Annotated in this window: 52 protein-coding genes, 1 tRNA gene and 4 pseudogenes; 41 read left to right on the forward strand and 16 right to left on the reverse strand. The window is 37.1% G+C overall.

Annotated features, from left to right (window positions below; all coding sequences use genetic code 11):
• Positions 1-332: 332 nt before the first annotated feature.
• The 4 genes from H1D32_RS09190 (at position 333) to H1D32_RS09205 (ending at position 7,001) form a co-directional block, all read left to right on the forward strand.
• Positions 333-641 carry a hypothetical protein gene (locus H1D32_RS09190; RefSeq protein WP_261177991.1) on the forward strand — a complete coding sequence of 103 codons (309 nt, stop codon included), beginning with the start codon at positions 333-335 and terminating at the stop codon, positions 639-641.
• A 149-nt stretch (positions 642-790) separates the two neighbouring features.
• Positions 791-3,994 carry a type I restriction-modification system endonuclease gene (gene hsdR / locus H1D32_RS09195; RefSeq protein WP_261178246.1) on the forward strand — a complete coding sequence of 1,068 codons (3,204 nt, stop codon included), beginning with the start codon at positions 791-793 and terminating at the stop codon, positions 3,992-3,994.
• A gap of 131 nt (positions 3,995-4,125) precedes the next feature.
• A complete protein-coding gene (locus H1D32_RS09200) occupies positions 4,126-5,556 on the forward strand; it encodes a class I SAM-dependent DNA methyltransferase (protein WP_261177992.1) in 1,431 nt (476 codons plus the stop codon).
• Positions 5,556-7,001 (forward strand): restriction endonuclease subunit S, encoded by a 1,446-nt coding sequence (locus H1D32_RS09205; RefSeq protein WP_261177993.1) that lies wholly within the window; start codon positions 5,556-5,558, stop codon positions 6,999-7,001. Before H1D32_RS09200 ends, H1D32_RS09205 begins: the two co-directional genes overlap by 1 nt.
• A gap of 60 nt (positions 7,002-7,061) precedes the next feature.
• Here H1D32_RS09205 and H1D32_RS09210 read toward each other — a convergent pair whose 3' ends face one another.
• Together H1D32_RS09210 and H1D32_RS09215 are read right to left on the reverse strand one after the other, a co-directional pair.
• The gene (locus tag H1D32_RS09210) at positions 7,062-7,895 is read right to left on the reverse strand and encodes a restriction endonuclease (protein ID WP_261177994.1); all 834 of its coding nucleotides are present in this window, start codon (positions 7,893-7,895) and stop codon (positions 7,062-7,064) included.
• A 359-nt stretch (positions 7,896-8,254) separates the two neighbouring features.
• Positions 8,255-8,351: transfer RNA gene (locus H1D32_RS09215), tRNA-Sec, on the reverse strand.
• Between the two features lie 690 nt (positions 8,352-9,041).
• On the opposite strand from H1D32_RS09215, the pseudogene H1D32_RS09220 reads away from it, so the two are divergent.
• From H1D32_RS09220 to H1D32_RS09230, 3 genes and pseudogenes are all read left to right on the forward strand, one after another.
• Positions 9,042-10,300, forward strand: a pseudogene (locus tag H1D32_RS09220) (hemolysin family protein).
• Positions 10,301-10,467: 167 nt separating this feature from the next.
• Positions 10,468-12,396, forward strand: coding sequence for a selenocysteine-specific translation elongation factor (gene selB / locus H1D32_RS09225; RefSeq protein WP_261177995.1), 1,929 nt, complete (start codon positions 10,468-10,470; stop codon positions 12,394-12,396).
• The gene (locus H1D32_RS09230; protein WP_261177996.1) at positions 12,378-13,406 is read left to right on the forward strand and encodes a glycosyltransferase family 4 protein; all 1,029 of its coding nucleotides are present in this window, start codon (positions 12,378-12,380) and stop codon (positions 13,404-13,406) included. Before selB ends, H1D32_RS09230 begins: the two co-directional genes overlap by 19 nt.
• 95 nt (positions 13,407-13,501) lie before the next feature.
• On the opposite strand, the gene H1D32_RS09235 is transcribed toward H1D32_RS09230, so the two are convergent.
• From H1D32_RS09235 to selD, 3 genes are all read right to left on the reverse strand, one after another.
• Positions 13,502-14,515 carry a DUF3231 family protein gene (locus H1D32_RS09235; RefSeq protein ID WP_261177997.1) on the reverse strand — a complete coding sequence of 338 codons (1,014 nt, stop codon included), beginning with the start codon at positions 14,513-14,515 and terminating at the stop codon, positions 13,502-13,504.
• Between the two features lie 147 nt (positions 14,516-14,662).
• Positions 14,663-15,529 carry a selenium metabolism-associated LysR family transcriptional regulator gene (locus H1D32_RS09240; protein WP_261177998.1) on the reverse strand — a complete coding sequence of 289 codons (867 nt, stop codon included), beginning with the start codon at positions 15,527-15,529 and terminating at the stop codon, positions 14,663-14,665.
• A 95-nt stretch (positions 15,530-15,624) separates the two neighbouring features.
• Positions 15,625-16,677 (reverse strand): selenide, water dikinase SelD, encoded by a 1,053-nt coding sequence (gene selD, locus H1D32_RS09245; protein WP_261177999.1) that lies wholly within the window; start codon positions 16,675-16,677, stop codon positions 15,625-15,627.
• 150 nt (positions 16,678-16,827) lie between these two features.
• On the opposite strand from selD, the pseudogene H1D32_RS09250 reads away from it, so the two are divergent.
• The 5 genes and pseudogenes from H1D32_RS09250 to srtB form a co-directional block, all read left to right on the forward strand.
• Positions 16,828-17,013: pseudogene (locus H1D32_RS09250) on the forward strand (Rdx family protein); the annotation flags it as partial.
• A gap of 234 nt (positions 17,014-17,247) precedes the next feature.
• The gene (locus H1D32_RS09255) at positions 17,248-17,379 is read left to right on the forward strand and encodes a hypothetical protein (protein ID WP_261178000.1); all 132 of its coding nucleotides are present in this window, start codon (positions 17,248-17,250) and stop codon (positions 17,377-17,379) included.
• Positions 17,380-17,800: 421 nt separating this feature from the next.
• Positions 17,801-19,225: an L-seryl-tRNA(Sec) selenium transferase gene (gene selA, locus H1D32_RS09260; protein WP_261178001.1), complete on the forward strand. Its 1,425-nt coding sequence runs from the start codon at positions 17,801-17,803 to the stop codon at positions 19,223-19,225.
• A 136-nt stretch (positions 19,226-19,361) separates the two neighbouring features.
• Positions 19,362-20,414: a fasciclin domain-containing protein gene (locus tag H1D32_RS09265; RefSeq protein ID WP_261178002.1), complete on the forward strand. Its 1,053-nt coding sequence runs from the start codon at positions 19,362-19,364 to the stop codon at positions 20,412-20,414.
• Between the two features lie 41 nt (positions 20,415-20,455).
• Positions 20,456-21,208, forward strand: coding sequence for a class B sortase (gene srtB / locus H1D32_RS09270; protein WP_261178003.1), 753 nt, complete (start codon positions 20,456-20,458; stop codon positions 21,206-21,208).
• A gap of 48 nt (positions 21,209-21,256) precedes the next feature.
• Here srtB and H1D32_RS09275 read toward each other — a convergent pair whose 3' ends face one another.
• A complete protein-coding gene (locus H1D32_RS09275; RefSeq protein ID WP_261178004.1) occupies positions 21,257-21,394 on the reverse strand; it encodes a small acid-soluble spore protein P in 138 nt (45 codons plus the stop codon).
• A 144-nt stretch (positions 21,395-21,538) separates the two neighbouring features.
• On the opposite strand from H1D32_RS09275, the gene H1D32_RS09280 reads away from it, so the two are divergent.
• Positions 21,539-21,796 (forward strand): hypothetical protein, encoded by a 258-nt coding sequence (locus H1D32_RS09280; RefSeq protein ID WP_261178005.1) that lies wholly within the window; start codon positions 21,539-21,541, stop codon positions 21,794-21,796.
• Between the two features lie 43 nt (positions 21,797-21,839).
• On the opposite strand, the gene sspO is transcribed toward H1D32_RS09280, so the two are convergent.
• The gene (gene sspO / locus H1D32_RS09285) at positions 21,840-21,989 is read right to left on the reverse strand and encodes a small acid-soluble spore protein O (RefSeq protein ID WP_261178006.1); all 150 of its coding nucleotides are present in this window, start codon (positions 21,987-21,989) and stop codon (positions 21,840-21,842) included.
• 230 nt (positions 21,990-22,219) lie between these two features.
• On the opposite strand from sspO, the gene acnA reads away from it, so the two are divergent.
• Entirely contained in the window at positions 22,220-24,943 is a 2,724-nt protein-coding gene (gene acnA, locus H1D32_RS09290) for an aconitate hydratase AcnA (protein WP_314733392.1), read from the forward strand.
• Positions 24,944-25,023: 80 nt separating this feature from the next.
• Here acnA and ymzB read toward each other — a convergent pair whose 3' ends face one another.
• The gene (gene ymzB / locus H1D32_RS09295) at positions 25,024-25,368 is read right to left on the reverse strand and encodes a protein YmzB (RefSeq protein WP_261178008.1); all 345 of its coding nucleotides are present in this window, start codon (positions 25,366-25,368) and stop codon (positions 25,024-25,026) included.
• Between the two features lie 158 nt (positions 25,369-25,526).
• Between ymzB and H1D32_RS09300 the strand changes: the two genes are divergently transcribed.
• The 5 genes from H1D32_RS09300 (at position 25,527) to H1D32_RS09320 (ending at position 27,245) form a co-directional block, all read left to right on the forward strand.
• On the forward strand, positions 25,527-25,658 hold the full coding sequence (locus H1D32_RS09300) for a hypothetical protein (RefSeq protein ID WP_261178010.1): 132 nt from the start codon (positions 25,527-25,529) through the stop codon (positions 25,656-25,658).
• A gap of 12 nt (positions 25,659-25,670) precedes the next feature.
• Positions 25,671-25,880, forward strand: a complete 210-nt coding sequence (locus tag H1D32_RS09305; RefSeq protein ID WP_261178011.1) for a DUF1657 domain-containing protein — start codon at positions 25,671-25,673, stop codon at positions 25,878-25,880.
• Positions 25,881-26,011: 131 nt separating this feature from the next.
• On the forward strand, positions 26,012-26,752 hold the full coding sequence (locus H1D32_RS09310; RefSeq protein WP_261178012.1) for a DUF421 domain-containing protein: 741 nt from the start codon (positions 26,012-26,014) through the stop codon (positions 26,750-26,752).
• A 64-nt stretch (positions 26,753-26,816) separates the two neighbouring features.
• Positions 26,817-27,053 carry an FbpB family small basic protein gene (locus H1D32_RS24955; RefSeq protein ID WP_314733393.1) on the forward strand — a complete coding sequence of 79 codons (237 nt, stop codon included), beginning with the start codon at positions 26,817-26,819 and terminating at the stop codon, positions 27,051-27,053.
• 51 nt (positions 27,054-27,104) lie between these two features.
• On the forward strand, positions 27,105-27,245 hold the full coding sequence (locus H1D32_RS09320; RefSeq protein ID WP_261178013.1) for an acid-soluble spore protein N: 141 nt from the start codon (positions 27,105-27,107) through the stop codon (positions 27,243-27,245).
• A 217-nt stretch (positions 27,246-27,462) separates the two neighbouring features.
• On the opposite strand, the gene ligD is transcribed toward H1D32_RS09320, so the two are convergent.
• The 4 genes and pseudogenes from ligD to ku form a co-directional block, all read right to left on the reverse strand.
• The gene (gene ligD / locus H1D32_RS09325) at positions 27,463-28,380 is read right to left on the reverse strand and encodes a non-homologous end-joining DNA ligase (protein WP_261178014.1); all 918 of its coding nucleotides are present in this window, start codon (positions 28,378-28,380) and stop codon (positions 27,463-27,465) included.
• Positions 28,347-28,985, reverse strand: coding sequence for an ATP-dependent DNA ligase (locus H1D32_RS09330; RefSeq protein ID WP_261178015.1), 639 nt, complete (start codon positions 28,983-28,985; stop codon positions 28,347-28,349). Before H1D32_RS09330 ends, ligD begins: the two co-directional genes overlap by 34 nt.
• Positions 28,982-29,281, reverse strand: a complete 300-nt coding sequence (locus H1D32_RS09335) for an ATP-dependent DNA ligase (protein WP_261178017.1) — start codon at positions 29,279-29,281, stop codon at positions 28,982-28,984. Before H1D32_RS09335 ends, H1D32_RS09330 begins: the two co-directional genes overlap by 4 nt.
• A gap of 2 nt (positions 29,282-29,283) precedes the next feature.
• Positions 29,284-30,094, reverse strand: a pseudogene (gene ku, locus H1D32_RS09340) (non-homologous end joining protein Ku).
• Between the two features lie 330 nt (positions 30,095-30,424).
• On the opposite strand from ku, the gene H1D32_RS09345 reads away from it, so the two are divergent.
• A complete protein-coding gene (locus H1D32_RS09345; RefSeq protein ID WP_396126169.1) occupies positions 30,425-30,853 on the forward strand; it encodes a VanZ family protein in 429 nt (142 codons plus the stop codon).
• Positions 30,854-30,969: 116 nt separating this feature from the next.
• Here the strand turns inward: H1D32_RS09345 and H1D32_RS09350 are convergent, their stop codons facing one another.
• Entirely contained in the window at positions 30,970-31,542 is a 573-nt protein-coding gene (locus H1D32_RS09350) for a TVP38/TMEM64 family protein (RefSeq protein WP_314733387.1), read from the reverse strand.
• Between the two features lie 188 nt (positions 31,543-31,730).
• Here H1D32_RS09350 and H1D32_RS09355 point away from each other — a divergent pair, with 188 nt between their 5' ends.
• The 8 genes from H1D32_RS09355 to H1D32_RS09390 all read left to right on the forward strand — a co-directional run bounded on the left by H1D32_RS09355 (position 31,731) and on the right by H1D32_RS09390 (position 39,290).
• Positions 31,731-32,276 (forward strand): hypothetical protein, encoded by a 546-nt coding sequence (locus tag H1D32_RS09355; RefSeq protein ID WP_261178019.1) that lies wholly within the window; start codon positions 31,731-31,733, stop codon positions 32,274-32,276.
• Positions 32,277-32,821: 545 nt separating this feature from the next.
• Positions 32,822-33,754: a DMT family transporter gene (locus H1D32_RS09360; protein WP_261178020.1), complete on the forward strand. Its 933-nt coding sequence runs from the start codon at positions 32,822-32,824 to the stop codon at positions 33,752-33,754.
• 267 nt (positions 33,755-34,021) lie between these two features.
• Complete coding sequence (locus tag H1D32_RS09365) at positions 34,022-34,240, forward strand: hypothetical protein (RefSeq protein ID WP_261178021.1); 219 nt, start codon at positions 34,022-34,024, stop codon at positions 34,238-34,240.
• 100 nt (positions 34,241-34,340) lie between these two features.
• Complete coding sequence (locus tag H1D32_RS09370; RefSeq protein ID WP_261178022.1) at positions 34,341-36,668, forward strand: AAA family ATPase; 2,328 nt, start codon at positions 34,341-34,343, stop codon at positions 36,666-36,668.
• Positions 36,669-36,680: 12 nt separating this feature from the next.
• Entirely contained in the window at positions 36,681-37,160 is a 480-nt protein-coding gene (locus tag H1D32_RS09375) for an acyl-CoA thioesterase (protein WP_261178023.1), read from the forward strand.
• 21 nt (positions 37,161-37,181) lie between these two features.
• Complete coding sequence (gene tlp / locus H1D32_RS09380; protein ID WP_261178024.1) at positions 37,182-37,409, forward strand: small acid-soluble spore protein Tlp; 228 nt, start codon at positions 37,182-37,184, stop codon at positions 37,407-37,409.
• Positions 37,410-37,530: 121 nt separating this feature from the next.
• Positions 37,531-38,358, forward strand: a complete 828-nt coding sequence (gene nadE, locus H1D32_RS09385) for an ammonia-dependent NAD(+) synthetase (protein WP_261178025.1) — start codon at positions 37,531-37,533, stop codon at positions 38,356-38,358.
• 86 nt (positions 38,359-38,444) lie between these two features.
• Positions 38,445-39,290, forward strand: a complete 846-nt coding sequence (locus tag H1D32_RS09390) for a PHP domain-containing protein (protein ID WP_261178027.1) — start codon at positions 38,445-38,447, stop codon at positions 39,288-39,290.
• 242 nt (positions 39,291-39,532) lie between these two features.
• On the opposite strand, the gene H1D32_RS09395 is transcribed toward H1D32_RS09390, so the two are convergent.
• Positions 39,533-40,204, reverse strand: coding sequence for a reverse transcriptase-like protein (locus H1D32_RS09395; RefSeq protein WP_261178028.1), 672 nt, complete (start codon positions 40,202-40,204; stop codon positions 39,533-39,535).
• A 364-nt stretch (positions 40,205-40,568) separates the two neighbouring features.
• Between H1D32_RS09395 and metA the strand changes: the two genes are divergently transcribed.
• The 7 genes from metA (at position 40,569) to H1D32_RS09430 (ending at position 49,360) form a co-directional block, all read left to right on the forward strand.
• Positions 40,569-41,483, forward strand: a complete 915-nt coding sequence (metA, locus tag H1D32_RS09400; RefSeq protein WP_261178029.1) for a homoserine O-acetyltransferase MetA — start codon at positions 40,569-40,571, stop codon at positions 41,481-41,483.
• Between the two features lie 377 nt (positions 41,484-41,860).
• Positions 41,861-42,943, forward strand: a complete 1,083-nt coding sequence (locus tag H1D32_RS09405; protein ID WP_261178030.1) for a hypothetical protein — start codon at positions 41,861-41,863, stop codon at positions 42,941-42,943.
• Between the two features lie 105 nt (positions 42,944-43,048).
• A complete protein-coding gene (locus H1D32_RS09410) occupies positions 43,049-43,195 on the forward strand; it encodes a hypothetical protein (RefSeq protein ID WP_261178031.1) in 147 nt (48 codons plus the stop codon).
• Between the two features lie 397 nt (positions 43,196-43,592).
• Positions 43,593-44,582: a multicopper oxidase domain-containing protein gene (locus H1D32_RS09415; RefSeq protein WP_261178032.1), complete on the forward strand. Its 990-nt coding sequence runs from the start codon at positions 43,593-43,595 to the stop codon at positions 44,580-44,582.
• Between the two features lie 206 nt (positions 44,583-44,788).
• Positions 44,789-46,006, forward strand: a complete 1,218-nt coding sequence (locus H1D32_RS09420) for an EAL domain-containing protein (RefSeq protein ID WP_261178033.1) — start codon at positions 44,789-44,791, stop codon at positions 46,004-46,006.
• Between the two features lie 83 nt (positions 46,007-46,089).
• Positions 46,090-47,259, forward strand: coding sequence for an MFS transporter (locus H1D32_RS09425; RefSeq protein ID WP_261178034.1), 1,170 nt, complete (start codon positions 46,090-46,092; stop codon positions 47,257-47,259).
• 421 nt (positions 47,260-47,680) lie between these two features.
• Complete coding sequence (locus H1D32_RS09430; protein ID WP_261178035.1) at positions 47,681-49,360, forward strand: methyl-accepting chemotaxis protein; 1,680 nt, start codon at positions 47,681-47,683, stop codon at positions 49,358-49,360.
• A gap of 302 nt (positions 49,361-49,662) precedes the next feature.
• On the opposite strand, the gene H1D32_RS09435 is transcribed toward H1D32_RS09430, so the two are convergent.
• Positions 49,663-50,073 (reverse strand): hypothetical protein, encoded by a 411-nt coding sequence (locus H1D32_RS09435; protein WP_261178036.1) that lies wholly within the window; start codon positions 50,071-50,073, stop codon positions 49,663-49,665.
• Between the two features lie 214 nt (positions 50,074-50,287).
• Between H1D32_RS09435 and H1D32_RS09440 the strand changes: the two genes are divergently transcribed.
• From H1D32_RS09440 to H1D32_RS09455, 4 genes are all read left to right on the forward strand, one after another.
• The gene (locus tag H1D32_RS09440) at positions 50,288-50,941 is read left to right on the forward strand and encodes a YhcN/YlaJ family sporulation lipoprotein (RefSeq protein ID WP_261178037.1); all 654 of its coding nucleotides are present in this window, start codon (positions 50,288-50,290) and stop codon (positions 50,939-50,941) included.
• Positions 50,942-51,047: 106 nt separating this feature from the next.
• Entirely contained in the window at positions 51,048-51,524 is a 477-nt protein-coding gene (locus tag H1D32_RS09445; protein ID WP_261178038.1) for a YwpF-like family protein, read from the forward strand.
• Positions 51,525-51,544: 20 nt separating this feature from the next.
• Complete coding sequence (locus H1D32_RS09450; RefSeq protein WP_261178039.1) at positions 51,545-54,634, forward strand: GNAT family N-acetyltransferase; 3,090 nt, start codon at positions 51,545-51,547, stop codon at positions 54,632-54,634.
• 15 nt (positions 54,635-54,649) lie between these two features.
• Positions 54,650-55,507 carry an amidohydrolase family protein gene (locus H1D32_RS09455; protein ID WP_261178040.1) on the forward strand — a complete coding sequence of 286 codons (858 nt, stop codon included), beginning with the start codon at positions 54,650-54,652 and terminating at the stop codon, positions 55,505-55,507.
• 49 nt (positions 55,508-55,556) lie between these two features.
• Here H1D32_RS09455 and H1D32_RS09460 read toward each other — a convergent pair whose 3' ends face one another.
• A complete protein-coding gene (locus H1D32_RS09460; protein ID WP_261178041.1) occupies positions 55,557-55,922 on the reverse strand; it encodes a YhjD family protein in 366 nt (121 codons plus the stop codon).
• 145 nt (positions 55,923-56,067) lie between these two features.
• On the opposite strand from H1D32_RS09460, the gene H1D32_RS09465 reads away from it, so the two are divergent.
• Both H1D32_RS09465 and H1D32_RS09470 read left to right on the forward strand, forming a co-directional pair.
• A complete protein-coding gene (locus tag H1D32_RS09465; protein WP_314733388.1) occupies positions 56,068-56,823 on the forward strand; it encodes a peptidylprolyl isomerase in 756 nt (251 codons plus the stop codon).
• 106 nt (positions 56,824-56,929) lie between these two features.
• Positions 56,930-57,432 (forward strand): annotated as a pseudogene (locus H1D32_RS09470) (DNA topology modulation protein).
• The last annotated feature ends 239 nt before the right edge of the window (positions 57,433-57,671 follow it).

Raw genomic sequence — 57,671 nt, forward strand, 5'->3', positions numbered from 1 at the left:
AATTGAAATAGAGGAAGACGATACCCCGAGGATTTATTATAATTTTCAAGAGCCAATTGAAGGAATGAAAGTATCATAGAGTTAGAGAAAGCTTAGGACATTTTCTAAGCTTTTTTTCATGTAGTAGCATTTCCCAAAAAAATTTGTTCTACTTATTTTTATTGCGAGTATAAATGAATGATTAAATTTCAAAGGAGGAATTGTATGAGAATTGTAAAGTTATCATCAGAAGTAACAAACTTTGGTACCGTTAGAAGCATGTAAGCTATATTTTAAGAATGTTCTCCCATGGGCAAATCACTACTTTCCTATAGTTGGAAGTGCCAATAAGATTGCAGCGGATAAAAACTTATATCGATGAAATAGCGTTGTTTGTATATAGTGGAAACATAGTTGCTATTGGGAAAATTGCAAAGTATGAGTTGGACGAAAATAATAGAGTTGCTGGTTTTCAGTTAAGAGAAGATAGCTTTAGGGTATTTGATAACACATATGATTTAGTAAAGCTTGAAAGGAAAATGACAAGTAATGGATATAATGTCTCAATCAACAGGGGACCGGGATGGAATGAAATCCCACAAGAATATGAAAGGGTTGTAATTAATTATTTGGTAGAAAACGAGTGGAAATCATACTTATAATCTTGTTGGAAATGGTGCAGAGGGAAATCCCTCTGTTTTTTATTTCTTAAAACAAAGCTAAGTTTGCTTCAATTATGGTAGCGACATTTCCTAAATATGGTACATGTGTTATTATTATTGTAACTAATAATCTGAAAACGGTGATGCTGATGAGTAGCAATTTTTCATTTTTTAAAGGGAAATGGGATGTACTTGCAAACTTAGGGGAAGCTGCTGAGAGAAATGTCTATCAAGACCCACATACAACTATTATGAAACTTCGCTTGTTTGGTGAAACTTTGACGAAGTTTATTCTTGCTTTAGAAAATATTAAAGAAACATATGATACAAGGCAAGTTGACCGTGAAAATACGTTGCGTCGAGAAGGAATTCTCGAAAGTGAATTAGTCGAATTATTTGAGACAATTCGTCGTAAAGGTAATCGTGCTTCACATGAAGCTGATTACGGGAGCACAGAAGAAGCAAAGTTACTTTTGCGCCTAGCCTATCGTTTATCTGTATGGTTCATGGAGGTTTACGGGGCTTGGGATTTTGAAGCTCCAGAATACATAGAGCCACAAGAGCAATCAATTGTTAATGTAGAAAAACTTCTTCAGGAGTATGATGAAAAGAAAAAACTAGAGGAAGAATTAGCTGAAGCTCGTAAGCAAGCGGAACAAGAGAATGATAATGAGAAAAAAGAACGTAGAAAGAAATCAAAGAAGTTTATCCAGCGTCAGCAATTAACAGAAGCAGAAACTCGTACCATTATTGATGAGAAATTACGTTCTGCCGGTTGGGATGTTGATACTGAGATTTTGAATTATCACAAATACGGAACCCTTCCTGAGAAAAAACGAAATTTGGCTATAGCAGAATGGAAAGTTCAAGGCGGAAGAGTTGATTATGCATTATTCATAGGCAAAAAGCTGGTAGGTTTTATTGAAGCAAAAGCTGAAAAGAAAAATGTACCTGGTGTCCTTGAAAGCCAAACAAAAATCTATGCAAAAAATGTTATTCAAGTAGATGACGAAGAAATTATCTACTCTAGTTCAGAGTACAAAGTACCGTTTTTATTTGCAACAAATGGACGACCATATTTAAGACAGCTCCAAGAACAGTCAGGTATTTGGTTTTGGGATTCTCGTAAACCTAAAGAGCATGCCTGCCCCCTTGAGGGCTGGCACTCTCCTGATGATTTGAAGCTTTTACTTGAACAAGATGAGCAGGAAGCAGATAAACGTTTGGAAGAAGAGGATATTACTAAGTTTGGACTTAGACACTATCAACAAAAAGCAGTTCTTGCTGTGGAACAAGCGTTAAAAGAAGGAAAACGAAGAATGCTCATCGCGAAAGCAACTGGCACTGGCAAGACTAGAACCGCAATTGCATTAATGTATCGTCTCATCACTTCGAAAAAATGCCGTCGCATTCTGTTTTTAGTTGACCGTAGTTCATTAGGTAAACAAACAGAAGATTCATTAAAGGATACAAAGATTGAAGGACTATCTTTTGATAGTATATATGACGTGAAGTCTCTCGATGATATGACTCCGGAAGTAGAAACGAAAGTCCATATTGCAACAGTGCAAGGAATGGTAAGAAGGCTATTTTACAGTGAGAACGAAAAGCTTCCAACTGTTGGACAATATGATTTTATCATTGTGGATGAAGCTCATCGCGGGTATACGAGTGACCGTGAAATGACCGAAGAAGAGTTGTTGTTCCAAGACCAAAATGATTACGTTAGCCAGTATCGCCGTGTTATCGATTATTTTGATGCAGCCTGTTTGGGACTAACTGCTACACCAGCACTTCATACGACTGAAATCTTTGGGATGCCAATCTATAAATACTCCTACAGTGAAGCAGTATTAGATGGTTATTTGGTGGACCACGAACCACCTTATCTGTTTAAAACAGAGCTTTCTAAGGTGGGCATTACTTTTGAAAAAGATGAAGAAGTAGAAGTCTATGACGTTGACAACGGACAAATTCAGCTTGAAAAAATGGAAGATACGGTTAGTTTTGATGTTGAACAATTTAATAAACGTGTCATTACCGAGCCATATAATAGAGCGGTATTAAGTAAATTAACGGATTATATCGACCCGTCAGGTAAGGAGAAGACGCTCATTTTTGCAGCAACTGACCAGCACGCAGATATGGTTGTCAGGCTTTTAAAGGAAGCTTTTAAAGAGCGTGGAGATGAGGTTGAAGACGATGCAATTGTTAAGATTACAGGTTCAATTTATCATCCATTAGCTGCTATCAAACGGTTTAAGAATGAGCGACTACCAAATGTCGTTGTTACGGTGGATTTATTAACGACAGGTATTGATGTTCCTAAAATTACGAATCTTGTTTTCTTACGCCGTGTCCAATCCCGTATCTTGTATGACCAAATGCTTGGGCGTGCTACTCGCCTATGTCCTGAAATTGGCAAAACACATTTTAACATTTATGATGCGGTTGGCATTTATGATAAGCTGAAAAGTTACACCGAAATGAAGCCAGTTGTGAAGCAACAAAATTATAGCATTGGGCAATTGTATGAGTCGCTTTCAAATGCTACCTCTGAAGAAGAAGCAAGCTTTTATCGTGACCAATTAGTTGCAAAAATTCAACGGAAAAAGCAACGTCTTGACGAAGAAGGAAAACAGAAATTCGAGGAACTTTCAAAAGGAAAAAGTGTTGATGATTGGGCAAAAGATATCCAAACGTATAGCCCAGAAACTGCAAAGCAACATAATATCTTATTCGAATACATGGAAACGTATCGAGTCAGAGGAGAAAAACGTTTCATCTCAAATAAAGAAGATAAAATCATTGGAGTTGAACGAGGGTACGGAGAAGGAAATAATAAACCTGAAGATTATTTAGATGGATTTGTTCGTTTCGTAAAAGAAAATATGAACGAAATACCAGCTCTTCACCTTGTTTGCACACGACCAAAAGACTTAACAAGGCAGGATTTACGAGAGTTAATTACCATCCTAGAAACAAAAGGATTTAAGCAATCTCATTTGCAAACTGCTTGGAAGCATGCGAAAAATGAAGAAATTGCTGCTGATATTATTAGTTTCATTCGACAAGCAGCTCTTGGAGAAGCGCTTGTGGACCATGAAACTAGAATTAAGCAGGCAATGCAAAAAGTATACTCATTACACGACTGGACACCGCGGCAGAAAAAGTGGTTGGAACGAATAGAAAAGCAGTTGCTCCAAGTACCTGTATTAGCACCATCACCACAGGATGCTTTTTCAGAAGAACCATTTAAAAGTCATGGTGGCTATAATCTATTGAAGCGAGAATTTGGAGATTTAATTGATGAAGTTGTTTCAACTATAAATGATAGCTTGTACGTTAGTTGATACCTTTAAAGAGAGTTCAAACCTGAGCTCTCTTTTCTTTGAAAAATTTAACTATTACTTGAAACGCTGTCTTCAAGTATTTTTAAGATATAATGTTAGAAGATTAATTACTTTGAATATGGAGGCACTAAATGAATAACCAAGAAATTGTTCAAAAACTATGGAACTTATGTAATGTACTTCGTGATGATGGAATTACTTATCAAGAATATGTAACAGAATTAACATACTTACTTTTCTTAAAAATGATGAAAGAACAAGATACTGAGAAGGAAGTAATCCCAGAAGGCTATAGATGGGATAATTTATTAGAAAAAGAAGGTCTAGAGCTTAAGACATACTATCAAAGATTATTATTAGATTTCGGTAGTAGTGACAACGAGCGCCTACGACAAATTTATAGTGACGCTTCAACAAGTATTACGGAACCTAAGAATTTAGAAAAAATTATTAAATCTATTGATGCACTTGATTGGTATAATGCTAAAGAAGAAGGTTTAGGGAACTTATATGAAGGATTGTTAGAGAAAAATGCGAGTGAAATGAAATCAGGAGCAGGACAATACTTTACTCCTCGAGTGTTAATTGATGTAATGGTAGAACTCGTTGACCCGAAGCCAGGTGAGCGTTGTAATGACCCAGCAGCAGGAACTTTGGGATTTATGATTGCTGCTGACCAATATTTAAAAGAAAAAACAGATAAATATTTTGACTTAGACCCACAAGTTGCTGAGTTTCAAAAGAAAGAAGCGTTTACTGGAATGGAGCTTGTTAAAGGTACTCACAGGCTGGCTTTAATGAATGCCTTACTTCATGATATTGAAGGAAGACTAGAACATGGTGACTCCTTATCAAGTAACGGAAAATGGTTAAAAGGCTTTGACGTTATTTTAACAAATCCCCCATTTGGAACAAAAAAAGGTGGAGAACGAGTTACTCGTGATGATTTAACGTTTGATACATCAAATAAACAGTTAAACTTTTTGCAACTAATCTATAATGCTCTAAAAGATAATGGACAAGCTCGTGCTGCTGTTGTTTTACCGGATAACGTATTATTTGAAAGTGGCGTTGGAGCCCAAATTCGTCGTGACTTAATGGATAAATGTAATTTGCACACAATTCTGCGATTACCAACAGGTATTTTTTATGCACAGGGTGTAAAAACAAATGTATTATTCTTCACTAGAGAAAAAACAGATAAAAATAACACTAAAGATGTTTGGGTGTATGATTTACGAACTAACATGTCAACTTTCGGTAAGCGTAATACGCTAACTAAAGCTCATTTTGAAGGATTTATTAAAGCTTATCAAGCAGTAGACCGCACAAAGGTTGAAGATGAGCGTTGGAACATGTTTACCAGAGAAGAAATAGCTAGAAAAGCAGATAGTTTAGACATAGGTTTGATTGCTGATGAATCCTTATCTGCTTACGACAATCTACCAGACCCAATTGAATCCGCTGAAGAAGCAATTGCTAAACTACAAAAGGCTATGAGCTTACTAAACGAAGTTGTAGAAGAGCTGAAAGCACTGGATGGTAGTGAGGTGGTCAAGTAATGAGTAATAAAAGTAAGAATACTATTAAGGAGACGTTGTCAGAAGCGGTAGTTACACAAAGGGAGCAACCCTATGAAATACCGGAGAATTGGAATTGGGTAAAGTTTGGTAATGTAGCAAAATTATATAATGGATATGCATTTAAAAGTACTGATTATCAAGAAACAGGAATTCCAGTAATTCGGATTTCGGATATTACTGGGGTAAATACGACTTCTAAAAAAGCGGTAAAAGTCCCGAATGAATTATATAATGAGCGGTTTTTAATAAAAAAGGGCGACCTATTAATTGCTATGTCAGGTGCTACTACCGGGAAAACAGGCGTTTATAACTCAAACGAAATAGCACTTCAAAATCAACGTGTGGGAAATATTAAAGAATTAAACACACAATTGCTTTACTCCCTATACAAAAATTATTTTGTATTTAACAATTCTAACGAAATTCTTAGGAAAGCATATGGAGGGGCTCAGCCCAATATAAGTGCTGCTCTAATTGAACAATTGGACTTTCCACTTCCTCCCCTTGAAGAACAAAAACGTATCGCTGAAAAAATTGACCGTCTTTTAAGTAAAATTGAAGAAGCGAAACAATTGATTGAAGAAGCAAAGGAAACGTTTGAACTAAGACGAGCTGCCATTTTACATAAGGCTTTTCGAGGTGAGCTAACTAAAAAGTGGAGAGAATTTAATGGTGAAAATGGGGATTCTCTTGAATATATTCAGGAGTTAAAAGCAAATAACAGTTTTAAAGGAAATGGAGTGATAACAGAGCCATATTGTTTACCCAATGGTTGGAGGTGGGCAAAGCTTGGAGAGTTGTTTCATGTTCAAGTTGGGAGTACTCCTAGTAGAAAAAGGGAGGAATATTGGAGAGGTTCTTTTCCCTGGTTAAGTTCAGGTGAGGTACAATTTAACAAAATAAATAATTCTAGAGAGTCTGTTACAGAATTAGCTGTTAAAGAGTGTCGATTAAAATTATCTCCAAAAGGTTCTATACTTTTTGGTATGATTGGTGAAGGAAAAACAAGAGGGCAGGTAGCTCTACTAAATTTAGATGCTTATCATAATCAAAATATTGCTTCCATTTGGGTTTCAGAAACAAAAATTTCAAGTGTTTATGTATACTATTGGCTGTTGTCACAATATATGAATAATAGACAAAATAGTGCTGGAAATAATCAACCTGCCTATAATAAAAATAGGGTACAAGAATTGTTAATTCCAATAGCACCTTTATCTGAAATTAATATTGTCGTAATTCACCTACAAAAATTATTGGAAGTAGAAGAGGAGATTTATGATTTATTAAATATTCAGGAGAAAATTAGTGACCTGAAACAATCTATCCTTATGAAAGCCTTTCGTGGTGAACTTGGAACCAACGACCCAACTGAAGAAACTGCCATTGAGCTATTAAAACAAGTAATAGAAGAAAAGTTATAATCTATAAAATAAGAGACATCCTTGCGCACAAGTGATGTCTCTTTAAATGTTGAATATTTCTTATATTTCTATACCTGAACCATCAGTATTTAGCTTTTTATTCATAGTATTAAATTGATTAATAAATCTTATTAGGTCATCGCGATTAAATAGAATTACACCATTTCGCCTCGCTAATACTTCAGCACTTTCGGTAAAGTGCCGGTTTGTAATGACGATTTTTTTATTTGCATTATAGTATCCTGCTGCTCCAACTACTTCATATACAGCATCGACACCAACTTTTTTACCTTCACCGTAACATTTTGCTTGAACAACAACTTTATCTTTTTGTTTCTTAAGTAATAAGTCTGCGCCAAAGTCTCCAGACCCAATTGTCACTTCAGCATGATACCCTTGGCTTCTAAAGATTGGAGCTAACGCATGTTCAAATTCCAATCCATTTAGATTATCGAGGTCCTCTATAGAAATACCGCTGAATGACCTAACGTTAAAAATAAGACTTTTGAAGAAACTATATATTTTCTTTAGCCCATATCCAATTAATCCAAAGAAGATGAGAACGTATAACCAGCTAAAGATAAATTTTAAAGCAGGGGTTGGAGAATAGGTGTCAAGGAAACCCAATAAAAAGAACACAACAGCTCCAAAAATGATTTTATTTTTTAACTTCCAATGCCTTACCATTGAAATGATGAAATAGTGGTCCTGTACTTGAAAAACACTTCTACTGTATTTTTTGAATGTGAGTAAATATCGAAATGATAACAACAAGATGATGCCTAAAATAATATATGGAACTATATTTGGGTGCTGCGCTGCAAGAATAAATAAGAAGAATATTGCACCAAATATAAATTCACCCTTACTGTATGACTTCCTTCTTCTGCCCATTGGATATTCCTTCCTTTGTTTTTATGTAAATTTTTCACATAAAGGACAAGGATTATTCCAACTTTTATTTGGTCGATTTAATTAAATCGATTGTTACTTATGTTACGAAGTTATGTGGTAATTTAAAATAATTAGGTAAACACTACCACATCTTTTTCAAAAGTGTCTGCGACCTGACATCGAAACACGTTGAGTGTGGAAACAATTAAAACATAAAAAACCTTCAGTTCTCTACGCTGAAGGTTTTTTAGTATAGGAGAAAAAATGGCACTTTTTCGGCACCACTTGTGATTTTTCGTCCTCGCAGGACCAAAAATAAAAGAGTTTGGAAAAGATCCAAACCCTTAATATGTAAGTATTGGCGGGACTGTGTGGGAATCGAACCCACCGAAGACGGCACGCGCCTCCCATAAGGTTTTGAAGACCTCGGCAAACACCAGTTACACAACCAGCCCCATGTTTTTTGATATAGTTTCATTGTGAAGCAAGGTCATAATGACTTGCCACTCATACATAGTACAATTATTTTAGTATAAAATCAAGTTTAATTCGACAAGTTTTAATGGCAGGTATACCATTTTTAGATAATTACCTTAATCAAGCTATATCAATCTAAATGTGATTGCGAATGCTTTCTATGCAACTGCATATAAAACATAATAGCAACTTAATAGCAAAAAAAATGAATTATGAAATTCATTAAGGTATAATTTTTAAAAATAAATCTATACTATCAGTAGTTCCTTTATCATCTGAGTATGTAGCTCAGCGGTTAGAGCAAACCTTCACGGTTATTTCGCGGGTTCAAGTCCCGCCATACTCACTTAAAAAGTCTAAATTAAGCCACTCATTTTGAGTGGTTTTTTTCATATTCGATAAGTAAGTATATGCGTTTTTAGTACTTGATGTCTAGCTCCAGGCGCCAGCCCCTCTTGGTCAAATAACCTGTCCAATTAAAAGTGAAAGACGCACTTTTTATCGGCCAGAACATTTGCATGTCGGGGCTAAGCGGGCACCTTGCGCTTTTCATACATAAAACCAAGTTTTTCTAACTTCGTGTTTGGCGATTGATAAATGAATAGCTTCTTATTGGGAAAGTTAAAGCTATAGAAATTAGCGTTGGAAGTGTTGGGTGGTGACTTGAGTATGGAAAGTTTTCCGTTTTTTATAATGGTATTGTTAATTGTTTTGTTGTTTTTATCTGCGTTCTTTTCTTCGGCGGAAACGGCTTTTTCAAGTGCGAATCGGATCAGGCTCAAAAATTATGCTGATGAAAACCGCAAAGGAAGTAAGAATGCGTTAATGATCACAGAGCAGTTTGATAAAAGCTTATCGACGATTCTTGTCGGTAATAATGTTGTGAATATTGGGGCGGCAACGATATCCGCGAAGCTTGCGACAGATCTCTTTGGCGCTGGAACTGGAATGATTATTAACACAGTTGTGATGACAACACTTGTTTTAATTTTTGGTGAGATTTTACCAAAATCGTATGCGAAAGAAAATGCAGAGAACTTTGCGTTAAAAATATCGGGTATTTTAGCGTTTTTAATGAGAGTCCTAGCTCCAGTAACGATTATTTTTATCTCGTTAAAAAAGCCATTTCAAAAATGATTACAACGAGTGAACAAAGCCCTTCCGTTACGGAAGAAGAGTTAAAAGTGATGATCAATATCAGCGAAGAAGAAGGGATTATTGATAAAAAAGAACGTGAGCTCGTTCATAGTGCGCTAAATTTTGATGACATTGTTGTCGGCGAAATTTTAACACCAAGAATTGATATGATTGCTGTGGAAGTGAATGCTCCGCATGAAGAAATCCTGCAAATGTTTTTGCTAGAACGATATTCACGGGTGCCAGTCTATCAAGAGAATATCGATAATATTATTGGGATTTTATCAGAGCGGGAGTTCTTGGCTTGTTTAGTTCAGGGAAAAACGTTTTTGGTGAAAGACTTAGTGAGAAAACCAATGTTTGTCGTTGAGTCACTAAAGATTTCTTCGTTACTGCCAGAATTACAAAAAAGCAAAACACATATGGCGATTGTTATTGATGAATTCGGTGGAACAGAAGGGCTTATTACGATGGAAGACATCCTAGAGGAAATTGTCGGAGAAATTTGGGATGAGCATGATGAAAAAATCGTGATTATGAAACAAGTCGATGAAAATACGATCCAGTTTTCGGCTGATTTTTCTCTCACTGATTTTTGTGAATTAATGAATGTTCCCGTTCCTGATAGCTCCTACCACTCGTTAGGAGGCTGGGTCGTTGAAAAATTCGAAAAAATCCCAACGATCGGCGAAGAGCTATCCTATCATCATGTGACAATCATCGTTCATGCGATGGATGGAAAACGAATACGTCAGTTAATCGTCAAGAAAAACCTACAGCTAGAAGAGTGATGAATTTAGGAAGTGAAAATTCATCACTCTTTTTTTAAAATGTTCTTTCGTTACGAAAAAACTATCATATTCCTTGCAACGAAACGACTATTAAGAGTAAAGTATATAGGGAATAACTTGACTTACATACATAGTGAAAAAGTGAAAGAAAGGTTGGTGTGCCGATAATGGGAGACCGCTTTTATACAATTGGAATGGCTGGTCATATCGATCATGGAAAAACAACGCTAACAAAAGCGTTAACAAATATTGATACCGATCGCTTAAAAGAAGAAAAAGAACGGAATATCTCGATTGAATTAGGCTTTGCACCGCTAAAGCTTAAGAGTGACATCCAAGTATCCGTCATTGATGTCCCTGGCCATGAACGGTTTATTCGTCAAATGATTGCTGGGGTTGCTGGAATTGACTTAGTGATGCTCATTGTTAGTGCGGATGAAGGCGTCATGCCACAAACGAAAGAGCATTTAGATATTTTATCCTTATTGGGCCTTGAAAACGGGATTATCGTCGTTACGAAAATTGATCGGGTTGACGAAGAACTATTGGAATTAGTTCAAGAAGATATCACGATGGAAGTCGAAGGGACGTTTTTAGAAGATGCCTCGTTTGTGTTTGTTGATAGCTTATCTGGTAAAGGGATCGATCAACTAAAGGACGTCATTGAAGAAAAACTGAGTGGTGTCTCGAGCCGTGATGCCAAAGGAGCGTTTAGACTACCAATTGATCAAGTATTCACGGTTCATGGACAAGGAACGGTTGTCAGAGGAACGATTTATGAGGGCTCAATCCAAGAAGGAGATATTCTTGAGATTTTACCACAAGGATTAAAGGTACGAGCAAGGCAGTTACAAGTTCATCATGAGAAGAAGGAACGAGGCTTTGCTGGACAGCGAACCGCTATTAATCTTGGTGGAGTTTCAAAAGACGAGGTAAAACGAGGCGACGTTTTAGTTTCCACTCAGCAGTATGCAACAACCTCGACGATTGATGTCTCCTTACAAACGTTAAAAGGGCTAGATCATCCCCTAAAGCAACGTGGTCATATCAAACTTCACCTTGGTACGGCGGAAGTTTACGGGAAAATTGTGTTTTTTGATCGGAACGAACTTGTAGGCGACGAAGCAGAGACCATCCTTTGTCAAATACGTTTAGATGAACCGATTGTAACAAGACGAGGCGACCGCTTTATTTTACGACGACCAACGCCAGTAGAAACCATTGGTGGTGGCTTTGTCATTGATCCAAACGGGGAAAAACATAAGTTTGGTGAAGCAACGATTCAATTGCTAGAACGGAAAAAAGAAGGAACGCCAGTCGAACGGGTGATCGATTCTTTAAAAGAAGAAAAGTTTTTATCGGTGTCTCAACTCCAAAAGCACGTCGATTTACCAGAAGAAACAGTTCAATTAGCACTAGAAGAATTAACTGAGAAAGAAGCGATCATCAAAACGGAGCAGGGGGACGTTGTCTTAACTTCTGTTTATGAAGAGATTGTTGAGCTAATTACTGCCGATCTTGAAGAGTTCCATGAAGAATACTCGTTACGAGAAGGGAAAAGTAAGGCAGAAGTCCTGCACTCGTTAAAACAAAATTATCCGATGAAGCTCTTAGAGTTTACACTTGCGAAAAGTGAAAAAGAAGAGCGAATTAGTAAACGTGGTCAATTCATTGCCTTATCGCCATTTCAACCACATTTCCCGAAAAAATGGGCAAAGCGGATGGAGCAGGTGGTAAATGAAATCGAAACACAAGGAATGCAAGTAGAGGCTTGGGAATTTGTCGTAGGCCGTGCACAATTACCGGTGCAGCTCCAAGAGGATTTAAAACATTACCTCGTTCGGACGAATCAAGTGATTGCCCTTGATGAAAAGCATTTTATTTCAGGCACGCAAATAAAAGCTGCAATTAAACGGTTACGAGAAAAAACAACCGATGAGTTTGAACTACAAGATGCTAAAGAAGTTCTACAGTTATCAAGAAAATATTTAGTGCCTTTTATGGAACTATTAGATCGCCTACGATTAACCATTCGAATGGAAACAAAACGCCAGTGGCAAAAAGCGGAGTATGATAAATGGATCAATCAACAATAACACTCTCATTCTTAACTCCCTATTATCATCAAGGTCGTGGCAATGCCACAACAGCTAGACGAATTGTTACAGGGCTTGAAGAAATGAAGATAGCGACGAATGTCGTTGCCTATAGCGAAGAAATATTTTCTCACGAAACTGCCAAAGAGCTTGAACATTCTTGCTTATTTCATGTGCTTCATTTTCGGAGATTTGCAGAGTGGCTAGAGGCAAGTAATTATCAAATCAAGAAACCTTATATCATCACATCTGGTGGCACAGACGTAAATATCGATATCTTTAAGCATGAGTACCAAGAGAAAATTGGCGAGGTATTGAAAAAAGCGGCAGCAATTACCGTGTTTAGTGAGGATGCGAAACAAAAGTTAGCAGGTATCTATCCTGATCTAGTTAGCCGAATTCACATCATTAAGCAAAGTGTCTGGTTTCCTGAATCCATACCAGCAAGCCAATTCCTAAACGGTGATCGTATTGGTCCAAATATTTTGCTTCCTGCAGGTTTAAGAGCGGTTAAAGATGTCTTATATGTCCTGCCAGCGCTGATCGAACTAAAGAAACAGTTTCCAGGTTTAACTTTTACGATTTTAGGGGCTCCTCTCGAAACGGGTATTGTTAACGCGGTAAAAAAGGCACAAGTAACTTATCCGTGGATCCAATATGTAGAGGAAGTGCCGCTTGAAGAAATGCAAGCCGTTTACGAGCAAAGTGATTTGGTCATTAATACCTCGCTCTCAGAAGGACAGTCATCAGCCTTACTTGAGGCGATGTACTTAGGAAAACCTGTCATTGCTAGAAAGAATGGTGGCAATCAAAGCATCATTCGTCACGGTGAAACAGGCTATTTATTCGAAACTCCTTCTAATTTTTACGAGCAAGTTCAACATTTAGTAATGAATGAGCCTTTGAAAAATTCGATTGCTCAAAATGGGCAGGCGTATGTAAAAGAAAACCATACGTTAAATGAAGAGATGACGAAGTATATTCAATTGTACAAGGAAGTTATCGGTTAGAGTTTTTCCACAAAGATCAATATAAAAATGGCTTAGAAAATTCTCTAAGCCATTTTGTACTGTATACGATGGATATCACTAGAGTTAAGTTTTTTCTACTTCTTCATGATTTGCTTTCGTTCTGCCATTTGAGGTACTTCTTCCATCCAACCATTTTTAATCATTATTTTCCCACCTTTATGGGCATATTCAAAAATATCCTTCATAAAGACAGTCATTTTTACAGGTAAATCATTTCGTAAGCTAAAAGCAGTACCTAGTGAGCTACTCCCCACAGAAAAACTACAAAAAAGACTTGTGCAATACATCATGAGTTTATCAGAAAACGGAGCTATTGTTGACCTGGTTGCATTACCACCGGATGGTACAGGTGATGGTAAATCGCTTTCAAGTAATGTTTCACTTAATTCCTTTATAATACCTTTAGCTAGCTCTGCCCCCTCATTAAAGTAGCGTTTAACTTCGCTTTCGGTTGCACATTGGGCAAAACCTGTAATCATTTGCATCCCAGTTGTATTTGAATCAATGGCATGGTGAAGATGAGCTACTTCTACCGTATTTAACGTTCGTTTTCCACTAAATGGATTGATGGCAAGTCCACTTAGGTAAGATGTATCTTTAACAAACTCAACTGATTGGGGCATTGGAACATACGGTGGTCGTGCGAGCATCCCTTTTTCAAGTAAATACTGTGTGCATTGATTATAGTATTTTTGAGTCATAGCAGTAAGGTCTTTAAAAAGCATGACTACATCTTCTCGGTATGACATCGTTATATTTAGAGAATGCAGTCCCATACTTATTTCTTTTAACAGGCGTACGAACATGATGTCAAAACCGTTATCATATAACTTTGGGACCTCTTTATTGACATCTTGAGTAGTAGTAAAACCGACAGGGATTGTTGCACCTTCATTTTTGAAGATCTCTATGATTTTATTTACAAATAAATCAACTTCATTATATAAATTTGTCATAAGATCCTTGGCTTTTTCGTCGTCGGCTTTCTCAATAAAATATTCTAACATGCGTAGTATCATTGTTTTTTCTTGATATGTAAGCCATAAAGTTCCTAGTTCTGATGATGTAATTGCAGGTTTTTCTGGCATAAGTGATACCTCCCTAAAATCTTTGCTTTTAGGTTGACCTTAAAATGTGATCTTAATTCTAGATAAGTCCTCGTAAATTTGGTTTAGTTCTTAAGACTTAAGTTATGTAAAATCTAAAACCCCCCACCAAGATTGGTGGGGGGTACCTTAGTCCTCTAAATTACTTAAAGCGACTAATGAAACGATCGCTGGGTGAATCTTTTTTGAATGTAAGTATGATAGGAAGAATTTGCGTTCATAGGGAAGTGTTTTGATGACTTTAATTCGATTTTGCTGCATCGCTTGTGTTGCAGCGATGCTTGAGACGACTGAATAGCCAAGGTCAGCTTCCACCATGCTAATGACGGCTTCGGTGGTTTTTACTTTGGCGATACATCGTAGATCCTGCGTTGAAATCCCGAAACTATTCAGCGTTTTTTCAACGCCTTGCCACGTTCCAGACCTCTCGCTTCGAAAAATAAATGGTAACCCTTTGATTAGTGATAAATCGCTAATTTCTTCACTATCTTTTGGTCCAATTAAAATGAAATGATCTTTTTTGACGACATGGCTGATGATGTCACTACCTGCCGGCTCACTACCTACAAAGCCAACATCAAGTGAGCCATCCTTTAATAGTACAGGAATATCACCTGACTCATGAATTGATAACTGGATATCAACTCCCGGATGTACATTCAAAAACTTGCGTAATAGATGAGGGACGATATAAGTGCCAGGTACCGAGCTTGCGCCTATCCGAATTACACCAGTAAGTTGCCCTTGTAGGCGCCGGCATTCCTCAACAAGCACATCCCAATCGTAAAGGAATTTCTTACCTTTTTGGTAGACCACTTTTCCTGCTTCCGTAGGCTCTACAGTTTCTCTATGTAATAAATTGATCCCAAGCTCAGCCTCAAGAGTTTTAATTTGTTTACTTACAGCAGGCTGACTTATTTTTAAAAGGTTAGCAACAACGGAAAAACTTTTATGGTCTAGGACCATCATAAATGTTTTAATTCTTTTTAAATTCATGGGCTCACCTTCATAAAAGAAGTAATAAATGCCCTAGGGCACTCGGCTAGACATTTATGAGAGTATGAGGAACATTGTGTGCTCCTCATACTCTTTTATCGACTAACGTATAAAGATTTTTCTTGTTTGGCTTCTACTTCACCGATGATCTTAGCGCTAGCAATTCCTGCTTGGTGCAGAGCATCTACATAACGTCCTGCTTCTTCTTTTGGTAAAGAGACAAGCAGACCACCAGATGTAATCGCGTCGCAAAGGATCCATTGCTCATACTCTTTGAGCGAAGCAGCATACTCGACATCATTCGCTAACCAGCGGTGATTTGCTTTTGAGCCGCCAGGAACAACTCCTGCTTCTGCTAAGGCTTCTGTTCCTTCAAGAACAGGAACATCCTCGAATTTCACCTTGAAGGTAACGTCACTTCCCTTGGCCATTTCAAAAGCATGGCCTAATAAGCCGAAACCAGTGATGTCAGTCACCGCGTTTGGATGTAAGTCCTGCAATGCTTGGGCTGCCTTATCATTGAGCGCGGCCATCGTTTCCATTACTTTTGTTAGTTGCTCTTCTGTTAGTTTATCCGTTTTAATGGCTGTTGTTTGAATTCCTACGCCAATTGGTTTCGTCAACACGAGAGCGTCACCAGGCTTTGCACCAACATTTTTAAAGACTCTGTCAGGGTGGATCACTCCAGTAACAGATAAGCCGAATTTCGGTTCTTGGTCATCGATGGAGTGCCCTCCGATAACCACAGCTCCTGATTCGTTCACTTTGTCAGCAGCACCGCATAGAATTTGCGCTAAAACGTCTGGGCCAAGCTTTTTAATCGGATACCCAACAATGTTTAAAACCGTCTTGGGAATGCCTCCCATCGCATAGACATCACTTAAAGAATTTGCCGCGGCAATTTGTCCAAACATATATGGATCATCCACAATAGGTGTGAAGAAGTCGACGGTTTGTATAATCGCTAAGTCGTCTGTTAATCGATAGACACCAGCATCATCTGATGTTTCATGCCCAACAAGGACATTTGGATCGTAAGTACGTTCAGGTAATTGGCACAAAACTTGTGCTAGGTCCTCAGGACCAATTTTGCATCCTCAACCACCTTTACCTGTCAATGTTGTTAATTTAATTTTGTTATGTTCCATTTAAGACTGCACCTCCTAATGATTAGTATAAGCGTATTCTTTGATTATTGACAAATAATATCATAAAATGAATAAAAATAAATCAAGGAGGGCTTACATTTGAGCTATGTAGTTGAAGTACAATTTTGTATGCAGTGAAACTTTGCTCCGAAAGCTGCGAGTTTCGCAGAAGAAATGCTTACCCACTTCCGACATGAAATCACAAAGCTAGAGCTTGTTCCTAGCTCTGGTGGCGCTTTTGAAGTCATTATTAATGGCAAAAAAATATATTCTAAGCTTGAAACCGGATCATTCCCGGAGGCAGAAGAGATTTTTGAAAAAATGGAAGATCTGTAAGCACTCGATGAGAGTGCTTTTTTCTATTTGTAAAGAGGTGCCAGCCGGACTAGGAAGTGCTTGTGTGCCTAAACCACTATAAAATGTAAAAAAGGGTCACGTAGAAATTTTAGATTATCTACATTGGCCACTTCTAAGCAGGAATTAGCAAAATACTGTGTAATTTTTCCATTTTTTCTTGTATAATATAGGTGGACAAGCAGTATAAGAGAGCTAAAAAGGGGAGGAAAACAAATGAAGCAAAAATTTGCTAAAGGACTTGGGATCAGCCTTGGTATTGGATTATCTATCTATTTGACTGGACTTTATTTAGAGTACAAAGAAAAAGTCGCACTGGAAAAAGAACGTGACACATTTGGTACGTAAGGAATTTTTTAGGTAATCGGTTTATTCGGTTACCTTTTTGTTTATGATGTAAATACATACATAAAAAGGTGATCGGGCGAACCGATCACCTTTTTCCATCTAAGTGATTACTGCTTCTGGGGTCTTATCGATCTGTTTTTTTCGGAGACACCTCATTTCGATGTTCTAGTTAGAACAATGGATAAAAGGCTAGACTGTGCAAGCGTTATCACCCCTTGAGGTTAGAAAAGCAAATCTTTATTACCCAACATCATATTTAGATGGGAGAAACAGTTGCCTGCTTCACAATACTATTTTGCGTAAACGGACAAAAAATATTTATGGAAAAATTTTCTGTGTGTTTGGTTTGTTGTTAGAGTTTTGCTGACAGAAAAGGTATAATGAGCGATAGAAATATTAAGGGAAAAATGGGGAGTGTCCAATGAAACAATTTTTACGAGAATTACCAGCAATTCATGTGTTGAAATCTGATTCGCGCTTTAACGAGTCCTGTGAAAGCTTTAACATAAATGATCATGAAATGACGGACCTTGTCCAACAAGAAATTGAACAACTCCGTAAAGATATCCTTGGTGAGGCCTTAGGAGACATTGCGTCACCAACGAAGGAAGGTTTTAAGGATGTCGTTTTTCAGAGACTTTTAAAAAAATTAGAAAAGTACCAACGATTTAATTTACGTAGAGTGATTAATGGGACAGGAACTATTTTACATACAAACCTAGGCAGGGCGAAATTAAGTAATGTCGCCATTGACCAGGTTATCGAAACAGCTCGAAACTATTCAAACTTAGAATATCAAATTGAAGCCGGTAAACGTGGGTCAAGGCATGATATTATTAATGATGTCATTCAACGAATTACTGGTGCAGAAGCAGCCATGGTTGTAAATAACAATGCCGCTGCCGTTTATTTAATTTTACGTGCACTAGCAAAAGAAAAAGAAGTGATTGTCTCAAGAGGGCAGTTAGTTGAAATCGGTGGCTCGTTTCGAGTTTCTTCAATTATGGAGGAAAGCGGAGCCAAGCTAGTCGAAGTAGGGACAACGAACAAGACGCACTTGTATGATTACGAAAATGCGATCAATGAAGAAACGGCAATGATCTTAAAAGTGCATACAAGCAATTTTAAAACAGTCGGATTTACAGCAAGTGTTGAGACAGAACAGCTAGTGGAGTTATCCAATCAGCATGAGGGCGTTATTTTTTACGAGGATTTAGGAAGTGGTGCATTGTATGATTTCACCCACTATGGAATTGGCGATGAGCCTGTAGTTTCTAAAGTATTAAAGATGGGCGTTGATCTTGTTTCATTTAGTGGAGATAAGCTCTTAGGTGGTCCACAAGCCGGAATTATTGCTGGGAAGAAAGAACTCATTGAAAAGCTGAAGAAGCACCAGTTAGCCCGAGTCCTGCGTGTCGATAAGATGACATTGGCAGCGTTAGAAGGTACTTTAAAGTCCTATGAAAATGAAACGGCGTTGAAGGAAATTCCGACGGTCAGAGATATTATAGCTTCTAAGGAGGACATCGGCACTAAAGCAGTGGAATTTATTGAAAATGTTGAGAGCCAATGTACAAGCTATACCTGTACGATGATCGATGAATTCTCGCAAATTGGTGGTGGAACGATGCCAATAGAGCAAATAGCGACCAAAGCCGTGACGCTCGTTTCAAATAATTATTCGGTACAGCAAATGGCAGAAAAATTACGATTAAACATCCCTGCCATAGTAACTAGAACGAAGGCGGATCAGGTTCTTCTTGATTTTCGTACCATTACAACCGAAGAAATCCCAATTATTGTTGAAGCGTTGGTGAAGATTGAAAATACGGAAAGACAGGCCTAATTAGGTCTGTTTTTTTTATGCTTATTAAACAATTAAAAATATTTTTACAAACCTGAGCATATTTCTTTTTTTAATTATAAATTTGTTATACATTCATTTTGAAATACTTATACAAAAAACTTAGGAGGTTACAAAAATGAAGAAAAAAGTATTAATGGTGTTTTTAGCTTTCATCATGGTTATGGTGACGAGTGTGGGGGCTTTGGCTAACACTCATGAATCAGCGGGAGCGGATATTGTGGATACAGCCATTGCTGCAGGAGACTTTACTACGTTAGTAACTGCTGTTCAAGAAGCCGGGTTAGTCGATGCACTGAAAGGGGAAGGACCATTCACTGTATTTGCTCCGACAGATCAGGCATTTGCCGATTTACTTGAAGAATTAGCAGTGACAGCTGAAGAACTCTTAGCTAGAGAAGACCTAGCAGACATTCTTTTATACCATGTTATTTCAGGAAAGGTGTTGTCCTCAGACCTAGTTGATGGCATGGAAGTCGAGACTTTAAATGGAGAAAGTATCGTCATTTCCTTAGATCCAGTAAAGGTTAACTCAGCAAATGTAATAACAGCTGATCTTGAAACAACAAATGGAGTGATTCACGTAATTGATACGGTATTAGTTCCTGAAGCAGAGGCGGATCCATCAGCAGAAAGTGACGAGCTTCTAGACATTGTTGATACAGCAATCTCCGCAGACTTTACTACATTAGTAGCAGCAGTCCAAGCAGCTGGGTTAGTAGATGCTTTAAAGGGAGAGGGTCCATTCACAGTATTTGCACCAACTGATGAGGCTTTTGCTAATCTTCTTGCAGAATTAGCAGTGACAGCAGAAGAATTATTAGCACGAGAAGACTTAGCAAATATTTTGTTATATCATGTTGTTTCAGGAAAAGTCCTGTCCACAGACCTAGTTGACGGCTTAGAGGTAGAAACATTAAGCGGTGAAAAGATCCTCATCTCTTTAAATCCAGTGAAAATAAACGATTCAGGTGTGATAGCAGCTGATATTGAAGCTTCTAACGGAGTAATACATGTAATTGATCAAGTGTTGATTCCATTAGGTGAAGAAGAAGCGCCAGAAATCCCGAAAACAGGAGATAATGCGATCCTAATTTCCGCTTTGTTAGCAATCTTTGCTGCAACAGCTTCAGTTTACTTCATGCGCAAATCGAAAGTTGCGAAAGGATAAGAAAGATTAAGTGAGGGGGCTAACTTATAAAGGATGTTTTTATGAACAGGTTCCGGATTATTTCTATTGTTTGTACGGTCATCTTCTTATTTTCGATGTACAACGTGTACAATTCTCTTTATGATAGTTATAAAAATAAACAGTTATATACGTCAATTCAAACCGAGTTTATCGCGCATATGAACGACATCCAAACTTCAGCGAGTGATGACGTACTACCTTTAGAAGAAACACGTTCAATTATGGATAAGTTTCTACCTTTGCTCGAAAAAAATGAAGATACGGTTGGGTGGATCACTATTCCTAATACTCAAGTGGATTATCCGATTGTAAAAAAAGAAGACAATGATTTTTACTTACATCATAACTTCGAGGGCGAGCGTTCTAATGGAGGTACGATTTTTATGGACTTCAGAAATATCGGCGATGGAACAGATCGGCATACAATTTTATACGGGCATAACATGAGAGATGGCACAATGTTCCAAGGATTGATGAAATATAAACAAAGTGACTTTTTTTCTGATAATCAAATGATTACGTTTTATACGTTGTATGAAGAAACGAAATGGGAAATTTTTTCTGCTTATGTGACCGATACGAATTATTATTATATTCCTACAAGATTTCGTTCGAAACGTGATTATTTAGATTTTCTTGAAGGAATCCAAGGGAAATCCCTATTTCAAAGTGAAATCGAATTCACAGATGAGGATAAAATTTTAACACTTTCCACTTGTTCTTATGAATTTTTGGACGCAAGATTTGTCGTTCATGCAAGAAAGGTGAATTAAAAAAATTAGAGATCGATGAGTAGTCGATCTCTAATTTTTCTTACCCGCTTAGCTTTCACCGTCAGTTTGTCCTACATGGTTATGCTTCTTTACTTTTTTTGAACCGCTTAATGGCTCTGGCTGGCCTGAATTATGACCTTTTGGTGAGTTTTTACGTTGATCCTTGTATGTGTTTTTCTCAGTCATGAAAAAATCCCTCCTATCAGAAATAGTGCGAGCCTTATTAGTATTTTAACGCTGATAAAATCTATTCATGACTGTCATGAATAGATCTAGACACAATTATAAAAACTAATAACGCAATACAGTTAAAAGAAGGGGGAGTTTGTTTTGCCATATATAAAAAACAAACAACAAGCATTCCAAGCAGCCCAACAGGCTTTTGTACAGGCAGAAGACGCAGCAAGCAACCTAGAAGTAGCAGATGAGGATTTTGGTCACCACCTAAAGCAAGCCGAGCGTGAGATCAGAGAAGCAGAGCAAATGATTCAAAAGGCTCTCCGTAATGCAAGTGAACATCAAAGAAATGAGCTTCAGAAGTTTGAGGCTGAACTAGAAGAATTAAAAAGTAACTTAAATCAATATTAACAACAATAAAACTCCACAGTTGCTGTGGAGTTTTATGCTTGAACTATTGGCGTTTTTTTGTTTTTTTGTTATTTTGCTTCTGAGCCTCAGTTAACGGTTCGTTTGAAAACTCGGTATTATATCCTGCTCCAGTTCCTTGAGCACTTGCATCATTCATCCCAGGTCGAACGTGATTTGCTTTACGTTTTGCCATTTTTTTCACCTCCAGTCATTCATGTTTTATTTTTTCTAAAATAATGAATTTCTATGTTCAACATTTTGATAAGACAGGATTCCAATATGTGTGAGGTGTAATTTAACCCATAAACGAGAAAATTTTGCTATACTTAAAAAGAACATTTTTTGAACTTTTTTTGAATTAACTATTTAGAGAATTGCGAAAATGTGGTATAAGATTAGTAGAAGGAGGTTTTACATATGACAATGGAAAAAAATCTTTATAATGCACGTTCATCGTTTCAAGTAAACGGAAAAGAGTATAACTATTACAAGTTACAGGCAATTGAAGAGGCTGGTGTTGGTAACGTTACCAAACTACCATATTCAATTAAAATCTTACTTGAGTCCGTATTACGACAATTTGATGGTTCAGTAATTAAAGAAGAACATGTTGAAAACCTAGCAAAATGGGGAACAAGCGAAGTAAAAGATATTGATGTACCTTTTAAGCCTTCTCGCGTTATCCTTCAAGACTTCACAGGGGTGCCAGCTGTTGTAGATTTGGCTTCTCTTCGTAAAGCAATGGCAGATTTAGGTGGAGATCCAAATAAGATCAATCCAGCTATTCCTGTAGATCTAGTTGTTGACCACTCTGTACAAGTTGATGAATTTGGTGCTGATGATTCATTAGCCAAAAATATGGATTTAGAATTTGCCAGAAATGAAGAGCGCTATAAGTTCTTAAGCTGGGCGCAAAAATCATTTGATAACTACCGTGCAGTTCCACCAGCAACAGGAATTGTTCACCAAGTTAACTTAGAATATTTAGCAAGTGTTGTACAAACTGTTGAGAAAAACGGTACTTGGGAAGCATTCCCTGACTCTTTAGTGGGTACAGACTCTCATACAACAATGATTAATGGTCTTGGAATTCTAGGCTGGGGCGTAGGTGGAATCGAAGCAGAAGCAGGAATGCTTCAACAACCTTCATATTTCCCTGTTCCTGAAGTTATCGGTGTTAAGTTAGTCGGATCATTACCAAATGGTACAACAGCTACTGACCTAGCATTAAAAGTTACACAAGTGTTACGTGAGAAGAAGGTTGTTGGAAAATTCGTTGAATTTTTCGGGCCAGGACTTTCAGAAATGCCTTTAGCAGACCGTGCAACGGTTTCAAATATGGCGCCTGAATATGGTGCAACTTGTGGTTTCTTCCCAGTGGATGATGAAGCCCTTAATTACTTACGTTTAACAGGTAGAACAGAAGAGCAAATCGCCATTGTAGAAGCATATTGCAAAGCGAACAGCTTATTCTATACACCTGATAGTGAGGACCCAATCTTTACGGATGTAGTTGAAATTAACCTTTCTGAAATTGAGCCTAACCTTTCAGGTCCAAAACGTCCGCAAGACTTAATTCCACTTTCTGAGATGAAAACTGAGTGGAACAAAGCAATCAAAGCACCTGCAGGAAGCAGTGGTTTTGGCCTAACTGACGAAGAGATTGCAAAAGAAGTGACGGTTCAACATCGAAATGGTGAGACGTCAACCTTTGGTACAGGGTCTGTTGTCATCGCGGCTATTACAAGCTGTACAAATACATCAAACCCATTCGTTATGCTTGGCGCTGGATTGTTAGCGAAAAAAGCAGTTGAAAAAGGACTTAAAGTTCCTGGGTATGTAAAAACAAGCTTAGCTCCTGGTTCTAAGGTTGTTACTGGCTACTTAAACGATGCTGGGTTAACTCCTTACTTAGACCAATTAGGATTTAATACAGTAGGTTACGGCTGTACAACTTGTATCGGAAACAGTGGTCCACTTCCTCAAGAAATTGAGAAGGCTATTTCTGAAAATGACTTAACAGTAACTTCAGTATTAAGTGGTAACCGTAACTTTGAAGGACGTGTTCACGCTCTTGTCAAAGGTAACTATTTAGCATCACCACCTCTAGTTGTTGCTTACGCGTTAGCAGGAAATGTGAACTTTGATTTATTAAACGATTCATTTGGTAAGGACTTAGATGGAAATGATGTATTCTTTAGCGACCTTTGGCCAACAACTGAAGAAGTGAAGGCAGCAATGGCACAAGCTGTTAAACCGGAATTATTCAAGAAAGAATATGAGCGAGTGTTCGATGAGAACCAACGTTGGAACGACTTAAAAACAACTGAAGAAAACTTATATACATGGGATCAGGATTCAACGTATATCCAAAATCCTCCATTCTTTGAAAACTTATCACCAGAGCCTGAGGAAGTAAAAGAACTTACTGGCTTAAAAGCCATTGCGAAGTTCGGTGACTCAATTACAACTGACCATATTTCTCCTGCTGGTTCAATTGCCAAGGATAGCCCAGCTGGTAAGTATTTAATGTCTAAAGGATTAGCACCTGCTGACTTCAACTCTTATGGTTCTCGTCGTGGTAACCACGAAGTAATGATGAGAGGAACTTTTGCAAATATCCGTATTAAAAACCAAATCGCTCCTGGCACAGAAGGTGGTTACACAACTTACTGGCCAACAGGTGAAGTAATGGCGATTTACGATGCGTGCATGAAGTATAAAGAAGAAGGCACTGGTTTAGTTGTTCTTGCTGGTAAAGATTATGGGATGGGAAGTTCTCGTGACTGGGCAGCAAAAGGAACAAACCTTCTAGGAATTAAAACAGTTATTGCAGAAAGCTTTGAAAGAATTCACCGTAGTAACTTAGTGTTAATGGGCGTTTTACCACTTCAATTCAAAGATGGCGATACTCCTGAATCATTAGGTTTAACTGGTAAAGAAGAGTTTACTGTAAAAGTAACAAATGAAATCAAACCAAGAGATCTTGTTACTGTTGTGGCTTCTAACTCAGAAACTGGGGAAGAGAAGCAATTTGAAGTATTGGCTCGTTTTGATAGTGAAGTTGAAATTGACTACTACCGTCATGGTGGTATCCTACAAATGGTACTTCGTGCAAAATTAGCTGAAGAAAAGGCAAAAGCTTAAGTTAAAAAGGTCGCTTCTCGTGGAACAATCCACCTAGAAGCGACCTTTTTTTGTCTAGCTCCAGACGCCTTGCGCTTTTCTTATTTCTTTAATACATAAGTTGCTCGATCTGTTTTTATCGTTAAAAATTCATTTGAGGCTTCAATCGAATGAAGCTCATGTATTGGTAACTCATAACTATTTAATGGTAACCTGGTGGTTTTTCCACTTTGAAGAACACTACCTTTTCCTTGCAATTGGATGGTAAAAGGATCAACATAGTCATCTTCATCCTCTAGTTGTTTTACAACTTCAACCCCAGTTAACGCAAGTTTATTTTCATCAATATCGTTTCTTTCTTGTTTTTCAATGGTAATTTCAGAACCGACCCAGTGATTTAACTCTTTTAGTAAAAATTCGATTGATTTATTTGTCATTTCACTCATGGTTTTCCTCCTTCAAAACATGTTGTTAGTAGGATTTGCTTTAGATAAGGTTAAAATGCATGTAAATAATTTAATTGCTAAGTGAAATACTAGGTAGGATTGCAAAAAACGTAACTTATGTTTTTTGCAGGCATTATAAAAAAAGGAGGGGCGTTAACATGGGAAGACAAAAAAAAGGAAATGCCAATGCACAAAGAAATAACAATAAAAAGAAGATGGGAAAAAGTAATCACGCGTCAGAGCTAAGCACTTTTTCTGAAATAGAAGCTGAAAAAATGAAAAATGACTAGGGGGGATTGTGTATGACCGTTCAAACTCAAATGCAGCAAGCGATAGCTTCTGCACTTAGTGTTGAGGCAAGCCTAACACAATTTTCGCTAGAAACGGAAAATCAGCAAATGAAGCAGTTATATAGCCAATTGGCCGAGCAACAAAGAGGTATTGTAACTCAACTTGAGGGACGTTATCAACAAATCCTTCATGAAGAACCACAATTTAATCAAAATCCATAATTAAACTGTAGTTTGAGTTTTGAATATTGAGTTTTGAGTTGTTTAAAAGAGAAGCCTCGAAGTGTAATTTTTATGAGACTCATTACTCATCATTCAAAACTCATAACTTTTATATAGCGAGGAATGATGATATGTTTGAATTTTGGACAGGCGCAGAAGATCTACCTGTGTATGGGTTTCTTATTAGAGCAATTATCATTTACGTATATATCTTTGTCATTATCAAAGTCTTAGGACAACGCTCAATGGTTGCGTTAAATCCTATTGACTTTTTATTTGCTGTTATCATTGGGGATGTAGTCGGAGAGCCGCTGGCAGACGGAAGTGTTCCTCTTGCTGGTCCTCTTTCAGCAGCAGCTCTAATTGCCGGTATTCATCTAGGTTTATCGTATCTAGCGTTAAAGACACCACGATTTAGGCGTGTCATTGAAGATGAACCAATTATGATTATCGAAAAGGGTAAAATCCTACATAAAGAAATGACAAAAGCAAAAATTACCGTAGAATCGTTATTAATGGACTTACGATTACAAGATGCCATTGATCTTAGGGAAATTGATTATGCAATGTTAGAGCCAAATGGGCAAATTAGTGTGATCAAAAAAAGCCAATATCAGGCTTTAACACCTGATGATATGCAAAAACAAGCACCACCAAAAGGATATCCAACAGTCTTGATCCAGGATGGTAGAATTGTCGAGCCAAATTTAAAAAAGGTTGGGACACGAGGATGGCTTGAGGAACAACTTCAAAAACATGGAATTCGCCACCATACAGACTGTTTCTTAATGACGATGGACGAGGGTGGACAAATTTACGTAAGTCAAATGAATCAACGCGTAGAACATCCAAATAAGGAAATTTTCAAATAATTAGGTTTAAATACCAGCTCTAAAGACCATAATGGTAAAAACATCTTGTAAAGGGCTGGTTTTAATGAGGAAAATAAAAAAAATGTCTTTTGATGATTTGGTAAATCAAAACAAAAAAGAGCTCTTAAATGATGAAGAAGCTTTAGAAAAAATTGAAGAGCGTCTTGATAATAAACATTATGAACGTCTAAAGAAAGTTGGTAAAGCCCTTATGGGTTTTGCCGCTTTTTTTCATGAGGAGGGAAATGTCTTGGGTATCTATGGGAGAGTTTTGGCTAAAAAGCTCCCAACAACTTCATAACATATTGAGGTTCATAAAAGCGAATATTAAGTTATGAAGGGGGAGTTAAAAATGGCTAAATCAAAACACGCATTTGACAAGTTTCGTCCTAACCACTTAGGTACTCAGCAAAGAGCTTCGGATAAAAACAATGGTAAAAAAATGGGCACAAAAGGTAATGAGGAGCCAGACTATGTTCCTCCAAAAGGATAATCCTTATAGGAATCCTAAACTGATAAAAGAAGATAACAACCAATATCGGGTTGTTATCTTCTTTTTATTTATGACTCAGCTTGAAGCGAAAATGGCGGTTCGGAAAGGTTTTCTAATTATCAGCCAGAATCATTCCGAAGTTTGCCTAGGTTCGGAAGGGCTTTCTGATTTAAGCCCTGAAGTATTCCGAACTTTACTACATTCAATTTACCCCACATTATTTATAAGCGGCTTTTATATTATCTAATACAGTCTGGAACGGTTGCTTCTTTTTCACGTCAAAAAAATCGTTAAATGGAAGAATTCCTTGTGTCACTCTATGAATTCCTTCCTCCATGGGGAACTGTGTTGGATGAAGTTTCTCGCTTACCTCTGACCATTTTAACGGGGTTGCCATTAACGCATTTTCGTTTCCTCGTAACGAATAAGGGGCAATGATGGTTTTTCCTTCCCCATGCTGGAGGAAATCAATATAAAGGCGATTAAGACGATTTTTCTTTAAGCGTTGCGTTGTAAACGATTTTGGGTATTTCGTTTCTAGAAAATTTGCGATAAAACTTGTGAAAATTCGAGTATCCTCATATGAATAAGTTTCATCTAACGGTAAATAAATTTGCAAGCCTTTATTTCCTGAGGTTTTGATAAAGCTATGCAGCTTTAAATTATCAAAAATCTCTTTAAGGATTAAGGCTGCCTCGATGGCTAAAGAAAATTCATTTTGGGAGGGAGGATCTAAATCAAGGACAATTTCACTTGGGTTTTTGCTTTGAACGGTTTGAAAAGGTATATGATACTCAATGGCAGATTGGTTCCCTAACCAAAACAAAGTTGAAAGCTTTGAACAAATGACATATTCGATGCCATCAGATACTTTCGTTTCAACATAACTAGGAGCATAATCAGGACAGTTTTTTTGATAAAAAGACTCTTTATCGACACCATTAGGAAAGCGTATCACGGTTAACAAACGATCCCTTAAGAAAGGCAGCATATGGGGTGCTACAACAGTTAAAAACTTCAAGACATCATATTTTTTAATCCCTTTTTTCGGGAAAATAATTTTCTCAATGTTTGTTAGAGAAACAGTTTCACCATCAATGGCTAATTCTGCTCTAGCTTTGGTATTGCTTCCCATGTACAGTCCTCCCAATTTTTATCGAGGCGAAACCGTCGAAACTTAGGATGTCGAAGTTCATTCCGACTAAATTCCAAAAATTCTACTTCAATACAAATGCTCGGCTTGACGTAAGTTAGGCTCTGAACAGTCTTGACCTGGTTCTTTTTTATTGTAGCAACGAGAGCTTCTTTTTCTTCCTTTGTAAAACCTTGTCCTACTTTGCCAATCATTTTTATTTCTCCTTTATAAAGACAGCCAATATGAAAAAAAGCATTGGCTTCGTCATAAGCAAGCACAAAGAAAGTGGCTATAATCATATTTTTAATTTTCAACCAGTGCTTTGTTCGTTGTCCTTCTTGCCACGTACTTTTGATTCGTTTTGCGATTACCCCTTCACCTTGTACGTTTGAGACGGATTCCCAAAGTGTCTCTGAATCCTCAAAAAAACGAACAAATTTTACAAGCGGATGATCGATGGTAGTAATGACTTTTTCTAGCTGTTTTTTTCGATCCAAATAAGACTTACCAAGCAGTAGTACACCGTTTTCCATCAGTAAATCAAATGCCATGAAGGTGACAGGGGTCGATTTTACGGCTTGATGAATTTTCTCGATATTTTTCAACCGACCTCTTTTTGAATTAGATCAAAGTTTGCTTTAAGGTCCCCTTCAAGGACAGATAATTCCCCATCTAATATTAGTGGCAGACTTAATTTTCGGCTCACTAATTCAAATAGATTGATGATCTCAGGAAATTGTTGATTGAGAAGATTTTGATTACGACTGACGATGTTTATGTTTCGGTTTTCTTCGAGATAGATCATCGCTCGAAATCCATCGTATTTTACTTCGTAAACCCAATCTTCTCCTTTAGGTATTTCTGTCACTAATGAAGGAAGCATCGGCTTTAGTACCTTCAAGATTAACCAGTCGCTTTCTTGGTCCTAGTTGTTTTACGTTTTTTCGGTGTTTTTGTTTGATCAATGCTAGCTTGTAAGGCTTCCATAAGGTCGACCACATTTGTTTGTGGCGCTTGTGTCGATGTTTGGATCTCATTCCCGCTAATTTTTCCTTGAATGAGGTCCATTAAGGCAGTACGATAATCATCCGTATATTTCTCAGGTTCGAATGTGGTTGTTAATTGCTCGATTAATTGAATCGCTGTTTCCATTTCTTTTTCACTTAATTCAATATTTTCAGGGACTCCAGGAACTTGATCAATATTTCTTACTTCATCAGGGAAATAAATCGTTTCAAGAACTAGGGTATTTTTATAAACTCTGACAACAGCTAAGTTTTGTTTTGAACGAATCGTGATTTTTGCAATCCCAATTTTCCCGGACTTTTCCATCGCTTGTTTCAGAAGCATATAAGCTTTTTGACCGTTATCATTAGGGCCAATAAAATAAGAACGATTAAAATAAATCGGATCGATTTCCTCAAGTTTTACAAAATCAATAATTTCGACACTCTTGTTTTGTTCTTGCTCAATTTTTCAAGATCTTCTTGCTCCAAAAGGACAAATTTTCCTGGTTCGTATTCATAACCTTTAACAATATCGGCATTGTCTACTTCCTTCTCGCAAACAGGGCAGGTTCGCTCATATTTAATTGGACTATTGCATTCCTTATGGATCATTCTTAGTTTAATGTCTTTATTTTCTGTCGCCGAAAAAGTTTGATTGGAATATGAACAAGACCAAAACTTATGGAGCCTTTCCACATTGTATGCATGATCTCTCACTCCTTTAAAAGTAGTAGTTCTTTTCTTAGTATGCACGTCTCATTGCTTGCAAATCTGTAAGCTTTTACCTGTATGAGACTGTGGGGAATATCGGATAAATAAACTAATGAGAAAAAACAATTCGGGAAGATTGTCTAAATTTTACTGAAAAAATTGCTTGTCAAACGGAGTACCATTGTTAATAATGGAGGAGAACTGGTTTTATCTATTTGTTTTTCTTAAAAGGAAGTGTTTCACATTCAACCTCTACATGAAGATCGAGATAATAAACAATCGAGTGCAACAACAAAAAAGAAATTCAAAAATATTTATTAATTTGTTTGTTTATCTACTTACTGGCGGTTATCTATGTTACATTGTTTGCCTGGAATTACGGTGCCTCGCTTGGTCCTGCTGGTCCTGGGGGGAGGAACTACAATTTCATTCCGTTTCGTAGCATCTATCGCATTGCCGTTTTTAGTCCGAAAATCATTGATCCAATTAAGATATTGATCGGAAACATCATTTTGTTTATGCCATTTGGATTTCTCGTACCGATCGCGATAAAAAAACTGCGAAAATCAATCTTTGCAACAACGATGCTAGGTATGCTTTTCTCGATCCTGATCGAAAGTAGTCAATTTTTATTTACGTATCGTGTTTCAAATATCGATGATGTAATTTTAAACACACTCGGTGCATTTCTTGGTGCAGTAATCATAAAAATTGGTTTCTTTATAAAGTCAAAATTATTTTATTTTCGAATCTAAAAAAGGATGAACCAATGTACTAGCACCTAGCTACTACGTATGGATCATCCTTTTTGCATTATTTACAGGAGTTTAAACTAGCGATTTCTTCCAACGAGAATAGAAATAAATGGTCATTAAGATAATGGCTGCATATATCCCAATAATAATGATGACTTCTTGGTTTGAACTGACAAACGAATGTCCAAGTACGGCAAATAAAGCATCGCAGGGATTTTCCCTAAGCTTGAAGCAATGGTGTAGCTTAGGAAGGAAACGCGGCTTACCGCACTATAAGCATTGACAACAATCGATGGAATAAACGGGATCAAACGAGACACTAAGATTGTAATAAAAGCATTTCGTTCAAACATCAAAGTAATCATTTCTAGACGCTTATAGCGTTGAATAATCTTGAGTCCCCAGCTTTGAAAGACGAAGCGAATAAAAAGAAACATAATAATTGATGCAGCAGTCGAAGCAACCCACGTAACAAACCCACCTAGAAACGTTCCATACATTGCACCGATAACGCCACCAATAATCGGAAATGGGATAATTGGAAAGAGTGCAAAAAGGGTTGCAATAAACATGGTTAGAAAGATTGAAGTATCCTTAGTTTGTTGAAACCATATGATTAATTCTTCTTGGTATACGTAGATAGCAATGGCAATTAATACATAAAAAATAAATAAAAGTGCTTTATTCATGTTGTCACTCCTGTAATGAAAATTGTGCATTTTAGAACTTGTCACATTTATTGATTTTACCATAACTTGTCAAGAAATGATGTTGAAATAGATAGTAATTTTTCCTTTTCATTTATTAACAACTTTGCTATGATATTAATACAATAAAACTAAGTGGTTAACTCGGAATTATAAAAGGGGTGAGAGCTTTGCCTAAGTATAGCTTCAGCTTACTATTGATCATATGTATCTTCACAGGTTGGTATTTTTTCTCTTTGTCAACGGAAGCAAAGAAACCATTTGTAGTGGAAGAAATGAATTATCCTACGATTGAGGCAGCGCTCGTTACCGTAGAAGATGATAAAGTCGAGATTTTCCAAACAGGAATGAACGGTGATTTACATTATGTTGTTTACACCATAAATCACGATCAATTAATCACGGAGCTTTTCTATCAAAGTAAGGAAGGTTTTAAGCGAGTTCAAGATAGTCGCCTTATCATTGGAGGAACACCGTTACGTGAAGCGGAGCATAAAATCAGAACATTTTTAGTGACTGATGGGCCTTGGGTAGATCACAGGATGCCTTTTACTTATGTAACATTTGGGTTCGTACAGAAACCGCAACAAGTAGATAGTGTTGAAATTAGGTATCAGGGCCAATACAAAAAGGTTTCTCTAAAGAGTCAGACGTTTTTTTACGATCGCTTCTTCCACCTGGCAGTGGGAAACGTTACAACCAATTATTTTTTATAACCAACGTAACGAAGATATCGGTGGATTTTTGAGAGATTTATTGATCGCAGACGCCTATTGCCATTGAGTTGGGCGTTTTTTTATTTCGCTCTTTTCTAAAAGATTGTTGCTCGTAGCTTTTAGGTCGTAACCAAGCGAATGCTTGGTTCTTCACGCTTTGCGTGAAGCTTTTGAGAATAAATAAGCCATTGTGACAAATAATTTTGTCCCAACGGCATATTTATTCTCAGTAGACGACCTAAAAGCAACAAGTTTTACGACAACAGCTTTTTATTTTGCTGTTGTCGTATGGCAAGTCCTCTCGACTACAAATTAGGAATACCTTTTCTATATAAATACTAGTTTATTGGAATTAAAGTGCCTAAGGCTTTTTTTTATTTACACAATAAAATAGGCGCAACGAATTTAGGAACAAAGTTTACTAAAAGTACCTTTTGTTAAAAATTACTTGAATAATTTTACGTGAAATTCAGAGAAAAAAGATGGAATTTTTCATCAAAATGAGTTATATTTCGTGTAACGAAAAAAAGTGGAGAGGGATTAAATTGAAAACAAAAAATATTTGGCTGATTTATTTCATGTTAGCTTTGGCAACAAGTACCTGGGGAAGTGCCTTTATCGCAGGAAAAATTGCGGTAGAAAGCTTTGAACCTGCGACAGTAGCCTTCTTCCGTTTCTTTGGTGCAGCAATCTTGCTCGTTCCGCTGATGTTGTACTTAGAAAAAGACATCCCTAAACCTACGAAAAAAGATTGGTTTTTATTTGCTATGCTTGGTTTGACTGGTATTGCACTCTATAACATTTTCTTTTTTATTGCTAGTAAGCATGCACCTGTGATTAAGAGTTCGTTATTTATTGCATCTAATCCAATCTTAATTATTCTACTATCTGCGATCTTTTTAAAAGAAAAAATATCTCGTAATCAGGTATTCGGCCTTATTTTAGCAATGCTCGGGGTTGCTTTTATCATAACGAATGGTCATCTTGAAGTTTTTATTACGATGGCGTTTGAACCGATTGATGTTATTCTGCTTGGAGCCGTTATTTGTTGGGCTTTATACAGCGTCATTGGTAGAGTTGTATTAAAAAAGTTTAGTTCGATTGTTTCCACGACGTATGCGGTCGTGTTTGGAACTGTCTTTTTATTACCTTTTGCTATGATGGAAACTAGTTTTTCAGACTTCACATCAAGTACTAGTAGCGCTTGGCTAGCGATTGCCCATATGAGTGTTTTTGTGACTGTTGTTTCATTTATCATGTATTATTACGGAATACAACAAATTGGTGCTGCTAAAGCCTCTATATTTATCAACTTTATGCCGATCTCAGCAGTGATTATGGCTAGTGTGTTTTTAGACGAGGCGTTAACTCTTCCTCATTTAATTGGTGCTTTATGTGTTCTTGGCGGTGTAACGTTAAGCACGTATAAACGTCCAGCTAAAAAAGCAAAAATAAATGAGGTAAAAAAATTAGCTTAAAATTCGACATCTTTCTTGAAAGGAGAGCTTAAACGAGCTTTCCTTTTTATATTGTCTCTAAATGGCGTTGGAATAAGTCTTAAAGAAGACAAGCTCCATTTTTTTGAAAAAAGGAAGCGCTTTAATATTGAGCTATAATTTCGCTGTCGTCGAAAAACAGATAATTTTGAAGAACGAAAAGGTTTGAAGCACATTTTCTCTACGTTTAGAATAGATAATACTATCATTCTTTTTATTATTTAGAATTTTTCAAGGAGTTGAACGTTTATGGATATGAGTTATGAGCAAATGACAACGGGTGAGATTATTGATTATTATAAAAGAGTAAGAAGCTACATTGAACAAGGCTTTCGAGTCGAAGGGTTAAAAGATGAATTAGCGTTAATTTCAAAGACAATGAAAGGCAAGAGTTCAGAAATGAGTGGTTCCGAGTTGGAGCAATATTTAGTGGAAATTGATAAATATTTAAAAAGTATTCGCCACTAAAAAGGACGAGAAACGTTTTTTCTTGTCCTTTTTTCATTTTAGGAATTATTTCTAAAAAGTGATAAGATAAGAGAAATAGTTTTTTCGGAGAGTGGTTAAGGTGAGTACCTACGCGTATGGAATTGAAGAAATAGAGAGTACCATTGAAAAATGCAAGGTGACTGACAATGTCAAGGAAGGGAAACTTCTCAGGTTATTGCAGATGGTTGAAAGCATGCAAGAACAATCGACCAAAACTAGTAAGCTTAAAGCACAACTTTATGCAATGATTGCATTGGCGAGATTTAAACGTGTTAATGAACTTGATCAAGTAACACTTAGTTGGCTAGATAAAGCGATGGAAGTCGACCCAAGAGATCCTTTAATAAATGAGACGTACATTAAAATATATCTTATGCTACTAGAAAGTCCGCTACTTCCTAGTCAGTTTCCGCAAATTCGGGAAACAGATCACGGTAATGCGAAAAAAAAGTTAGCTAACGATTATTTACATTTGGCAAATGAATTCTTTGAACGTGCTTCATACTTTGAAGGCATTATTGAGTCACTAATCAATGCAGCTAGACGATTATATGATGACGAAAAAATAATCAAATTTGAGGTTTTGGCTGATATTCTTCTACAATTGAAAAAGGAACTACGAACAATTGTAAAGTCTACCGAGAGCTATGCCGATTCAGTAAAGGGTATCTATTATTCCCAGACACAACTTGCAGAAGTGAAGAAGTCGATTGGAGAAATTGAATCCTTACATAAAAGATGGCAAGAAACTACTGGACAAGCTGGAGAAGTACAAACTTCCGATCAAGCCTCTGCATTAATTGAACTACAAAAAATGGTCGGTTTAACAGAAGTAAAAGAAAGAGTAGAAAAGCTCTATCATTATTTACTGTACCAGAAGGTTCGAAAAGAAAAAGGCTATCAGTTAAAGGACGAATTAAGCTTACATATGATTTTGACAGGAAACCCTGGGACGGGGAAAACTACGCTCGCACGCTTACTCGCAAAAATTTACTTTGAGCTTGGAATGTTACCAAGAGAAGAAGTCATCGAAGTCGATCGTTCCCATTTGGTTGGCGGGTATATTGGACAAACAGAGGAAAACACGATGAATGTAATTAAACAAGCAGTGGGCGGTGTGCTATTTATTGACGAAGCATACAGTTTGAAGCGAGAAGATAGTAGTGGGAGTGATTATGGACAAACGGCGATTGACACGTTAGTTTCGGCGATGACGAGCAGTGAATATGCTGGTAAGTTTGCCGTCATCCTAGCGGGGTATCCTGAAGAAATGCGCCAGTTCTTATGGGCCAATCCTGGTCTACGCAGCCGATTTCCAGAAAACAACCACATTCATTTACGTGACTATGCGATTGAAGAGCTTATAGAAATAGCAGAACAAATTGCACTTGATAATGATTTTACGTTTTCGGAATCGGCGATTATCGAGTTGAAAAAACGGATTGAACGTGAGCAAGTCGATGCTTCTTTCGGAAACGCGAGAACAGTGAAAAATATAGTTCTTGATGCTATTTTTCAAAAAGGTTCAGTTGTCGGACTTAATGAACCTTTTAATAATGAGGATTTTACGATCTTAACAAAGGAAAATGTTCAAGGTCATGTTCAAGACGAGGACGACACGGATGGGATTCAGCAATTAGACGGTCTCGTCGGCCTTCAAAAAGTGAAACAAGAGGTTAAGTCATTAGTCTCTTTTGTAAAGGTACAACAACTGCGCCGCGAAAAGAAGCTGCCAACTGTTCCTCTTCAGGTGCATTCCGTATTTACTGGAAACCCTGGAACTGGTAAAACGACCGTAGCAAAACTGTACGCGAAAATCCTAAAGGAAATCGGACTCCTGAAAAGAGGGCATTTAGTAACTACTAGTAGAGGAGATCTTGTTGCAGGGTTTACTGGGCAAACCGCTTTAAAGACGAAGAAAAAAATTCGCGAAGCACTAGGTGGGGTTTTATTTATTGATGAGGCCTATTCCCTAGTAGGTGGCCAAGGTGACTTTGGTAAAGAAGCCGTTGATACATTAGTAGATGAGATGACAAAGCATAATGATAATCTCGTCGTTATTTTAGCTGGATATCCAGAGGAAATATCCAAGCTCATCAAAAGTAATCCTGGACTTGAATCCAGGTTTAAGAAATACTTTCACTTTGAGGATTACCAGATAGAAGAAGTAGTGGAAATGGTCGGACTAAACGCAAAACAGTTTGGTTATAGCCTAACAAGTGATGTAAATAGTTATTTACAATCACAATTAGCTGAGCAAAAGCCGACGGGAAATGGGCGCTTTGCCAAAGACCTTGTTGATATAGCTATTCAAAATCATTCGTTACGGATTATGAACGAAGTAAAACAGCTAACAACAACTGAGTTAACACAATTAACACTTGAAGACTTCAAAAAATCTTTTTAAGGGGGAAATAAATTGTTTACTTCGATAGCAAAAATTGAAGTTCGCTATGCGGAAACCGATCAAATGGGTGTTGTTTACCACGCAAATTACCTTGTTTGGTGTGAAATCGGGCGAACGAAATTAATAGAGGAAATGGGTTTTAAGTACGCACAAATGGAACAGGAAGGGATTATGTCTCCGGTTGTCAATGTTCAATTCTCGTATAAGTATCCAGCGAGGTATGGAGAAACGGTTGAGGTAAGAACTTGGGTTGAAGAGTACAATAGTATTAAGGTAACCTATGGCTATGAAATCGTGAACCAAGATGGAAAAATATGTGTAACTGGAACAAGTGAGCATGTTTGTGTTACGAAAGAGTCATTTCGGCCGATCTCAATCAAGCGAAAGTTCCCACTTTTGCACGATGCTTATGAAAAAGTAAAGAACAAGACTAATGTGTATAAAACTTGTCTTAAAGTAAAAATAACCTTGTGGTTTTTTTCGAATACTTAAGAGACAAGGAGACACTTATCTATGGCAAAACCAGATAACCGTTATAATAACGCAGAGCGTTTAGAACAAATGGTCAATAATACAATCGAGAACTTAGAGGAAGCCCATAAAACGCTCCAAAATGAAGATTTAAATAGTGCTGATCGTGAAGCGATTGAAGCGAAAAACGCGCGTAGAGAACAAAGCATCGAAGGCTTTAAAGCAGAGATTGAAGATGAAATTGCTGCACGTGAAAACGGCGAAATTTAATTAGGGTAAGGTGAGGTTAGGTGTTTGCCTAGCCTTTTTTTGCGGAGAAAATCTCACCAATTTTATGTACTCAAGTCAATAAAATGGTAAACTAAGGGTATTCGTAAGCTGGAGGTAAAGTATGGAAGATACACAGAAAAAGATTATTGCAGAAATGAAAGTAAAGCAAACGATTGATGTCACAAATGAAATTGAGCAACGTGTTAAATTTTTAAAACAATACGTACGTAAAACAAATACCAAAGGCCTAGTATTAGGGATATCGGGTGGACAAGACTCCACGTTGGCAGGGAAACTATGTCAAATGGCTATTGACGAGCTGAACGCAGCTGAAGCAAGCCATTCTTATCAGTTTATCGCCGTTCGGCTTCCTTATGGTGAACAATTTGATGAACAAGATGCTCAGGATGCATTAGCGTTTATCGCTCCTTCTAAAAATTTGACCGTTAATATTAAAGCTGCTGTCGATGCATCAGTAAAAGCGTTTACCGATGCTACGGGTCAAGAGCTTAGTCATTTTATGAAGGGGAACACAAAAGCGCGGGAAAGAATGAAGGTCCAATACGATATCGGTGCCTATTATCAATGTTTAGTCGTTGGTACGGACCATTCAGCAGAAGCTATTACTGGCTTTTATACAAAACATGGCGACGGCGCTTGTGACATTGTTCCACTTTTTGGGTTAAATAAAAGGCAAGGTAGACAATTATTGCAACACTTAGGCTGTCCCAAACACCTCTACTTTAAAGTTCCAACGGCTGATTTAGAAGACGATAAACCTGGTTTACCTGATGAGGCGGCTCTAGGATTTACCTATGAAAATATCGATGACTATTTAGAGGGTAAGCAAGTACCTACGGAAATTAGCGCAAAAATTGAAGCGAAATTCAAAGTAACCGAACATAAACGTCAAGGCCCAGTCAGTATTTATGATGATTGGTGGAAGTGAGTTAAGAGTGAAGAGTGTTGAGTGATGAGTTTTGTAAGGGTCGCTTGGACTATCTTCACCAACTCAAAACTAAAGGAGGGGATTTTTTGAAAAATGCGGATTTGCACATGCATACGACAGCATCTGATGGGGGTTATACACCTCGAGAGTTAGTCGCAAAATGTAAGGAAGTTGGATTAGAGTTTATTGCGATTACTGATCATGATACGGTGAGCGGCGTCGCTGAAGCTATTGAAGTAGGAAAAACTGTTGGATTGACTGTGATCCCTGGAATTGAGTTTTCTACCAAAGAAAGTGGCGTCAGTGTACATATTTTAGGTTATGGAATTGATGTAACCAACGAAGCTCTTCTAAAGATGCTTGATGAACAACAAAAGTTAAGAAAAAAGCGAATGGCCGAGATGGTTACCAAGTTTGCGAACCTAAACATTCACGTCAATGAAGCAGACATCTTAAAAGAAGCGGATGGGGGGAGCATTGGAAGACCTCACGTTGCCAGGGTTCTCGTAAACATGGGAATTGTAAAAGATGTAGCAGAAGCATTTGAGCTTTATTTAGGAGAGGGAAAACCCTGTTACGTCAAAAAGGAACGGGAAATGACTCCAATGGAAGCATTGAATTGGATTGCAGAATCAAAGGGAGTAGCTGTTCTTGCGCACCCTGTATACTATCATCTAGATGATAAAATTGCTGATTGGGTAAAAACGGGCTTGCTTCAAGGAGTTGAGGTGTATCACCGAGATCATGATGAAGCGGTTCAAGAGCATTATGAAAAACTCGTTCAACAACTAGAAGAAAGTTTAGACATTCAGTTGTTAAGAACAGGTGGCTCTGATTTTCACCATGAAGATTATGGGAGAGTTCGTGAGCCGTTGGGGGTTACTCGCGTGGAAAATGAATTAGCTCTCAAATTGCTCGCTAGGATCGTTTAGGTTAGTAGGCTTTAGGTGCATTTAAGAATTAGAGGACATACGTTCCGTTATTTACAGTTTTTTTGCCAATTTAAGTATTTTGAGGTCATACGTTCCGCTATTTTATCAAATTTAGCATGAAAACAGCACTTATAGTCATAATAAGGGAACGTATGTCCGTTAAATCTCAAAAAGAGTCGTTTTTTGGAAAATAAAGGAACGTAGGTCCGATAAAAAAAAGATCCTATAAAATCCACCACAGGTTAATGGTGATATTTTTTCACTTCTGTCGTTGCATCAATATAGGTCTCAGTTAGTGCTTGTGAGGCTAGCTGGTCTGCTTCTTTGTTTTCAGCCCGGTTAATTGCCTCGTACGTAACTGTTAAGCCAAGAGCTTTAATTTTCTCATCAATTCGATCAAGCCAACGCGTATGTTCTTCTTCGTAGCAAGGCCATTCACCCTTTGCTTGGTTTATAACCACCAATGAGTCCCCCTTAACGGTGATCGGCAGGTGATGAACACCGAGTGCTTCAAGTTCGTTAAGTGCCGTCCATAAAGCTGCAAATTCAGCTTCGTTGTTAGAAGTAAGTTGTTCTAGCAATTCGTTCTTTCGGAGTCGATAGTACTTTTCATTTTGTTCATAGTAAATGACGACACCGACCCCTGATAGGCGTTTTTCTTCATGAAAGCCACCATCAAAATACAGCAGCACATTGTGAGGTTCTTCTTTTAGGCTGTCTAGGTATTTCTTTAAATGTTTCTTCAACCAACTTGCTCCAGTTTCATCAATAAAGTCAATTTTCGTAAAACGTCCAGTTTTTTCGAAATCTTCACTTAAGAAAAGTGCTTCTTGAACTGGTAAGAAATCGGTATTCATGTCGTATTGACTTGTGCCGTTTTTCGGTTTATAAGCGATCTCTAGACGTATTTTCATGCGTGTTCCTCCTTTATCCCTTCAATTCACTAAAGAAATAATTGCGAATTTTATAAAAACATGATAACTTAATTATTTAAAAGGGTCGATTCTTTATTTTAGGCTCTTTTCGTAAACACTGTTGCTTTTATTACTCTAAAATAATCGGAAAATTATCTTAGATGAAGATATCACCCAATAAATTAAGTAAGAAAAGAGCAATACTTACTAAATTAGTGGTAAATTCTTAGTACTATGTGTAAAAATCCGGCTTTTGGGATTTTTACGAAAGCAACAAACTTTGCGAGAATAGCTTTATTTTAGTATTTGCCCTTAAAAATCGTACTATCCATCGTTGGGATAAACCGAGAGGAGGGACAGTTTCATGCCAATAAAAATTCCTGATGCCCTACCGGCAAAAGAAATTTTACTGAGAGAAAATATATTTGTCATGGATGAAAGTCGAGCATTTAGTCAAGACATTCGTCCACTAAAAATCGTCATCTTAAATTTAATGCCTGTAAAGGAAGTGACCGAAACACAATTACTTCGTTTACTAGGCAATACACCCTTACAGGTGGAAGTATCGTTTATCCATCCGGATACGCATCAATCCAAAAATACTTCACAGCAACATTTGCAGACATTTTATCAGTCCTTTACGGAAATTCAGGATAAGAAATTCGATGGGATGATTATTACTGGTGCGCCAATCGAGCATCTCCCATTTGAAGACGTAACCTACTGGGATGAGCTAAAACAAATCATGACTTGGTCTGTTACTAATGTCACCTCTACATTACATATTTGCTGGGGAGCACAGGCAGGACTCTATCATCATTACGGCGTTCGTAAATATGTTTTGGAAGAAAAAGTGTTTGGCGTATTTTCACATTCCGTTTGTAACCGAACAGTGAACCTATTAAGAGGCTTTGATGATGAGTATGTTGTTCCGCAATCTCGCTATACTGAAGTACGTAAAGAGGATATAAACAAGGTGGCGGACATCGAAATTTTATCTGAATCTCCTGAATCAGGAGTTAATATTGTAGCGTCTAAAAATGGAAAACAAATCTTCATTACGGGTCATTTCGAATATGACGCGACAACATTGAAAAGCGAGTACGAGCGTGATATGGAAAAAGGATTAGAGACCTGTTGCCCACTTCACTACTTTGTAAATAACGACGAAACTTCCGAACCACGACTTCGGTGGCGTGCCCATGCCAATTTACTGTTTTCAAATTGGTTGAACTACTATGTGTATCAAGAAACCCCTTATGATTTAAGTAATAAATAAAGGCTATTTTCGTAAACTTTTTTGCTTTTAGGTCGTCTTTTGAGAATAAATAAGCTTCACGCAAAGCGTGAAGAACCAAGCATTTGCTTGGTTACGACCTAAAAGCTAATAGCAACAATCTTTTGGAAAAGAGCGTAAATAAAGAATCTAAATCCCCTTCTTCTGAAGGGGATTTTTCAATGGGAGCATGAAAGGAATAGCACATTTTGGATTTAAAAGCATACGATAAAAACTAGGTAAGAGTCTATAGCTATTGTCTACCTTGTAAAAAAATGCGTTTCGAAAGTTCACTTTCCAGTATTAATTTTTCATCAAGGATTATTATGTTGGTGAAAGTGAACTTTTTCTACCTAGTTGATATCAGGAGGTCGGATAAAGTGAGTGTTAAGCATTTCTTTTTAGATGGAAATACAAGTAAGGGCTATGTTTCACTTGTGAAATATATCGTAAGCACGATGAACAAAGTCTATGTCGTTAAAGGTAGTTTAGGCAGTGAAAAAACCAAGCTTTTTAAAACAATTAGTGATTATTTTGAACAGCAGAATTTACTTGTCTATTTGTTGCACAATCCATCAGACGAAGACCAGTTAGATGGAATTGTCGTTCCAGAGAAGAGTATTGCTGTTGTTGACGGTTCAAAGCGGAATGGAATTGAAGCAAAATACAGTGGGTTTATCGAAGAGTCAATTAATCTTGATGAGATGATTGATAAAGTAAAGCTAGTCATAAATAAAAAATCAATTATTAGCAAGCGAAATGAAATCGAGCAACTTCATGAGGAAGCATATGCAAAATTCGCGAGAGGCAAGGAGATACATGAGAAGAAAGAGGAATTATATATTTCTGCTATGGATTTTGATAAAGCAAATAAAGTTACGGCGCAGCTAGCTGCTAGTCTGTTTCATAATGTAACAATAGCAAAAGAAAATCCAATAGTGGAGCAGTTATTCTTTGGTGCAGCAACACCAAATGGTGCGATTAATTTCATTGATAATATTACGAGTGATATTAGTAAACGATATATTATTAAGGGAAGATCAGGAAGCGGTAAGAGTACGGTCATGAGAAAAATCGGTAAATATGCTGAAAACGTAGGGTTATCAGTACAATATTTCCCGTGTGGTTTAGACCCAAATAGCTTAGATATGATTATTATACCTTCACTAAGCGTGGCGATTTTAGATGGTACTGCCCCTCATGTTATCGATCCTACAAGAGCAAGCGATGAGGTCATTGACATGTTTGAACTTTGTATGGATCAGTCAATAGATACAAAGTACGATGAGGAGTTTAAACAGTTACATGTAGCCTACAAGGCGGAAATGAAAGAAGGCACAAGACTTTTAGAAGAGGCGAAAAAAGTGAAAGATTCACTTGAGCAAATTTATCTAGAAGCCGTAGATACTGTTGAATTATATAACAAAATGAACGAGATTGTGGCGACTATTACAGCAAACTAACTTTTGGTGAAACTGATCTTCTGTCAGCAACAGGAAAAATGTGAAAGATTTAACTTCCTTTAACATAATTGTTTTGGAAACAATACAATTATGGAGGGGATTTCGATGAATTGGTTGATCATCATTATTATAGTCGTCCTCGTATACTTGACTGTTAAGAATAACTGGTTTTATGATCCTACATCGCCAGATCGCCCGAAAAAAACCAAAGCACAAAATTGGTTTTTAGCCAAATCTAAACGAAAAAACTAAGGGATTTCAGGGATATTCTCTGGGGAGAAAATTGTAAATTAGTTAAGGAGTGCGAATATATTCGTACTCCTTATTTTTGTGAGTTTTTTTCCACTCCAAGAAAATTGTAAATCACTTTCCCCGAAATGTGAATCTGTAACCTGTATTTGTGCTTTAGTTACGAAGATTGTGAAGCGGCTAGGATAAAAATCGTTTGCGCTTCTGCCTCAAATATTGAATGTACAATCTAAAATTTGTTTTTGATAAAGAATTTCACCTAAATTGTGACAATTTTTAAACTTTTTATACTATTTAATTTAAATTGTATGATTTTTGTGACAGTGGTCACTTTTTTAGTCGGTAAATAATGTAAAAATACATAATAGTATAAAAATATAATTAGTTAAGGGGAGATCTTATGCGGAAAATATGGTATCTTGTTGTTTTTATTTTTCTACTTTTAGGATGTTCAAACGATGTTGCAAAGAGTGATGAAAAATCTAATGGAAATGTTTATGAACCAATCGCAGGGCACAAAGACCTTCACCAACCTCCTGTACCAATTGAATATGAAAGAATTAGTGAAAATGAAGTAAATATTACAATGACAGCTCAGATAACAGATATAAATATTGAGAGACACATCACCTATAAAGCTTGGACATTTAATGGAGAGGCTCCTGGTCCTTTAGTGGTTGTAAATGAAGGAGATATCATTAATTTCACTTTAAAAAACCTCGACCCAATTATTCCGCATAGCATGGATTTTCACGCAGTCCATGCCTCCCCTAAGAGAGATTTTGCAGATGTCATGCCAAATGAAGAAGGTACTTTTAGATATCAAGCGAATTATCCCGGTGTTTTTATGTACCATTGTGGAACGCCATCGGTGTTAGCTCATATCGCCAACGGTATGCATGGAGTCATCCTTGTCATGCCGAAGGATGGCTACCCAACTGATCATGAAATTGACCGTGAATTTGTTCTCATTCAAAATGAGTGGTACAAATACAATGATCTCGATGATATGTTAAACGGTGTTCCAAGTCAGGTGGTATTCTCTGCTAAAGCGCTACGTGAAGGGGATATCAATACGAACGGTACCACTTATGATTTAAAAGATACTCCGCTAGAAGCAAAAGTGGGGGAGAAGATTAGAATGTACGTCAATAACGTTGGACCTAATGAGATAAGCTCCTTTCACGTAGTAGGAACAGTATTAGACGACGTCTATGTAGATGGTAACCCGTACAATCACTTTAAGGGATTACAGACAGTTATTTTACCGGCTAGTGGGGGAGCTGTGGTTGAGTTCACTGTAAAAGAGCCTGGAACATATCCTATCGTTACTCATCAATTTAATCATGCAGAAAAAGGGGCGGTAGCCTTATTAGTAGTATCTGAATAAGTAAAAATTCTTGAAGTAAGCTGTTGAGACAATTTTCATTTGCCTCAACGGCTTTTTTTCTTAAAATCTTAGCACGGCGTAGAGGATTAAGTATATGTCTTATTAATCTTATCAAAGTAAATTATTTCCTTTATAAATGATAAATGGTATAATGATACATGTTTTCAAGAAAGCTCTATTACATAGAAGATAGGTGTTGAAGGGATATGGATGCATTAGAGGTATTAATGAATGTTGATAAAATTGTCCCATATTTCCAACCGATTTTTAGTGCAACTAAGCAGAGTGTGATCGGTTATGAGGTTCTTGGTAGAATAAAGATTGATAATGAAGTTATTAGTTTAGGGAGCTTTTTTAATAATGATAGTATTCCTGATGAATATGTGATCGAGGTGGACGAACAACTTCAGTTGATGGCCTTTGAGTACTATTGTCGGGCGCAGCAAACTACTGATTTATTTATTAATTGTAATGCCAATATTCTAATGAATGATGAAGATTATACAGAGAAACTACTTAATCGTATTCAATCATTTGAAACTCGTGGTCTGAAGCTTGAGAATATTGTGCTAGAGATTAGGGAACACGATTACCATGGAGATCTATCACAACTAGGACATCTAATCATGTATTTGAAAAGCCTAGGTATTAGAATTGCCATCGATGATGTTGGAAAGGGTGGCAGCAATTTAGACAGAATTGCGCAACTTGAACCTGATATTATAAAGGTTGATTTAGATTTTATTAAAGGAGTTTCCATTTCTCAAGCACATCGAGATGTGTTATTTTCTTTATCAACATTTGCTAGGAAAATGGGCGCAACACTATTGTTTGAAGGGATTGGAGACTTAACGAAATTAAATGCTGCATGGAGGAATGGCGGTCGTTATTACCAAGGCTTTTATTTAGCGAGACCTGCTTCTGAGTTCGTCGTCGAAGATTGCTGTAAAGAAAAACTGAAATCAGAGTTCCAGCAGTTTATTAATCATGAGCGCACCAATCTAAATAATCAATACATATTTACTGATGAATTAAATAATCGTCTTGAACAAGTCGTCAAAAAAGACAAGAAATTGCCTTTAGAAGAGTTAATTAAGGGTGCAGCAACAAATCTTCAAGACGTTAGCTTTCGCCTTTATATTTGTGATCAGTATGGATTTCAACGCTCCTCAAATTATCTAAAAAGTACGAATGGATGGCAAAAGCAAGAAGATTATATAGGGAAAAATTGGAGTTGGCGACCATATTTTCTTGAGACAATTGTCAGAATGCAGTACGAAAAACGTGGTGTGTTATCTGATTTATACAGTGACATTGAAACGAATGAATTTATTCGGACATTTTCATATCCGATAAATGAAGAACTTTATTTATTTCTTGATATTCCTTACGCGTTCCTCTATGAAAAGAAAGGCTTGTTATAACTAACAGTCTGGACTCAGGCCTTCCTGAGTCTTCTTTTCGTTTAGAATAGGAACGTACAAAATTACAGATATGATCGGAGCACATGATGAATTCTACATTTAACTTGAAAGCACTTTTATTTTTTTATTTTTCGGCAATGACCATCATTGTTGGCTACTTACCAGTTTATTTTCAGGAAAATGGCTTGTCTGGTAGTCAAATTGGTGTTTTATTAGCGGTTGGCCCACTAGCTTCAATGATTTCTCAACCATTTTGGGGATTTATGACCGATAAATATAAGTCTTCGAAAAAGATTATTTTTATTTGCCTAATAGGAGCGTTAATTGGATCGTTGTTCATGTTTCTAAGCACGACTTATGTGTTATTAATTGTGGCTGTCTTTTTCTTTTTTGGGTTTATGTCACCTGTCGGGGGATTAGGTGATAGTCTCACTCAAAAAACAGCTAATCAATTATCAGTTTCTTTTGGTTCGATCCGCATGTGGGGTTCGCTTGGCTTTGCGATTATGTCACTACTTAGTGGTTTTTTGTTGGCAAAGATAGGAATTCAATATATTTATTTGCCTTTTCTATTTTTCACGATCATAAGTCTTATTCTAACGTTAAGGGTTACTGATGTTACATCGTCCAAGAAGCCGATTAATCTTAAAGAGGCAACGAAATTACTTGGAAATAAAAGATTTATGATCTTCTTAGTGATTATGATGTTTATTACGATTACTCATCGAACGAATGATAGCTTCCTAGGGATTTATATTGTTGAAAAAGGTGGTTCGGAGTCTTTTATTGGCTGGGCTTGGTTTATCGGGGTAGTTTCTGAAGCATTAGTCTTTGCTACAGCCACAATATGGTTTCGAAGATTTCATGCCTTGTCCTTTATTGTTCTTTCAGGTGTTTTCTTTGCGTTTCGTTGGATAGTTATGGGGTTCATTCAGGAGCCATTGCTTGTTTTACCATTACAAATGATGCATGGATTATCGTTTGGGATTTTTTATTTATGTGCGTTCCATTTTGTCACAAAATTAATTCCTGAAGAACTGCAATCAACGGGACACTTATTATTTTATTCATTCTTCTTTGGTTTGTCTGGTGTGATTGGTTCAAGTATCGGTGGATGGATCATTGATAAAGTAAATGTTGCCTATTTATATTCTGCTTTAGGGGTATTATCTATCATTGGCGTCATTTTCATGGTGATTTACCAAGTAGTCTATATGAAAATGGAAAAAGTGAATTCTGTTAGTAGTGTTTAAAGATGTCGTAAACTTTGTTGCTTTTAGGTCGCTTTTTGAAAAATAAACTTTTTGTCCCAATTGCTTATTTATTCTCAAACACTTAGAACCAAGCATTCGCTCGGGTAAGACCTATTTACAACAAACCGTTAATGATGTATTGCAAATAGGTTTTTTTGGGGAGCCAAGTGAATGCTTGGCTCTTTATGATTTTCACTTAGTTCTTCTCAAAAGATACCCAAAAGTAGTAGTGCTAAAAAACAAACAAAGAAACTGCTTAGTAAAAAAGAAATTAGACTATGTCGAAAGGGATTTCTATGTTTAAATATTCGACATAATCTTTTAAGTTTTTACAAAAATGCAAACAAATCCTACAAGATATGTTATATTAATTATATCTTAAGTAGATAGAAAAATGTGACAAAGGGGGTAGACATAGATTATGAATAATTTGCGTGGGAAAATTATCAGTGGGTTTTCGGTGATTTTGCTTTTGTTAGTTATAATGTCTGGGTACAGTCTTTATAACGTTCATCAAATAAATAGCAATGTCGAGCAAATCGTTGAAGATGATTTACAACGGCTAACATTAAGTAATGATCTTGCCTATAATATGGCGGAACGATTAGCCTTAGTGCGCGGTTATATTTTACTGGGAAAAGCAGAATATAAAGAGCGTTATCTTGAGTTGACCGAAGAAAGCTATCTACTAGAAGAGCAATTGCTAGCAATTCAAGAAGGTACATATATTTTAAATTTAGTAGAAAAAAGTCAGCTTTGGGATCGGTTAATTTCGGGAAGGATTTTTCCGATGTTTGAAGCCAACGGGCGAGAAACAGCCATTGTTAGTATCCAATATCAAGTAGATCCATTAGCTAACGAAGTAGTAGAAGGTTATCACGAACTTGCACTTGCTGGTCAAGCCCACATTGTTGAGCAAGGAAGCGGAATGGTCCAACAAGGTAATACAATCGTGTTATTTAACATAGTTGCGATCATCATTGGAATTATTTTATCTATTGGTGTAGCTTTATTTACAGCGAAAAAAATTGTGGAGCCAATCACAGCTGTTGTTCGTCTCGTTGAACAAGTGGCTAAAGGAGATCTAACGGGAAAAGCCATTGAAGTGAAATCGAATGATGAACTTGGGCGATTAACCGCTTCAACAAATGACATGGCGGATAGTCTGCGAAGTTTACTGACGAGAACTACTGAAACATCTAACCAAGTAGCTGCAGCTTCTGAACAGCTAACCGCAAGTTCAGAGCAAACTACAGTTGCTACAAATCAAATCGCCTCGACGATTCAAGATGTTGCCAATGGTGCAGAAGTGACTGTAATTGGAACGAAAGAAAGTGCTAGGGCAATGGAAGAAATGACTTCTGGTATTCAAAGAATTGCAGAGTCATCATCTGTTGTTGCAGAGAGTTCCTTAGATGCAACCCATGAAGCACAAGAAGGAAATAAGTCATTACAACGAGTGATTGAGCAAATGAATTTGATTAGTATTGCTGTTAAAGATGCCTCGACGACGATTGGTCGATTGGGTGAGCGATCTAATGAAATTGGAAGTATTACAGGAGTGATCACAACAATTGCTGATCAAACAAATTTATTAGCTTTGAATGCAGCGATCGAAGCTGCTCGTGCCGGCGACCATGGTAAGGGATTTGCTGTCGTTGCTGATGAAGTTCGTAAACTAGCTGAGGAATCACGCCGATCAGCAGCAAAAATCTCTTCTGTGATCCACGAAATTCAAGACGAGACAGCTTATGCTGTCAAAACGATGGACAATGGTACGAAGGAAGTTGAGGCAGGTATAACTGTTGTTGAAGAAACAGGGCTTGCATTCGAAAGAATTTTAGCGGCTATACAAAACGTTTCATCGCAAATTCAAGAGGTCTCAGCAACAGCTGAAGAAATGTCTGCAAGCTCAGAACAAGTTAGTGCATCTGTTGACGAGATGGCTAGTGTTGCGATTGAAACAGCAGAACATTTTCAATTAGTAGCCTCAGGGGCTGACCAACAATTATCTTCGATGGAGGAAATCCAAGCCTCTGCCAATAACTTAAGTCAGTTAGCTGCAGAGTTACATGAAGAAATTAAGAAGTTTAAATTATAAGTAGCAAAACACCTACATCTTAAGGGGAACCTTAGAATGTAGGTGTTTTTTTGGTCTCAAAAATACAAGATGAATTTTCTCGCGCAAAGTAGGAAAAAAGAAAATCACTTTTTCTAGGACGCTTGGGTTTTCTTAAAAGATAAGAATGTATAGAATTTCAACATAATAACTGTCTAGCTCCACCGCCCAGCCCCTCGAGGTCAAATAACCTTCGAGAATAAAAGTGAAAGAGCACACTTTTTTCTCGAAGAACATTTGCTTGTCGGGGCTAAAATGGGCGCTTGCGCTTTTCTTAATTTAATCTATTTTTCGCCCAACCGATTTTTTGACAAGTGTTTTAGAAAATAAATCATTACCAGTTCATGTATCGGAGCTTGTGTGGCTCGGTAGAACCACCAAGGTAAACGTGGTTGAAAATGTTCTAAGGCAATGATTGAGCACTTATTTCTCTTCATAAATGTAAAGGTTCCTTTTTGCTTTGGGGTTGCAAGTAAACCACCTGTAACTCCTAAGACCACTTTTTCAGGTGTCTGTTGTTGAAGTGTAAGGACCAATAAAGGTTTAGGAATGAAACGAATGAATAGTTGATATTGATGATTGATGAACGTTACTTTGATTAATTTTTTTGAGGCAGTACTTAGCCAATGAAAATACGTTTTTGTTAATTCAAGTGGTGGGAGTTGTTCCTTAACTACTTGAATGGAACAGTACATCTTTTGGGAATGACTAAGAGAAATCAGTCTATTGGACTTTACCCTAATTTTATAGGTGTCTTGTAAGTTTAATTCGAATTGTTTGAGCGGATGTGAGTGCAATGATTTCACCAACTTTTTGAAAAATTTAACTGAGTAAAAGGGCATGAAATAACTAACTCTAATCATAACACGTAAAATTAATTATAGTTTATGCAAATTAAGGAGTGACGTCATGAAAAGAGGCGTTTTATTAAGTATTGGCTTACTTGTTGTTATTTATATAAATGGCTGTGGGATAAATGGGCAAGGGGTCGATCCAGGCTTAGAAAATGATCCCGGGACTAGATTTCAAGCCCATGATCATCGTGAAGGGTTTGGACTTTGGAATCAACAAGGTGACCGCAAAAATCCTATTGCGAATATAGTTACGAGAGATGAACGACCAGGAAGAGGGATGAACGGGATCCTTGATCGGACTCCACCGGAAATGAATCAAAGAATTTCTAGATTTGATGCACAGCAGGGGATGTCGAATAAACCAAACGCATTTGCTATTGATGCACAATCAGAACGAAATATTGAAGAACAAATTACGTTGGAACTATTACAGCTAGATACTGTTCGTGATGCACAGGTGATTAGCCAGGGGAAACAACTGTTAATTGCTGTTGACTGTGAAACAAATGATACAGAAGGCTTAAAAAGTGAAATTGAAACATTCGTTACCAACAAATATCCAAATAAGAATATTGTTGTTGTAACTGATCGTCATGCGGTTGATCGGATTCGCTTATTAGATGACGGTTTTATAGACGACCAAACAGACGATCGAGATTTCATTGACAATACTACTGGTCCAATTGCAGGACAGAGCAGGTTAGAATAGGGCTGATATGATCAGTCCTTTTTCACGTTTACTTGCAATAAATATAAGAAAATTATGGCATTTATGGTATGATAAGTACAAGTGAAATTAAATTTGAGGTGATAAAATGAAAACATTTAAATTATGTTCTTTAGTTGTGTTATTAGATACTGAGATTGAACCTAACGAAATAGAATTAATTGATGGATTAATCATTAATAAAGAAGAAGCTCAAAAAAATTGGTTAATTGAAGCAGTCGTTGAACCTGAGCTTGAGAGTTATTTTAAGAAATTACACGAAACACAAGAAAAGTTTATGGTTGAAGCTACCATCACGAAAAGATCTAATGCCCCAGCAACCTTTGTGTCTACAGTGAAGAGTATCAATAAGATTACAAACAATGTGAGCGTGCTTTTAGATGGACTATTGGTTGTAAAGGAAGACGACTTTTCAGATATGATTTTAAGAAGTATTTTGGAGGAAGGCTTCGAAGGTGAAGAAATTCTAATAGAGTTTAAAAGAAGAAAGAAAGATCGAGGTAGAGCAATTCAAGGAGCTTTAAATAATGCTTTTGTAGAGGTGAAAGGAAAATTCTTTGACTAAGCGAATAGGAGACTGATTGTATGGTGGATAAAACAGCAATGAAGGTTAAAATTGTTGAATACGATACACGGTTAGCTGGGAAAGTCGCCGACATGTGGAACAACAGTCTAGAGGGGTGGGGTGGCGAACGAACGGTCATGACCGAAGAACACGTTCGGACTCAGGAAGAAAACTCGACGAATAAACATCTCTACATTGCTCTTGATGGTGATAAGGCGGTAGGCTATTGTGGCCTTTCGGAATATCGCGATGATGAGGGTGCTTTGTACATACCATTATTAAATGTAAGAGATGACTATCATGGTAAAAAAATTGGGAAAGCACTAGTTCTTCAAGCACTACAAAGGTCGATTGAATTAAAGTGGCCACGGCTTGATTTATATACGTGGGCTGGAAATACAAAAGCCGTACCACTTTATAAAAAATGTGGCTTTTTTTGGGAAGAACGTGATGACACGGTTCACTTAATGAACTTTATGCCCACGGTATTAAATACGGAGGCATTCCGCGAGTTTTTTCAAAAGGCTGATTGGTATGACTCTTCTTCAAGATTGATTGAAGTAAAGCCGGATGGGATCAAAGAAAATGGTTTTGACTTCTTTGAATATCGATGGCAGCATGAAAATCACTTCTTACGAGTTCAGTTTGAGAAAACAGGTCGAGGAATGAGATTGATTGAAACAGATGAATATTGTATTTATGCGACAATATCCAAACCTGCCCTAGTAGTAGGGCAATCATATGAGATTAACTATCGCGTAAAGAACAAAACTGAAAAGCCAATAGAAATTACATTGACCGGGCGGGATGATAAAAATATTCGGTTTTCTTTTCATGGGCATTTTTCGGTAACCAAAGAGCAGGAGGTAACCGCTCAATTTTTTGTAGATACTATTGATGAGGAACAAAATAATTTTCGGACCCATCCAGCAGTAACTACAAAAGTGACAATAAATGGTGAAAATATCGAAATGAAGCTCGGGATTGAACCGAAGCTCCCGGTAAAAATAAGTGCAAAGGTTCCAGCAAACCAATGTTTTTTACAGAAGCAAGCTAGCTTTTTTATTGAAATGGAAAATAACTTTGAGGAAGAGGTATGTGTTTCATTTCAGTTACCGAAAGCCTCATTTATTACTATGCAAACTACTTCTTTAAACATAACCATTGACCAAAAGGCAAGAAAACTAGTCGAAATACCTTATGTATTAGAGTCATTTGGATATTACAGTGAAAAAATTCTCGTCACTTGCAAACGATCAAACGGAGAAACGGTTACGTATGAGAAACAGCTCGGAATTGCTTTTCCTGGGATCGGTACTAGTTTCACAGGCGAATGTGAAGACTATTGGCATCTTTATTGTGGGCGTTATCATGTTGCCCTGCAAAAGTCAGGTAACGCAATTATTTGCGAAAAAGGAATGAAAAACGCTGGGCTTATCACCTTATCTTACCCTAAATTAGGAAAGCCTTTTTCTGAGGAGTTTGCAAAATTAAAACCAACCGTTAGTTTTCAGAAAGCGCATGGATTTTTACTGATGAAAGCATCTTTTCAATCTCAGGATTTCTCTGGGTTACTACTACATTCAGTCATTAAGTTGTACATGGATGGTCTTGTTGAACATTATTTTGAGATTGAAAATAATGTTAGTGGTGTTGAGTTTCCAAACCTAGCAATTTATGACCAAGTAGTCTATGAATTTAATAATTCTACTTTTTCATATCAAGGGAAAATTATGAAACTAAATGGTAAATACCCAGCTCGCTTTAGTCTATGGAATAGTCGACATGTAACTGAAAACTGGTTGTTCTCTAAGAACGCTAGTTGCTATGGGTTAAGTTGGCATCCAGACATGAAGCTCAATTTTGCTAATTGGTGTTTATATTTTGAACATCTGTTTGCTAGCAGGAATGGAGAAACACTTATATCTAGGTCAAAGTTTATTAATCTTGGTGTTTTTTCTAGCTGGCAAGAGCAACGAGCGTTTGCTTTGCAACAAGGATATGAGGATTCGGAAATAACGTATGACCATCTTGAATTAGTTAGCAATAATGGGAACCCGTTTACCGACCTGAATACGACTAACGTAAAAGTCGATAATCACAAACAGTCGTTTTTCGAGGGAACGGTAGGAGTAAAAAAATCCGCTACAGAAAAACTAGCTGAAAAGAAAGTCAACTATGAAGAAGAAATAGCGGTGCTACATTTTGAGAATATCCCTTTAGAAAAACAGAAAATCGAAATGATAGAAGCACATGGAGAATTGAATGGACAATATATAGACTTAAAAACCGTGGCGATCCAAAAGAGTTGTGTAGAGGTCATAAAAACAGTTACTGAAGTCACGGGAAATCAGCGTTTATATGTTGTAAACAATGGTCTTATTGAAGTAAGATGTCAGCCAAGCTTTTACCCGGGGATTTTTTCCTTAAAGTATGGAGAACATGAATGGCTAGATAGTTCTTATCCAACATTGGCGCCAAAGGCTTGGTGGAATCCTTGGAGTGGCGGAATTCGTACCTCTTTTGAGAAGTTTCGTCCTGATTCATTATTGAAGGAGGAACGCGATGCCCAATTTGTTGCGTTAACAGATCAACATCAAAATCGTTGGGAAGGAATTAAAATAACTGTTACTGTGCAAAAACATCAAGAATATAAAGGGTTTACTTACCATCAATATATTCTCTTACAACCTGGAACACCTGTTGTTTGCTATTTTGTTGAGATTGAACAACATACAAACCGGTATTTTCATTTTCGACAAATGTTTCATTCCTTATCATTGAATATTACCGATGGGAAAGTTTTGACAGTTACAAATGCTAAGGAAAAGCAAATGTTTACTGCTTCTAGTGAAGAGATTTATTTAGAAGGAGTGAAGCAAATTGCCTTCATGCCAAAAGGAAGCAAGAATCTATTGCAAATTGTACCGGAGTTAGACTTTGATGACATTGAACTGTATATGAATCAAACAGTTACGGATGTTTCGGTCATGAAAAAAATTCATCTAGCTAGTGGTACAACGTGGCGTTCAAAACCAACCTTCTTGTTGTTCCATTCAGAAGTGATTGATGATCAGGCATTAAAGAGCCTTAGAACTTTACGTTTTTAAGAAAGGGAGTTTCATTTGAAGATAATTGATGCACATATGCATTTTTCAAAAATTGAAAGCTTTCAAAAGACAGCAAAAGACCGTTCACATATTGATTACACCTACGAGGGGCTCCTACAAGAATATCGTGATGCCAATGTGGTGTTAGGGATTGGGATGGGTGTAACAGAACAACAATTGGGTGGTTTTCCCGATAGTTCAGCACCAACACCGATGGGATTGGATATGCTTAAGGATGAGCATACAAGAATTGTTTATTGTCCAGGTGTAAACCCATATTCTTTAGGAACAGCTGAACTATTGGCCTTAGAGGCTGAATTAACAAGTCAGCGTGTTGTAGGGATAAAGATTTACTTAGGATATTATCCATATTACGCGTACGATAAAATCTATGGGCCGGTTTATGAGCTTGCAGCAGCCTATAATGTCCCTGTTGTGTTTCACTGTGGCGATACTTATTCAGAGCGGGGCTTATTAAAATATTCGCATCCACTTACATTAGATGAGGTAGCAGTTCAAAATCGGAACGTGACATTTATGATGGCGCATTTCGGTGATCCATGGGTCTTAGATGGCGCAGAGGTTGTTTATAAAAATTCAAATATGTATGCAGATTTGTCAGGATTAATTGTCGGAGATAGACAAGAAGTTAAGCGTATATCCAATACTCCACACTTTTATGATCACTTACGACATGCGATTACCTTTTGTGACCACTATGAAAAACTATTGTTTGGGACAGATTGGCCTCTTGTGCAGGTTCAGCCATACATTGAGTTTATTAAGACATTTATCCCTGATCAGTACGTCGAGGACGTGTTTTATAACAATGCTCTTAAGGTTTTCCCGAAGCTTAAGTCTTTTTTAGAATAGCTAATGAGTGCGGCTGACCATGATCAGTCAGCCGCTTTTTACCAAGGTGTTACGAAAGTTTACTATTTGCTATGAAAAAATGACTAAGCTTTTCTTGAACTTTATTTCTTAAATGCATATTTAAAAAACGACTGGTCTTTACATAGCCACGGAAATAGCAATGAAATTCAGAAAAGGTACCATCATTTGGACCAAATTCGATTTTTATGCTTTGTTTATGTAGCTGTTTTTTTATTTCAAATAGCTCTTTACTAATAGATCCAATCGAAGAATGAATTAATTGTAAGTAAGGTTCTTTTAGTTTGAAAAATGATTTTTCGACATTGATTAAATCGTTTTGCAAAACTTTGCGAGCAAGTGTTAAAATAATGAAAGCCTCGAAAAGGCGTTCTTCTTGTTGAGATAAACAATTCATCTGTAAAAGCTCCTTTCCGTAAAAGAACTTATGTTCGTATTTATTTTACCTGATGAATTTTTTTTTTGCAAGAGGTCTACGGGGGAAATTGATTACTGACCTGTGCAGTAACCAATAATATAGTCAAAAAGGAGGAATTTACATAATGCGTTTGGTTCATTATGGTTTTGTCACGTTGTTACTAATTTTATTCATTACGGGGTGTGGTCAAGGGACGACTGAGGAAAATACCGGAGAGGTTAACGAGCCTGTCACTGAAGTGGACGAGCCTGCACCGGCAGCAGAAGAGATTACCCCAGTTGACTATCCTCAATTTAATACGGATGTTCAACCAACTGAAAGAGTAGTTAAGATGGTTACGAGCAAGGGAGAAATCACGATTCGTCTTTATCCTGAATACGCACCACTTGCGGTAGAAAATTTCTTAACTCATAGTGAAAATGGTTACTATGATGGTGTCTTGTTTCATCGGGTAATTAATGATTTTATGATCCAATCTGGAGATCCTAATGGAACTGGAATGGGTGGTGAAAGCATCTATGGAGAACCTTTTGCGGATGAGTTCTCTCCAAGTCTCGCTCATTTTAGAGGTGCTTTATCAATGGCCAATCCTGGGCGACCAAACACGAACGGTAGTCAATTTTTCATTGTGCAAACAGACGATTTTAACCGCAGTATTATTGGGCAAATAGAACAACAAAATGGGATTAAGTTTCCAGAAGAAACGATTGAACTGTATGAGCAACATGGAGGAACTCCATATCTAGATTATCGTCATACAGTTTTTGGACATGTAGTAGAGGGAATGGATGTCGTGGACGAGATCGCTAGAACTCCAGTTGGTACTAATGATCGTCCACTCGAAGATATTATCATCGAGAGAATTGAGATTTTGAATTAATAGAGAAAAGTTCACGGAATAGTTGAGCAGAAAAAGTAAATAACATTTGTTTTGGTATACGAATTGCACGCGAATTCGTATACCTCTTTTTATTGGGGGCTGTAAAATGAAAAAAATTGTAATTATTGGTTCGGGTGGCTCTGGAAAATCGACATTAGCAAGAAAATTAGGCGAAAAATTAAAAAGAAACGTGTATCATCTTGATGCCTTATTTTGGAAACCTAATTGGGTGGGGGTTCCGAAAGATGAACAAAGAAAAGTTCAAAATGAGTTAATTAAAGAAGAAGAGTGGATTATTGATGGTAATTATGGTGGGACAATGGAGATTAGACTAAATGCTGCTGATACGATCATTTTTTTAGATCTTCCGAGAACATTATGCGTCTTTCGTGCAAGTAAAAGAATGATTCAATATCGAAATAGAACAAGACCGGATATGGGAGAGGGATGCGAAGAAAAGTTTGACTTAGAATTTTAAGATGGATATGGGAATATCCAAAAAAGAAAAAACCTCAGATTTTAGACCAACTTCAACAATTTTCTAAAGATAAACAAGTTATTATATTGAAGTCACCAAAAGATGTAACACACTTTTTAGAAAAGTTTTAAGAAGAAATAGACTAAGCTAAGTGACTCTACTCCAATGAGCCTCAAATCATTCCATATTTTACATAATAGCATTTTAAAATGTAACAAATAATGGGACTAGATATCTTGTTCATATTAAAACTAGCATACAAAACGCAGATCTGTACGTTTTGTATGCTAGTTAACTATTATGCATTGAATTCTCAACTAATAAAAACGGAAACAATTATTTTTATGTTCCAAAGAGCGCGTTGGAACAC

The sequence above is a fragment of the Anaerobacillus sp. CMMVII genome, assembly GCF_025377685.1.
Taxonomy (GTDB): Bacteria; Bacillota; Bacilli; order Bacillales; family Anaerobacillaceae; genus Anaerobacillus.

Excerpts from the sequence above, each read along its gene's own strand:
- hsdR (WP_261178246.1), top strand. The coding sequence starts at position 791 with ATGAGTAGCAATTTTTCATTTTTTAAAGGGAAATGGGATGTACTTGCA.
- H1D32_RS09200 (WP_261177992.1), top strand. The coding sequence starts at position 4,126 with ATGAATAACCAAGAAATTGTTCAAAAACTATGGAACTTATGTAATGTA.
- H1D32_RS09205 (WP_261177993.1), top strand. The coding sequence starts at position 5,556 with ATGAGTAATAAAAGTAAGAATACTATTAAGGAGACGTTGTCAGAAGCG.
- H1D32_RS09210 (WP_261177994.1), bottom strand. The coding sequence starts at position 7,895 with ATGGGCAGAAGAAGGAAGTCATACAGTAAGGGTGAATTTATATTTGGT.
- selB (WP_261177995.1), top strand. The coding sequence starts at position 10,468 with ATGGGAGACCGCTTTTATACAATTGGAATGGCTGGTCATATCGATCAT.
- H1D32_RS09230 (WP_261177996.1), top strand. The coding sequence starts at position 12,378 with ATGGATCAATCAACAATAACACTCTCATTCTTAACTCCCTATTATCAT.
- H1D32_RS09235 (WP_261177997.1), bottom strand. The coding sequence starts at position 14,515 with ATGCCAGAAAAACCTGCAATTACATCATCAGAACTAGGAACTTTATGG.
- H1D32_RS09240 (WP_261177998.1), bottom strand. The coding sequence starts at position 15,529 with ATGAATTTAAAAAGAATTAAAACATTTATGATGGTCCTAGACCATAAA.
- H1D32_RS09255 (WP_261178000.1), top strand. The coding sequence starts at position 17,248 with ATGAAGCAAAAATTTGCTAAAGGACTTGGGATCAGCCTTGGTATTGGA.
- selA (WP_261178001.1), top strand. The coding sequence starts at position 17,801 with ATGAAACAATTTTTACGAGAATTACCAGCAATTCATGTGTTGAAATCT.
- H1D32_RS09265 (WP_261178002.1), top strand. The coding sequence starts at position 19,362 with ATGAAGAAAAAAGTATTAATGGTGTTTTTAGCTTTCATCATGGTTATG.
- srtB (WP_261178003.1), top strand. The coding sequence starts at position 20,456 with ATGAACAGGTTCCGGATTATTTCTATTGTTTGTACGGTCATCTTCTTA.
- H1D32_RS09275 (WP_261178004.1), bottom strand. The coding sequence starts at position 21,394 with ATGACTGAGAAAAACACATACAAGGATCAACGTAAAAACTCACCAAAA.
- sspO (WP_261178006.1), bottom strand. The coding sequence starts at position 21,989 with ATGGCAAAACGTAAAGCAAATCACGTTCGACCTGGGATGAATGATGCA.
- acnA (WP_314733392.1), top strand. The coding sequence starts at position 22,220 with ATGGAAAAAAATCTTTATAATGCACGTTCATCGTTTCAAGTAAACGGA.
- ymzB (WP_261178008.1), bottom strand. The coding sequence starts at position 25,368 with ATGAGTGAAATGACAAATAAATCAATCGAATTTTTACTAAAAGAGTTA.
- H1D32_RS09300 (WP_261178010.1), top strand. The coding sequence starts at position 25,527 with ATGGGAAGACAAAAAAAAGGAAATGCCAATGCACAAAGAAATAACAAT.
- H1D32_RS09305 (WP_261178011.1), top strand. The coding sequence starts at position 25,671 with ATGACCGTTCAAACTCAAATGCAGCAAGCGATAGCTTCTGCACTTAGT.
- H1D32_RS09310 (WP_261178012.1), top strand. The coding sequence starts at position 26,012 with ATGTTTGAATTTTGGACAGGCGCAGAAGATCTACCTGTGTATGGGTTT.
- H1D32_RS24955 (WP_314733393.1), top strand. The coding sequence starts at position 26,817 with ATGAGGAAAATAAAAAAAATGTCTTTTGATGATTTGGTAAATCAAAAC.
- H1D32_RS09320 (WP_261178013.1), top strand. The coding sequence starts at position 27,105 with ATGGCTAAATCAAAACACGCATTTGACAAGTTTCGTCCTAACCACTTA.
- ligD (WP_261178014.1), bottom strand. The coding sequence starts at position 28,380 with ATGGGAAGCAATACCAAAGCTAGAGCAGAATTAGCCATTGATGGTGAA.
- H1D32_RS09350 (WP_314733387.1), bottom strand. The coding sequence starts at position 31,542 with ATGAATAAAGCACTTTTATTTATTTTTTATGTATTAATTGCCATTGCT.
- H1D32_RS09365 (WP_261178021.1), top strand. The coding sequence starts at position 34,022 with ATGGATATGAGTTATGAGCAAATGACAACGGGTGAGATTATTGATTAT.
- tlp (WP_261178024.1), top strand. The coding sequence starts at position 37,182 with ATGGCAAAACCAGATAACCGTTATAATAACGCAGAGCGTTTAGAACAA.
- nadE (WP_261178025.1), top strand. The coding sequence starts at position 37,531 with ATGGAAGATACACAGAAAAAGATTATTGCAGAAATGAAAGTAAAGCAA.
- H1D32_RS09395 (WP_261178028.1), bottom strand. The coding sequence starts at position 40,204 with ATGAAAATACGTCTAGAGATCGCTTATAAACCGAAAAACGGCACAAGT.
- metA (WP_261178029.1), top strand. The coding sequence starts at position 40,569 with ATGCCAATAAAAATTCCTGATGCCCTACCGGCAAAAGAAATTTTACTG.
- H1D32_RS09410 (WP_261178031.1), top strand. The coding sequence starts at position 43,049 with ATGAATTGGTTGATCATCATTATTATAGTCGTCCTCGTATACTTGACT.
- H1D32_RS09415 (WP_261178032.1), top strand. The coding sequence starts at position 43,593 with ATGCGGAAAATATGGTATCTTGTTGTTTTTATTTTTCTACTTTTAGGA.
- H1D32_RS09420 (WP_261178033.1), top strand. The coding sequence starts at position 44,789 with ATGGATGCATTAGAGGTATTAATGAATGTTGATAAAATTGTCCCATAT.
- H1D32_RS09425 (WP_261178034.1), top strand. The coding sequence starts at position 46,090 with ATGATGAATTCTACATTTAACTTGAAAGCACTTTTATTTTTTTATTTT.
- H1D32_RS09430 (WP_261178035.1), top strand. The coding sequence starts at position 47,681 with ATGAATAATTTGCGTGGGAAAATTATCAGTGGGTTTTCGGTGATTTTG.
- H1D32_RS09435 (WP_261178036.1), bottom strand. The coding sequence starts at position 50,073 with ATGTACTGTTCCATTCAAGTAGTTAAGGAACAACTCCCACCACTTGAA.
- H1D32_RS09440 (WP_261178037.1), top strand. The coding sequence starts at position 50,288 with ATGAAAAGAGGCGTTTTATTAAGTATTGGCTTACTTGTTGTTATTTAT.
- H1D32_RS09445 (WP_261178038.1), top strand. The coding sequence starts at position 51,048 with ATGAAAACATTTAAATTATGTTCTTTAGTTGTGTTATTAGATACTGAG.
- H1D32_RS09450 (WP_261178039.1), top strand. The coding sequence starts at position 51,545 with ATGGTGGATAAAACAGCAATGAAGGTTAAAATTGTTGAATACGATACA.
- H1D32_RS09460 (WP_261178041.1), bottom strand. The coding sequence starts at position 55,922 with ATGAATTGTTTATCTCAACAAGAAGAACGCCTTTTCGAGGCTTTCATT.
- H1D32_RS09465 (WP_314733388.1), top strand. The coding sequence starts at position 56,068 with ATGCGTTTGGTTCATTATGGTTTTGTCACGTTGTTACTAATTTTATTC.